Here is a 57671-nt window from a genome sequence, read left to right on the forward strand (position 1 = left end):
ACCAACCCGAATACATCATATAATTATCTGGTAATTTCATTAGTAAAGCCCTTTGCTCATCGGTAATGGGCTTTATTTTTTTAGCAGGTGTTCCGGCATATAAAAATCCACTTTCACAAAGGGTATTTTCGAGCACAACAGATCCCGCAGCAATAATACAAAACTCTTCAATTACAGCATGATCCATTACAATTGCCCCCATTCCAATAAGCACATGGTCTTTAACTACACAGCCATGCACAATGGCATTGTGTCCAACTGAAACACGATTACCAATATGAGTTGAAGCTTTAAGATACGTAGCGTGTATAATAGCTCCGTCTTGTATATTACTTTCGTTACCAATGGTGATAGCATTTACATCTCCCCTCACCACGGCATTAAACCAAATGGAACACTTATGTCCTATAACTACATCGCCAACAATAGTGGCATTAGGCGCAATAAAACAATCATCTCCAAACTTCGGGTGTACTTCTTTAACTGGTAGTATAATCGGCATATCTTTTTGTTCTAAATAATAGTATCTACCAATTCATCCGCATGGTTCGGATAGTCGGTAGTATAATGTAATCCCCTACTCTCTTTACGGGCCTTGGCCGATTTTATAACCATATAGGCCACCTGAATTACATTCCTTAACTCGCAAAGTTTAACCGAAACCTTGTTTTTTTTATAAAATTCCTCTGTTTCTTCGTACAATAAGAACAAGCGCCGCATGGCGCGGTCTAATCTAAAATCAGACCTCACGATGCCAACATAATCGCTCATAATCTTTTGCGTTTCACGAAGGTTATGAGTTACTAAAATATCCTCGTTAGATTGAGTAACACCTTGTTCATCCCATTCTGGAATGCTATCTGGGATAATATTCGTGTGAAATGCTTCAATAGCAGATATAAAAATTCGATGAGCAAATACAGTAGCTTCTAACAACGAATTTGAAGCTAATCTATTTGCACCATGCAATCCGGTTGAGGAAACCTCGCCACAAGCATATAAATTAGTAATGGATGACTTTCCATACTCATCAACCAAAATACCCCCACACATGTAGTGACAGGCAGGTGTTACGGGTATAAAATCTTTTGTCATATCGATACCTATAGACAAACATTTTGCATAGATATTTGGAAAATGGGTTAAGATATCTTCTTTCTTCCGCATAGTAATATCCAAGTATACAAAGTCGTCTCCTGATTTTTTCATCTCTGCATCTATTGCACGCGCAACAATATCTCGGGGAGCTAATGATCCCCGTTCATCATACTCATACATAAACTCTTCTCCATTTCTTCTTTTTAATAGTCCTCCAAAACCACGAACGGCCTCAGAAATTAAAAAAGAAGGGTATTCTCCTGGATGATAAAGTGCCGTTGGATGAAATTGTATAAACTCCATGTTCCTCACTTTTCCTTTTGCGCGGTACACCATTGCCATTCCATCGCCAGTGGCGATAACCGGATTGGTAGTATTCGCATAAATATGACCAGCACCGCCAGAAGCCAGCACCGTTACCCTCGCCAAAATCTTTTCCACATCGTTAAGTTCTGTATTAAAGGCATATATACCATAGCAATTCACATCTTCAGTACTCTTATCAACATGTTTTCCTAGATGATGCTGGGTAATCAGTTCTAAACAAAAGTAGTGTGTTAATATCTCTATGTTATCGTTTTGGTGGATCTGTTTTAATAAAACACTCTCTATTTCATAGCCAGTAATATCTTTATAATGGAGTACTCGGTGCTCTGAGTGTCCACCTTCTTTTGCCAAATCGAAAACCCCAGCCGTGTTCTTATCGAAATTTATTCCGTAATCGATAATCTCTTGAATACGTTGAGGCCCCTCTTTTACTACAATTTCAACAATATCTTCGTTGCATAACCCATCGCCTGCAATTAATGTATCGTGGATATGTTTTTCGAACGAATCAGATGCGTCTACTACTACAGCTACACCCCCTTGGGCATATTTCGTATTTGATTCGTCTTCATTCGATTTAGTGACAATTAAAACTTTTCCAAATTTTGCTGCTTTTAATGCAAAACTTAGTCCTGCTATTCCCGACCCTATAACTAAAAAATCTACTTGTCTCATTCTATTCTTACTTTTTCAACTGTAATGAGGAGATCATAATCGCATATTAGTTAATCATTAGCTGAATGATTACGATGTTCTCATTAAATACTACTAAATCAAAATTGTGTTAACAACACACCAATTTATGTGGAAGGAATGTATAAATTAAACCAACAACTATTTTTGAATGTTTAAAGCTAAGGTAAAAAGGGAATTCGACACAATCTTTTACATTATTTTTAAGCAACTTTGCATTGTTTATTAACTTTTAACACCATTAAAATAAATACACATTTTAGTATTGATAAGTTTTTAGTCCAAATAATATACCGTTGTAAATCAGTTCATATTTAAAATTTAAATAAAATATTTATGTTGGTAAGTATAGAATAACTCATATAATCTTATTTAAAACAATAACTTATTCACAGTACCAACACCCTAATAAACAATAAGAATCTATGTATTTAAATTAACTATTATTTATTGAAGTGTTAAAAGCGATAACTTTACACAAGTTAAAATACAAATGATGACATTAGATATCTCAGAAGAATTAAATAGAAAAGGTTTTATTGATGAAGCAATTGATCCTACTTTAGATTTATTTGCAGAAATAGAAAAATTAAAAAAGGAAAAAAATGCAATTATCCTAGCACATTATTATCAAGAACCTGATATACAAGATATTGCTGATTATATAGGAGATAGTTTAGGCTTATCACAGGAAGCCGCCAAAACAGAAGCAGACCTAATTGTTTTTGCTGGTGTACACTTTATGGCCGAAACGGCTAAAATATTATCACCAAAAAAGACCGTATTACTGCCCGATTTAAAAGCAGGTTGCTCGTTGGCCGATAGTTGTCCGCCTCACCTGTTTAAGAAATTTAAAGAAAAATATCCAGATCATTTGGTGATTACCTATGTAAATTGTACAGCTGAGTTAAAAGCATTAAGTGATATTGTATGTACATCTACCAATGCCGTTCAAATTGTAGAAAGTTTACCTAAAGACCAGAAAATAATTTTCGGTCCAGATAAAAATTTAGGGGCTTGGGTAGCAAAAAAAACAGGTAGAGATTTAGTATTGTGGAACGGAGCCTGTATGGTACACGAAATATTTTCGAGAGAAAAAATAACAAAATTAAAAGAACGACATCCTAATGCTAAATTTATTGCACATCCCGAATGTGAAGAGGCAGTGCTACAAATGGCAGATTATATTGGGAGCACAACGGGACTGCTAAAATACAGCATCAGTAATGATGCAACTGAATTTATTGTAGCTACTGAAAGTGGAATTATCCACCAAATGGAAAAAGCTAATCCACATAAAACCTTTATTCCAGCCCCACCAAATAATAATTGTGCATGTAACGATTGTCCTTACATGAAAAGAAATACCTTAGAAAAATTATACTTATGTATTAAAAATGGTTTACCAGAAGTTAATGTTCCCGCAGAGATTATTGATCAAGCACGAAAACCTATTGAGAGAATGTTAGCTATATCAGCAAATCTGGGCTTATAATTCATGCAGAGTAGACGAATATCAATTTTTCTTATCTTTTTAGCTATTTTTCTTCAGTTTTCTTGTACTTCTGTCAAGAAAATGAATTATCTGGTAACTGAAAAAAAGCATACACCTGCAGCATTAATAAAGGATGTGAACTTTACCTACATGCTGTTAACAAATGGTCACCCAGGAGTATATTGGTACATTACGAAAGAACAATTGGCATTTAAATTTGATAGTTTAAAGAAAACAATAACTACACCTTTAACGTCGAAAGAATTTTATAAAAAAATGGCTCCTTTAGTAGCAGAAGTAAGGTGTGGGCATACACGAATGATTTTAGTTACCAAAAAGCTTACTAAAAAGGAAAAGGACTCTGTTGCTAAGCTAGGTAAACCAATTAATCAGTTTGGATATAAAGTAATAAACAATAAACTATATGTTAATTTTCTTAATAGGAAAATTACTCAAGCAAAAAAGGGAGACGAAATCTTAGCTATCGATGGTATATCTTCATTGGAAATAATTAAAAATTTGGAAAAGAATTATGCTTCGGATGGTTATAATGAAACCTTTAAAACAGCCGTTTTAAATCGTGCATTTGCAAATTGGTATGCAACTATTTACGATAATAAAGACACACTAGCGTTTAAAATAAAAAATAGCAATACTATTATTAATTTAAACTTAACTACAATTAAAAAGGAAGATAAAAAAGACTCAACTAAAGTTAAAAATCCGATAAAAAAACTTAATAAAGATTCAGTATTAGCAAAAAAGAACTTAGCCAAAGAAAAACGTAAACTCAGGTATAAAGGAAATGATGAATTTAAAAAACCGATGTTAGACCTTAAATTTATGGAAAAGGATAGTAGCATTGCTTACTTAAAAGTGAAAAGCTTTTCGTTTCCGTATGCAAATTTTGATCGCTTTTTTAAAGAAAGTTTTGAAACCTTAAAAAAAGGAAATACTAAGAATTTAATACTCGATTTAAGAGACAATGGTGGTGGCTCACTAACGGCATGCAGAAATTTATTTGCGTATTTGGTTGATAAAGATTTTGTTTACCTCACACAAACAGAAGTTGATAAAAGATTTAACCCATATTTGCATACAAAGGGAATTTTAAATGCATTGAAAGTAGTACCCTTTCAGATTGCGAATACCATCCTATTAATGAAGAAAAAGGATAAATATAAATTAAATTATAAAGGGATGAAACCTCTGCATCCTAAAAATAACCACTTTGATGGAAAGCTTTATGTGCTGATAAATGGTTATAGTTTCTCCGCATCAGCACTAATTGCGTCTAATCTACAACAAATTAAAAGAGCTACATTTGTGGGGCAAGAAACAGGCGGAGGATACAATGGCTGTGTAGCAGGTAGTATTCCTATACTTAGCATGCCTAATTCTAAGTTAAAACTTAGGATGGGTTTATATCCAATAATGCCAAATGCCCACACCGAAACTGTAGGAAGAGGCATTTTTCCTGATCAAGAGATCATACCAACCATTGAAGATGTAATTTCGGGAAAAGATAGAGAGTTAGAATGGGTGATGAATAGTATTAAACTTTGACAAAGTTAAAATAGTAGTAAAATTATGTTTGAAAATAAAGAACGTACAGCAATTTCAGAATTAGGAGAGTTTGGTTTAATTAAACATTTAACTCATAACTTTAAAATACAACACGAAAGTAGTATCAAAGGAATTGGTGATGATGCGGCAGTAGTAGATTTTTCGGATAAGAAAACCCTAATTTCTACCGATTTATTGCTAGAGGGAATACATTTTGATCTAGCCTATGTGCCTTTAATGCACTTGGGGTATAAGGCTGTTCAAGTTAACTTGAGCGATATTTATGCGATGAATGGTATTGCTACTCAAATTACGGTTTCTATTGGTTTATCGAGTAAATTTCCATTAGAGGCTGTTGAGGAAATCTATAAAGGCGTAGAATTGGCTTGCAATAAATTTAACATTGATTTAATTGGTGGGGATACTTCATCAAGTAAACAGGGTTTAGTAATTAGTGTAACTAGCATAGGATATGCAGCATCTGCCGATATATGTTACCGTAATGGAGCCGAAGAAGGCGATTTATTATGTGTTTCTGGCGATTTGGGTGGGGCTTATGTTGGACTTCAGATTTTAGAAAGAGAAAAACAGATTTTCTTAGAAAATCCACAGCTACAGCCTGATTTGGAAGGTAAAGATTATATCATCGAACGCCAGTTAAAACCAGAAGGTAGAAGAGATATTGTTGATTTATTATCTCAAATGAAGATAAAACCGACTTCGATGATTGATGTTTCTGATGGATTGGCCTCAGAAATCTTACACATTTGTACTCAATCTGAAAAAGGCTGTACACTTTATGAAGAGAAGATCCCAATAGATCCAATGACTTATGAAACGGCACGTGAATTAGGGCTAGACCCAACGGTTTGTGCCTTAAATGGTGGTGAAGATTACGAATTATTGTTTACCATCAAACAAGCTGATTACGCTAAACTTAAAAATGATATTGATATTAGTATTATTGGCCATATTACCGATAAAAATTCGGGATGTAAAATGGTATCCAAATCAAATATAGTTCACGAGTTGAAAGCACAGGGATGGAATGCTTTTAAGCTTTGACAAAGTTATAACAAGGTGGAAAGAACTTTGTCAAAACTATTTATTCTTCCCCCAAAAACTTTGAATCAATCTGCTTGCTTGACTTTGTTTTTGCACCTAGTTTCTTAATTTTTTCAACCTTTCCAATTAAATTTCCACTACCATATTGCAGTTTTTTAAACGCTTCTTCGTGTGCTTTTTGTGATAAGTCTAGGTGCTTTCCAATTTTTTCCATATCCGTTAAAAAACCCACAAACTTATCGTATAAAGCACCGGCCTCTTCTGCAATTTCGTACACATTTTTATTTTGGCGGTCTACCTTCCAAATGCTGGCAATGGTGCGTAGAGTGGCTAGCAATGTAGTCGGACTAACAATCACTACCTTTCTATCCCAAGCATAATTAAACAATTCGTGATCGGCCTGAACAGTAACGCTAAAAGAAGATTCGATCGGCATAAAAAGTAAGACAAAGTCGGGCGAGTTAATTTGATATAAATTTTGATAGTTTTTGCCCGCTAATCCATCTATATGTGATTTAACCGAAAGTAAATGTCGCTTAAGTAAACCAACTTTCTCTTCTTCACTGTCGGTATTCATCAGTTGTTCATAGGCCACTAAGCTAATTTTAGCGTCTACAATCAAGTTTTTATCATCAGGCAAGTCAATCACTACATCAGGCTGTAATTTTGCACCATCGCCGCTCTTAAGGCTCGCCTGTAGGCGATACTCTCTGCCCCTAACCAAACCCGAGCTTTCTAGTACACGTTCTAAAATAACTTCGCCCCAATTTCCTTGTTTTTTGTTGTCGCCTTTTAAAGCGTTGGTTAAATTATTTGCATCTACTTGAATCTGTTTACTTTGGTCCATCAGCTGAAAAATAACACCTTTTAAGTGATTTCGTTCGGCAGCCTCATCTTTGTAAACCTTATCCACTTTTTCTTCAAAAGCTTTAATATTTACTTTAAGCGGATTTAAAATTGTTTCAAGATTATTTTGATTTTGAAGGGTAAATTTTGCCGTTTTCTCTTCAAAAATTTTATTGGCGACGAGCGAAAATTCTAAGGTAAATTTTTGTTGTAAATCCTCTAAATTTTTCTGTTGTTCGGCCAATTTATCACGATGTGAATCTAGTAAGGCTTCGGTTTGAATGAGCTTACTTCTTTCGGCCGTAAACCGCTCCCGTAAATCGCTTAACTCATCGGCAATTTTTTGTTTTTCTTCTTTTAGATAGGTAATGGTTTCGTCGTTTCTATAAACCGGCGGTTTGCGCAACACTAAAATAAAAAGCACCACTAAGATAATGAGCAATAAAACAACAGCAGCAATTTCCATAGTTTCAATTTTTAACAAAATAACAAATTATTAGCGAAGAAGGGTTGGCGAACCTGCTTTTTAATATATTTACCCCATGAATAACCTGTTAATTCTTATCCAGTGCCAAGATCGAGTGGGTTTAGTTACTCATATTACAAGGGTTTTAGCTCAACACCAACTCAATATTATCGCAATGCGAGAATTTGTAGACGAAAGCGAAAATAAATTTTTTACTCGAATAGCCTGTAGCGGTATTATCGAAGATGAAGCAAATTTAAAGCAAGAGTTATTAAACGTGTTACCCATAAACGCAAAAGCGATGGTGGTTACCAAAACAGAAAAAAACATTGCTATTTTAGTAACTAAAGAATTTCATTGCCTAGCCGACCTTTTAATAAGAGATCATTTTAAAACATTGGGGGCTAAGGTAAAATGCGTAATTGGCAATCACCCCACACTAAAAGAATTTGCTGAAAAATTAAACGTACCCTTTTTTTATGTGGCACATGAAGATAAAACGAAATCTGATTTTGAGCAAGAAATAAGAAAAGTGTTAAGCGCGTATCAGTTAGATTATATTGTGTTGGCAAAATTTATGAGAATACTTTCTCCCTCATTTATTGATCAATACCCAAATAAAATTATCAATATTCATCATTCTTTTTTGCCCGCATTTATTGGAGCTAGACCGTATAAGCAGGCATTTGATCGGGGTGTTAAGATTATCGGCGCTACTGCCCACTTTGTAACCAACAATTTAGATGAGGGTCCGATTATCAGTCAAAAAACGGTACACGTAAACCATACCTTTAATGCTAAAAAGATGGCTATAGCTGGACGTGAAATAGAAAAAGCAGTTTTAAGTAAAGCCTTAGCGCAAGTATTGGAAGATCGCGTTTTTGTAAGTGGAAACAAAACGATAGTATTTGAATAAGGTCATACTTATCAGATGAGGGATTTAATTACCAATTCCCCTACCTCTTGCCCGGTATGGCTTCCAATGGCAATTCCCATTCCATTGCACCGCACCGCACAAAAAACATTAGGCCTAACCTCTTCCACAATCGGATGAAGCGCATCCCCAAATGCCATTATTCCACTCCATTTGTGATCGATTTCGAAAGGAGTATTTGGTAAAATGGTTTCGTTAAGCAAATTTAATAAAGCGAGCTGTACTTTTTCTGTTTCTCCAAATTCGGTCGTTTCTTCTGCTTTAAAATCTAAGTTTCGCCCACCCCCCAATAGCACCCGGTTTTCTACATTTCTAAAATAATAATAGCCTTTATCATAATGAAAAGTGCCTTTTAATTTTAAATTAACGATAGGCTTTGTAATGAGCACCTGGCCTCTTCCGGGCACAACATTATAGGTAGGCAACAATTCATTAATAAAAGCATTCGTAGTTAGCACCACTTTTTTGCAGGAAAAATTACCTTTTTCGGTTTCCAGCACCATTTCATTTGCATTTTCGTTAATTTTTTTAACCTCGCAGTTGTTTAAAATTGTAACACCCAAGGCGCTAGCTTTGGCCAGCAACACTTTTATCATGAGCCCAGGGTCTATTTGTGCTTCTAGTTTGTTTTTCAAAAGCAGCGAAATACCCTTAAAACCAAATTGCTCGATTTGAGGATTAACAATACTGTACACCTCTTTTTCGTTTACCACATCTTCAATTAATGCATTAAAATGGCTTAATTTTAATACACATTCTTGTGATAAACGATCTTCTGTAGGCTTAAATAATTCGTATCCACCATAATTCTCATAGCAAATAGCGCTATCTCCCAATAGCTTTCTGAGCTTTAGCAGGCCCTTCCAACGCTTCGATATTAATTGGTGTAACCCATCAGTTCCGCATATTTTCTCTTGTTCAATGAGTTCAGAAACACTCCCAAAACAGGCAAAACCTGCATTTTTTGTGCTCGCACCTGAAGGCAAAAACCCTCTTTCTAACACTAAAACATTAGTTTTAGGCATAGCAAGTTTTATGGTAAGCGCAGTATTTAAACCAACAATACCACTACCAACGATGATTACGTCTGCCGAATAAAAGTTTTGTTTTTCCCAATAAGATAAATAATCAGCCATTTTTAAAAGTAATGTAAATTTTTTATAGCAATTAAATATGGGAACACTTTTTGATTTAAAGAAACAAAACATCTACACAATGGAAACGTATTTAATTTTAATCATACCTGTACTGCTGCTTAGCATGTATGTACAATGGCGATTTAGAAGTAAGTTTTCTAAATACGCCGAAATGCAGCTCAACTCTGGGATGTCTGGGAAAGAAGTGGCGGAGAAAATGCTTAATGATTATGGCATTTACGACGTAAAGATTATGAGTACCGAAGGACAATTGTCAGATCATTATAATCCATCAGATCGCACCGTTAATCTAAGTACAGACGTATATTATGGAAGAAGTGTGGCTGCTGCTGCAGTTGCTGCTCACGAATGTGGTCATGCCGTACAGCACGCAAAGGCTTATCATTGGTTGCAATTTAGGTCAACGATGGTGCCTGTAGTAAGCATCTCATCTAATTTATTACAGTGGGTGTTAATCATAGGTGTACTTTTAATCGGCTTTACTGGCAACCCTATTGTATTAGCGATAGGTGTTATGGGCCTCGCTTTGGTTACCGTATTTAGCATCATTACCCTTCCGGTAGAGTTTGATGCTAGCCGACGTGCTTTATTGTGGTTGAGAAATAATCAAACGGTAATGCATACGACCGAAGAAAACGCCCAAGCAAAAGATGCCCTTTGGTGGGCGGCCATGACGTATGTAATCGCTGCACTAGGTGCGTTAGCCAATTTAATTTATTATGCCTCCATGTTGTTCGGAAGAAGCAGGGATTAGGTTATTGAAGATGTCTTCTTATTTTTTCCTTAAGTGAAAAATACCCCCCAAAATTGAGATTGGTGCAAAAAGAAAGATGGCCAAGAGGACCAACCCGCTTAAAATTGAAAATACAATGCCACATAAAGCAGTAAAATATTGAAGGCCTAAGGTTGCAGGTGCGTTATGTCTTGATCTTGACCAAGAGAAAAATTTAGTTTAACCGATAAGGAACAATTAACTCAAACTCCGGAATATCGACATTAAACAACATTTCGTCGTTTAAACGAAGCATTTCGTAGTGCCCTTTCATGCTCCCAATTTCAGTTTTTAGGTTACATCCAGAAACGTATTGGTACGTTTCGCCAGGTTCTATAATGGGCTGTACACCAACAACACCTTCTCCTTCAACCTCACGTTGTGTACCATTCGAATCGAAAATTAACCATTTACGACGCATTAAACGAATCGAGAAATCAGACATATTCTGGATTACAATTCGGTAAGCAAACATAAAATGCTCATTAGCCGAATTCGAGTACTCATTTTGATAAATGGTATCGACCGAAATTTTTACACCTTGGGTAATAGCAGTAACCATTGTTTAAATTTAAGAATTGCTTATTCAATAATCAAGCCATTTCAGAAAAAGGCATTACATGTTCGTATTTAACTGCCACTTCGTCTAATAATTCATGAATGGTTTCGATATTTTCTTCTTTTACCAATAACATCCTGTAGGGCTTAAAATCGGGTAAACCTTTAAAATAATTAGCATAATGCCTACGCATTTCGAAAACACCTACTTTTGGCCCTTTCCATTCTATCGATTTATCGAGATGTGTTCTACATGCCGTAATTCTTTCTTCGAGCGTTGGTCCCGCCATTAATTCTCCTGTTTCAAAAAAATGCTTCACTTCTCTAAAGATCCAAGGGTAACCAATTGCAGCGCGACCAATCATAATTCCGTCTACTTCATATTCCATCCGCCATGCGGCTGCTTTTTGTGGACTATCGACATCACCGTTACCGAAAATCGGAATTTTTACACGTGGATTCCGCTTTATCTCTCTAATTAAGGTCCAATCGGCTTCGCCTTTATATAGTTGGGCGCGTGTTCTACCATGGATGGTTAAAGCCTGAATACCGATATCCTGTAAGCGCTCGGCAACTTCTTCAACATTTTTGGTGTTATCGTCCCAGCCTAATCGGGTTTTAACCGTTACGGGTAAGTGCGTAGCTTTAACAACAGCCTCGGTCATCTTTACCATTTTATTAATATCCTGAAGCAAACTGGCCCCTGCACCTCTGCAGGCTACGTTTTTAACCGGACAGCCGTAATTAATATCCATTAAATCAGGACCGGCTAGCGTAGCAATTTCAGTTGCCTCCCGCATGCTTTCGATATCACTTCCAAAAATTTGGATGCCTATCGGTCGCTCGTACTCAAAAATATCTAGTTTTTTTCTACTTTTTGCCGCATCGCGTATTAATCCTTCAGAAGAAATAAACTCAGTGTACATTAAATCGGCCCCACCTTGTTTGCACACATAACGAAAAGGAGGATCACTTACATCTTCCATCGGTGCCAGCAACAAAGGGAATGCTCCCAAATCTATATTTCCTATCTTTACAGACATTTTTCTATATTCAACCCAAAATTAAAGCTACAAAGGTACACAATTTACAAATAATGCAGTCTACACAAACACGAAAGCAAGAAAACGGTCCGTATGTGCAGTTATTATTACTTGGCGCTTTTGCCATAGGAGGCTTATTGGTGGCCATGCTTATTGGCTTTGGTGTGGCGTTTGTTTTTTATGGACCCGTTCTTATAAAGGATACATCATGGTTAAGTGGGAACAACCCACAATTTGTTGGAGCGTTAAAAATTTTGTTAACTGCACAGCAAATCGGACTTTTTTTAATTCCAGCATTACTTTTAGGGATAACCGAAGGTAAAAAACCGCAAAATTTTTATGGTTTAAAAAAACCAAGCCTGAATATTTTATTCATTGTATTTTTAATTATGGCCTGTTCTACTCCTTTAATGGGGTGGATAAACGATACCAATCAGAAAATGGTGCTGCCAGAATTCTTAAAAGGCGTAGAAGAATGGATGCGTAGAATGGAAGATGAGGGAGCAAAAACTACAGCTACGTTGTTAAAAATGAAGTCGATCGGCGATTTTCTTACCACCCTTATTATTGTTGCTATTGTTCCCGCCATTTGTGAAGAATTTTTATTTAGAGGGGCGCTACAACGTACTTTTTTACGTTGGATAAAAAACCCTCATGTAGCGATTTGGATTTCTGCAATCATTTTTAGCACCATACATTTCCAATTTTATGGATTTTTTCCTAGGCTATTTTTAGGCGCCGCCTTTGGCTATATCTATTTCTGGACGGGAAGTCTTTGGTATACTATTTTTGCCCATTTCTTAAACAATGGCTTTGCGGTTACTATTTCTTGGTACTTTCAGCAAAAACACACCCCCCTAAAAGGTGACGAAGAAATCCCTGTGCAATGGTATGGCTATATAATTAGTGCCATATTAACGCTAGCTTTGTTTAAATTATTAAAAGACAAAACAACGAAGCAAGTATACTAAAAAGATATGCAATACATCTTCCATCTTCCATTTTCCACTTTCCGACAGCTATGAAGACCAGAGCCATAACCGCTTTCTTTTTTACCATTGTTATGTTGGGCTCCATTTTTTTAGGAGGCTATACCTTTACCGTATTTTACCTGATATTAAGCATCGTTGCACTTTTGGAGTTTTATAAATTAGTGAAGATGGGAGGGATAAGGCCCCATAGAAATATTGGCGTATTGGTTGCGGTAGTGTTATTTATCATTACTGCCGCCTATCATTTTTTACAGTTTGAAACCAAGTATCTTTTGGTTGTTGTACCGCTTATTTTTTCAGTTTTTATTAGCGAGTTGTATAAAAAGAGCAAAATACCTTTTGCCAACATTTCGTACACTTTTGTAGGTTTTATTTATGTAACGATCCCTTTCTGCTTTTTTTATTCCTTAGGCTTTTTAGCCGATGTATTAACGTACGACTATCACTTACCTCTGGCTTTTTTGTTGATGCTTTGGGCTAATGATACCGGAGCGTATTTATTTGGTGTTAAATTTGGCAAACGTCGCTTATTTGAGCGCCATTCTCCAAAAAAATCGTGGGAAGGCTTTTTTGGCGGTATTTTTACCAGTCTTATCGTTGCATGTATTATGGCAAAGCTTTTTCCAGAAATGAATTTAACAACTTGGGCAGGAATGGCGATTCTTATTTCTTGCTTCGGAACCCTTGGCGACTTAGTAGAGTCGATGTTAAAAAGAAGTCTTGATGCAAAAGATTCGGGGAGTTTTTTACCCGGACATGGCGGGTTTTTAGACCGTTTTGATGGGTTATTGATTGCCGCACCAGTGGTGTATGCCTATTTGTACTTGATATTACATTAAGCGAGTAGTTCGTTATCGCGAGGTGCGAAGCAATCTACTCCAAGTCAAACTTTTTCCTAAACCCAGGCAACGTTTCTTCATCAATCTGCATTATAGAGGTAAAAGTAAGTTTGAAGAAAGTAATTTTTACCCTACTAGCCCTAACTCTAATTTATCAAACAGGTTTTGCAGTCGATTTTTATAAGGGAACTTACCAGCAGGCCCTAGCTAAAGGAAAGGCAGAGAATAAGCTTCTTTTTTTATATTTTACGGCAAAGTGGTGTGGTCCCTGTAACTATATGCAACGCTATATCTTTCCCGATACAACGGTATCCACATATATTAAACAAAACTACATTGCATTAAAGTTAGATATTGATTCCGAAGAGGGGAAGCTAGTGTATTACAAATCGCATCAACCGAAAGGCCCAACAGGTGTTCCTGCATTCATCATTATGAACAGTAAGGAGGAGATCTTAAAAAAAGATGTTGGAGGGATGAAGATTGCGCAACTACAACAATTTTTAGTTAAAGATGAGGCACAAATGATAAGTTATAAGGCATTGGCAGATAGCATAGCAACGCTCCAGATCAAGGCCGACATTAAAAAGCCGACAGTAATTAGCGGCCTTTTCTTCAATGCTCGAGCAAGTAATTGGAAACCTGGGTTAAAAATTGGCGCTAACCTTTTGAGTTTAACAAATAGAAGCCAAGGCATGGGATACGAGATTGGATTATTTTTCGACCGTAGTTTCAGACTCACGCCTGGAGAAAAAAAAAGCTTTTGGCAGTATACTAGATATCATTTTCAACCGGGAATAAGCTTTAGTTCGCAAGGCGGAAAAATGGGCTTTCAATTTGTAAACTTAGAATTGTTAAATGGATATCAAATAAAGAAACTAAAGGGATTGGAGCTAACCATAAGCCCCTACGCGGCATTATGTTTAGGAGCGGATTTCGAAACCAATTTTAATCAATTCGATTATGGATTAAAAACTGGAATAGGTAAACAATACGGAACACTTCAGGCTAATTTAGGCTATCATTTCGGATTAAGCAATATTAGTACCTTGGTAAGATCAAGTTTATATAATCGAGGGTTATATTTTTCCGTTGGAATGACGATAGGCAAATAGATGCAAATAGTGTTAACAGAGATTTTAGAAGAATGTAAAAAAGGCAATAATAAGGCTCAAAGAAGTTTGTTCGATCTTTATTATACTACCATGCTCAATGTTTGTATCCGTTATGTTAAAGCGCAAACGGAGGCCGAAGATCTATTGTCTCAAGGTTTTACTAAAGTTTTTAAAAACATGGGCTCTTTTCATTATGAACACGAGCCTGGTTTTCGGGGCTGGATAAAAAAGATAATGGTAAACGAATGCCTCATGTTTTTACGTAAAAAAAACAATTTTTATTTGGTTCCTTTAACCGAAGCGGATGAATTAACGGTCGAAGATGTTCAACTCGAACATATTGACGCGCACTACATCTATCAATGTATTGCCGAACTTCCAGTTGGCTACCGAACGGTTTTAAATCTGTATATAATTGAAGGCTATAGCCATGCAGAAATTGGGGTGTTGTTGAATATTAAAGAAGCGACCTCAAGATCACAGTTAAACAAGGCGAAAGAAGCCTTAAAACACAAATTATTGCCTTATAAATCTGTTTATCATGGAAAAAAATAGTTTCGAAGATCAGTTACGAAATAAAATTTTGGAGGCCGAATTAACGAAAAATCAAATTTCGAATCAGGAAAAGGTATGGAATGCGGTTCAGAAAAAACAACCACCAATGCGCAAACTATATTACGTAGCTGCCGCAATTTTGGTTATTATCGGGATGGTGGGTGCGCTTTATTTTAAACATGATGAAGCGATCGTGGCGGTGAAGAAAACAAAAACTGAAAGGCCAGGAGTGGTCTCTTTGCAAAAGCCGCCAGTGGCAGAATTGGCAAAAGTAAAGCTACCCGCTACGCCAATTAAACCAGTAGAAATCGAAAAGACTATTTTAAATAAGCCAGAAAAAAGGATAGCCCCCATGTATAATACCAAAGTCCTGAAAGAAGATACCTTATCAACGGTTTTGCCATCGGCACCAGAAGTAGTGATGGCAGTAACGAAAGAGCTTAATAAAGAAATTAAAGTTATCTCAATAGCAACGGCAGCTATTGTACCCGAATTTACCGTTCAATTTAAACGCGGTAAACCTTTTGATGCGGAAGAAATACAAACCATAGAGGCAATTTCGAGATTAAAAAGGTTTAAATTATCAAAAGACACATCCGTTTTGGCCAATACGAATGAAAAACAAAAAGGCTTTTTCAAAATCAAATTTTAAAGAGATATGAAGGTTATAAAACTCCTATTCGTTTTGATATTTATGATACTAAATTGTACCATTGCTCAAACAAGCAATCCAGATACCCTGGTTATTAACACAAAGAATGGAAAAATCATTTTAATTGGCGATTCGCTTCAAAAGTTCAGCACATTTAATTCGAATGAGGTTATTAATAAGGCCCTTTTTAAAGTTAAGGACTCCCTAACTTTAGAACAAAAAAAAATAGCATACAAAAGGCATCGCGACAGTTTGTACACACAGCATAAAATTAGCAAATTTCCATTTCGGCTATTACCTGTTGTTGGCATAGGTGTAGTTCGGGATAAGGTAAGTCCCTTTTTAGGATTATCCCTCGATTTTGCTCCTCAAAGGCAAGATTTTTATTTTAAAGGAGGGGGAATGTATACGTATATCAATGTGGCTGCGGTTCCTTATTTTACATTTGAGAAGGATAACCTTAATAGATACCACACGTTTCATAATGTTTTTTTAGAAGGGAGTTTGGGAAACAGGATAAATAATGTAAAAGATTATGGAAAAGTAAGTGAATTTTCGGCTGGAGTAGGATATTTGGTTCGAAAAAGCGGACCTTATTTTGAGCAAAATATGTTTAAGATCTTTGTAACCGTAGGGATAAAAAATTCATTTATTAGGGTTAAACCTGAAGTGCTTATTTCGGATAATTTTAGAACGGTTTTCCCGGGAATGGGAATTAAGATATTTTAGCGATTTCTAATAAGCCATCATGTAACAAAATTACAACAGCAGCGGATTAAACGGGGCAGTAATTTATATTTGGGTAATTAACTAAACTAACTCCCATGGCAAAATTTTACCCTCGTGCCTTATGGTTTGTTGCAATGCTCTTTTGCGTTCATACTGCCATAGCACAAAGCATCCCTACGCCCAAAGAACACTTTGGCTTTACCATCGGCGACGATTATCAGCTCGCAAACTACACCCAAACCGAAGCCTATTTTAAAAAACTGGCCGAAACCTCAAAACGCGTAAAATTGGTTGATATTGGTAAAACCGAAGAGGGTAGATCCCAATACATGATGATCATCACCTCGCCAGAGAACCAAAAAAATCTTCAAAAATATAAAGAAATTTCACAGAAATTAGGCCGCGCAGAAGGTTTAACCCCTGAGCAAGCTAAAGCATTGGCTGCCGAAGGGAAAGCAGTAGTGTGGATTGATGGGGGACTGCATGCTAATGAAGTAGTGGGTGCGCATCAACTCATTCAAATGGCCTATAACCTTTCTAGCCGTACAGATGCCGAAACCACTAAGATATTAGATAAGGTAATTATTCTGATGACCCACGCCAATCCCGACGGACAAGAGCTCGTTAGCAATTGGTACATGAGAGAAAAAGACCCTAAAAAAAGAACGATAAACGGCTTGCCTCGTTTGTACGAAAAATATGCGGGGCACGATAACAACCGAGATTTCTTTATGCTTAACCTTAAAGAAACCCAAAACATGGGACGACAGTTGTTTGTTGAGTGGATCCCACAAATTATGTATAATCACCATCAAGCTGGTCCAGCCGGAACCGTTGTAGCTGGCCCTCCTTATCGCGATCCGTATAATTACGTTTTCGATCCAATTATTTTAACTAGTATCGATGCCGTTGGCGCAGCCATGCATAATCGGATGAATGTAGAGTCGAAGCCAGGTTATACCCAGCGTGGTGGCTCCGTATTTTCTACCTGGTATAATGGGGGATTAAGAACAACAACCTATTTTCATAATATGATCGGCTTGCTTACTGAGATTGTTGGAAGCCCAACACCTTCAGAGATCCCATTGGTACCCTCTCGCTTATTGCCAAATGGCGATTCGCCAAACCCAATTTTGCCTCAGAAATGGTATTTTAAGAATGCAATTGATTATTCCGTTTCGTTAAACTACGCCGTATTAAACTATGCGCAGCGTTATAGCGATGAATTATTGTATAACATTTATCAAATGGGCAAAAACTCTATCGATAAAGGAAATAAAGATACGTGGCAATTTTCGCCTAAGCGAATCGATGCGATAAACGAAGCTTACCAGAAAGATAGGCCCACAACCACATCCAACGGGCCAGGCACAGGTTTTATAGGCGGAGGAAGAGGCGGCATGCCTACAAAATACCTCGATACCGTGATGAAAGCCCCTAAAAATCGTGATGCAAGAGCGTATATTCTTTCGGCCAATCAGCCCGATTTTACTACGGCCATTCGCTTTTTAAACGCTTTAATTAGAACAGGTGTAGTGGTACATAAAGCAACTGCAGCATTTACTGTTGCAGGTAAAAATTACCCCGCTGGAAGTTATGTGGTTAAAACCGATCAAGCTTTCCGACCTCACGTACTCGATATGTTCGAACCACAAGATCACCCGAATGATTTTAAATATGAAGGTGGGCCTCCAATAGCACCTTACGATGCTGCAGGTTGGACATTGGCCTATTTAATGAATGTTAAATTCGACCGGGTGCTCGATAAATTTGATGGTCCTTTCGAAAAACTGCCACATGGAGAGCTGTTGCAAGTAACGCCAAAAGCGCTGCCTGCAGGAAGTGGCTATGTGCTAAGTGCTGCCGCAAATGAGAGTTTTTTAGCAGTAAACGAATTGTTGAAAAATGGTGCCGAAGTGTATCGAAACCCAAGCGATGGATCATTCTATGTTCCTGCATCAACGAAAGCAAAAGCGATTTTAAATAAAGCTGAACATGGTTTCGGAATGCGCATAACAGCAGGAGCGAAGCCCACAAAAGCGGTTAAAATTGCACCATCTCGTATCGCTCTTTGGGATACCTACGGCGGTTCGATGGATTCGGGGTGGATTCGTTTTATCATGGAACAGTACCATTTTGATGCAACAGTAATTTACGCTCCAGATATTGATGCCGGTAAACTAAAAGAAAAATATGATGTCATCATTTTTGTTGACGGATCTATTCCGGCATATAGCGCAAGCGCTGGAGCAGGAGGGAGAGGGGGCTTTGGAGGCCCATCGGCAGAATCTAATATCCCGGAAGAGTATAAAGCACGAGTAGGTAGAATGAGCCAAGATAAATCAATCCCCCAACTGAAAGCATTTTTAGAAGAAGGAGGCGAAATCGTAGCCATTGGCTCAGCAACTAATATTGCCGCACATTTAAATTTGCCTGTTCGCAATGCCATGGTAGAGATGGTAGATGGAGTTGAGAAAAGATTGCCGGCGATAAAATATTATGTTCCTGGAAGTGTTTTAAGCGTGGCGGTGGATAAATCGTTATCGGCTAACTGGGGTTTGGATTCGGTAACGGATGTGTATTTTGATAACAGTCCAGTTTTTAAACTAAATCCTAATGCAGTGTCTACTGGACAAATTAAGCCTTTGGCATGGTTTGCGAATGCAACGCCCTTGCGGAGCGGTTGGGCATGGGGACAAAGCTATTTACAAGATGGCATAGCGGCTTTTGAAGCGAGTTATGGAAAAGGCAAAGTTTTTGCCTTCGGCCCAGAGATTACCTTCCGAGCGCAAACCCATGGCACCTTTAAATGGATGTTTAATCAGTTGTATAAATAAAACGATGCGTCAAAAGGCGATAAGCCATGGGTTAATTTAACTCGTGGCTTATTTTATACGTTTAATTTACCATTCCGAAACTTTACTAAACTACCTTTGTTTTATGAAGATAGAAATCTGGTCGGATGTGATGTGTCCGTTTTGCTATATCGGCAAACGCCATTTAGAAAAAGCGATAGAAACTGTTCCACATCGTGAGGAAATCGAAATCGAATGGAAAAGCTACCAACTTAATCCCGAATATCAAAACACCACAAACGAAAGCTTATACGCTTATTTAGCACGCGCAAAAGGGATGACGATTGAGCAAGCTAAACAGCTAACAGGAAATGTAGTCGAAATGGCGAGTAAGGCAGGTCTTGAGCTCGATTTTGAAAATAGTGTGCCCGCAAACTCTTTCGATGCACATCGCCTTCTTCATTTCGCAAAAGCTAAAGGATTGCAAACCGAGGCTGAAGAAGCCCTGTTTCACGCGCACTTTATAGAGGGAAGGGACATTGCAAATAAAGAAACCTTATCTGCCATTGGCCATAGCCTAGGTCTTGTAAAAACAGAAATTGATAGGGTATTAGCGGCAGATGATTTTGCCGAAGCAGTGCAATACGACGGCTACGAAGCTAAGCAAATTGGTATTAGAGGCGTTCCTTATTTCGTTTTCGATAGAAAGTATGCTTTATCAGGGGCACAGCCCATCGAAACCTTTAAAGCAGCAATTATACAGAGTTTTACGGAGTGGAAAGAGGCACGGGCTTAATTAATGACGGGTTATTTCTTTAGTGGTTGTAACAAATACTCCAGCCCATTAAGCTTAATCTCGTACATTGTAGCCAATAAAGTGCCCAATTTCCCGGGCGGAAAACCTTGCGACTGAAACCAAACTAAGTACGATTCGGGAAGCGAAGAAATTACCCAACCCTTGTACTTGCCGAATGGCATTTTCATCTTAACGAGTTCGAGGAGAAGGGTTGGGTCCATCATTAGATCAACTCTAACATTTCTATCGCTTCATCAACATTGTTAATGTTATCAAAAGCAATGCGTAAGCTATCTTTTATTTCTTTCAAGTTACATAATCGCGGATGTTGCTGCGCGAATGCCAAGATACGATTAAACACCTCAGAATCGAAGAACCGCGATTGTTTATCGCTAATAAAATATCCTCGCATTATATTTTTCTTAAAGCTTAGCTTTTCGAACCCTAAGCGCTTACCTACCCATTGTAAGCGTAATACTTTAAGCATTGCTTTAACAGGTTGCGGAACGGGCCCGAAGCGATCCCTAAGTTCTTGTTCAAATGCCACTAGCTGCTCATCGGTTTCTAGCTTCGAAAGCTCGGTATACAGGTTATAACGTTCTGTAATACTGGTCACATAATCATCAGGGATGTGTAGCTCTAAATCGGTATCCACTTGAGTAAAATTAATAAAAGGCCGCTGAACCTCATCTTTAAATAGATCCTTAAACTCTGCGTCTTTTAATTCTTGTATGGCCTCGTCTAAAATCTTATTGTACATCTCGAAGCCAATTTCTGCAATAAAACCACTTTGCTCGCCACCTAACAAATTCCCGCTTCCCCTGATGTCTAAATCGCGCATAGCGATGTTAAAACCACTTCCCAGATCAGAGAATTCTTCGATTGCACTTAATCTTTTGCGGGCTTCGTTGGTAAGGGTAGATAACGGCAAGCTTAACAGATAGCAGAAGGCTTTTTTATTCGAGCGACCAACACGACCGCGCATTTGGTGCAAATCGCTCAGCCCAAACATGTGCGCGTGGTTAATGATAATGGTATTGGCGTTTGGAATATCTAATCCAGCCTCGATAATTGTTGTGGCCACCAGCACATCTTTTTCTCCATTGATAAAATCGAGCATCACATCTTCGAGCTGATCGCCGTCTAATTGGCCATGGGCGATACCGATTCTTGCTTTTGGAACCAAACTTTGTATTAATCCGCCAAGTTGTTTCAAATCATTTACACGGTTGTGGATAAAAAAAACCTGTCCACCCCGATCCAATTCGAATTGCACCGCTTCTTGAATTAATTTATCATTAAAAACGTGCAATTCTGTATTTACAGCCTGTCTGTTGGGTGGTGGGGTACTCATGATCGACAAATCTCTTGCGCCCATTAACGAAAAGTGTAACGTTCTTGGAATAGGTGTAGCAGTTAATGTTAAGGTGTCTACATTTACCCGTAAAGCACGTAATTTCTCTTTTGCCGCAACCCCAAACTTCTGCTCTTCATCGATAATCATGATCCCAAGATCTTTAAATTTCACATCTTTACTTAGCAAACGATGCGTTCCAATTACAATATCGACCTTTCCTTGCGCCACTTTTTCGAGCGTTTCTTTTATTTGTTTACTGCTTTTAAAGCGATTAATATAATCTACTGTACAGGGAAACTCTTTTAAGCGAGAAGAAAAAGTTTTGAAGTGCTGTAAAGCCAAAATGGTGGTTGGCACCAATACCGCAGCCTGTTTTCCGTTCGCTACCGCTTTAAAAGCTGCGCGAATAGCAATTTCAGTTTTGCCAAAGCCTACATCACCACAAACCAAACGATCCATCGGATGGGGGGCTTCCATGTCCTTTTTTACATCGGCAGTTGCCTTAACTTGGTCGGGCGTATCTTCGTAAATGAAAGAAGCCTCAAGTTCGGTTTCTAAATAACCATCTGGACTAAAAGCCGTTCCAACTTGTGCTTTTCTCATCGCATATAGCTTTATGAGGTCTCGGGCAATGTCTTTAACTTTTTTTTTTGTGGTCTTCTTCAGCTTGTCCCAAGCCTCAGTGCCTAGTTTATTCATTTTAGGCTGTGTGCCATCTTTGCCACTAAACTTGGCGATGCGATTTAGCGAATTAATGTTAACATATAGTAAATCGTTATCGGCATACACCAAGCGAATCATTTCTTGTGTTTTGCCATTAACTTCTACTTTCTCTAAACCAGCATATTTTCCAATACCATGATCAATATGCGTTACAAAATCGCCAGGCTTTAATTCTCTTAGGTCTTTTAAGGTGATGGCTTGACTACGCTGGTAGCCTTTTTTAAGCTGGTACTTATAAAAACGATCGAAAATCTGATGATCGGTATAAAAAGCTACTTTTTGTGTGGGATCTAAAAAGCCTTCTCTAAGCGGAACATTTACCGGAGTAAACTTGGCCGTTTTATCGATATCGTCTAAAATAGCATATAAGCGCTCGGTTTGCTTAGTCGAGTTGGTGAAGATAAAGTTATGAACGCCCTGACTTTCGTTCTCCTTCAAGTTTTTAATCAACAGATCGAAATCTTTATTGAAAGAGGGTTGAGGCTTGGTCTCAAAATTAAAAACGGAAGAAGTTTGATAAAAAAACTGCTTTCCGAATTCGACCAAAGTAAAATCCTGGAATAAATCGCCCAACATTTTCTCGTCGGTAAACGAAAATTTAGGATCAAGCCAGTTTGGATTTTGCTGTTTATCAGCTACACCTAAGGCTTTCCAAAGCTCAACCGCTTTTTTGTACCCACTTTTAACAATATCTAAGGTGAACTCAACATCTTTAAACCAAAGCTGGGTGTCTTTTTCAATATAATCTAATAAACTGATGTTGTTCTCAGTTAAAAACTTAGCTTGAACATTGGGCACGATCGTTAAGCTCTTCACTTCATCGACAGATAGCTGGCTTTCGATTTCGAAAGTTCGAATGGTTTCTACCGTATCCCCAAAAAATTCAATTCGATAAGGGAGTTCGTGAGAGAATGAAAAAATATCTACAATCCCGCCACGAATAGAAAATTGCCCCGGTTCGTATACAAAATCTGCTCGTTCAAAATCGTAATCGAATAAGAATTCGTTAATAAAATCGATGCCCAAGTTAACGCCAACACTAATTTCGAGCGTGTTCTTTTCTAAGACCGATCGGTCTATCACTTTTTCCGCTAATGCTTCGGGATATGTAACTACAATCTTTCCGTATTCTGAGCGATGGTTGAGCTCATTTAATACTTCTGCCCTTGCCAGAACATTTGCCGTATCAATTTGCGTAAATTCGAATGCTTTGCGAAATGAGGACGGAAAAAGGAGTACCTCTTTATCTAAAATGCCCTCTAAATCGGATAAGAAATAGGCGGCTTCCTCTCTGTTAGGTAGGATAAAGAGTTGGGGTTGATGAAGCAAAAAATAGCTTGCAGTGGCGATTACAGCATCGGCAGCACCCACCAATCCCCTTAGTTGAATTTTATTTCCTTTATCTTGGTTAAGCGCTTGTGCGAAACCAACAACCCGCTCATCAGTTTTGTATCTACTAATTAGATCCCGAATATTCACTATACAAAGATAAACCTTACACACCAATTCTTCTAGGAATACAGGCATTTTGTCGGATTTTTTTTACCTTTCGTCGAAATTGCCGGTTTTTCAGTAACAAAGGGATTGACCTAGCTTCTAATTAGTATATAAACAAGAAACAATGAACATTAAACGCTTCCCTTTAGAATTGGTTTTCTGGATTTTAGCTTTGGTGTTATTGGCAACTGCCGATCCTCATGCACACCATTTTAGTCTTTGCCCATTGGCAAATTTGGGGGTAGATTGGTGCCCAGGATGTGGTTTAGGAAGGTCGATAAGCGCTTTTTTCCAAGGCCAAGTAAGCGAAAGTTTAAACTTTCATTGGTTTGGCATACCAGCATTGTTGGTTATCGTTTATAGAGTAGTAACGCTAACTACATTAACAATAAAAAGATATAAAGAATTTAATTTAAACTATAAGGAGGATTAATCATGTTCGACTCGCAATTCATGGCATTACCGGGGATAACCCCAACAGAATACTCGTATTTACAAACCGCAACCAATGGTTTAAACGAGCAACAATTACGCACTTTTCTGATGATTTATTCAGGAAAACGCAAAAACCCAAGCGATATGCTGATTTTTTGTATCATCGGCTTGTTTCTGGTTCCGGGCCTTCAACGTTTCATTATTGGCCAAATAGGCATGGGTATTTTGTATTTATTTACTGTGGGCTTGTGTTTTATCGGGTCGATTGTAGATATCGTAAATCATAAAGAATTGGCATTTGAGCATAATCAACGCATGGTTTTCGAAAGCTTGCAAATGGTAAGAATGGGTAATTTTATTTAAATTAACAAGACGAGGATAAAGGAGCAAGGATTAAAGACTAGGCGCAAATTTAGACTGCCAAATCTTTGATCCTTGCTCTTTGTTCTTTTAGCTCGACAGAATTTGTTATTTTTATACGATGAAGCTATCAGAGATTACCAATTATTTAGAAAGCATCGCCCCGCTTAATTATCAAGAAGATTACGATAATTCGGGATTAATAGTTGGCAATGCAAACGATGAGATTACGGCAGCTTTAGTAGCCTTAGATTGTACAGAACAAGTTATAGACGAAGCAATCGCTCATCACTGTAATTTAATTATCACCCATCACCCCATCGTATTTAAAGGATTAAAAAAGTTTAATGGCAAAACCTACGTAGAGCGCGTGGTGCTCAAGGCCATTAAAAACAACATTGCTCTATACGCTATCCATACTAACTTAGATCATGTACATACAGGGGTAAGCGGCGAAATTTGTAAGCGATTGGGTATTATAAATGGTAAAATACTTGCACCTAAAGGCGGCTTATTAAGAAAACTGGTTACCTATTGTCCGACCGCATCGGCGGATGAAGTGAAGAACGCATTATTTGCCGCTGGGGCTGGCAGTATTGGCAATTACAGTGAATGCAGCTTTGGAAATGAAGGGATTGGCACATTTAAAGGAAACCAAGAAAGTAACCCCTTTGTTGGCGAGAAAGGGCTAAGGCATCATGAAACTGAACAGCGCATAGAGGTGGTTTTTAAGGTGCAAAATGAGCGTAAAATTATACTCGAACTGCTAGAAAAGCATCCTTATGAAGAGGTTGCTTACGATATTTATCCTATTTCGAATACTTTGGCTACCGTTGGCGCCGGTATGGTGGGCTGGTTGTGCGAAGAAATGGACGCGAGAGCATTTTTAAGCCATGTTAAAGAAAAAATGAACACTAAAGTTATTCGCCACACTTCACTACTTTCTAAGAAAATAAAGAAAGTTGCGGTTTGCGGTGGCTCTGGAAGCTTTTTACTTAAAGACGCAATTGCCGCAGGAGCGGATGCGTTTATTACGTCCGACTTTAAATATCACGAATTTTTTGATGCAGAAGATAAATTGATAATTTGCGACATTGGCCATTACGAAAGCGAACAATTTACTTCTAATTTGTTGATAGATAATATTCAAGAAAAATTTCGTAACTTTGCAATCCGTTTAACGGAGCATAATACAAACCCCATAAATTATTTCATTTAATGGAACAAACAGTAGAGCAAAAGCTAAAAGCTTTATACGAATTACAGAACCTACACACTAAAATTGATAAAATCCGCCAGATTCGTGGCGAATTGCCAATGGAAGTAGCTGATTTAGAAGACGAGGTTGCTGGATTAGAAACACGCATACAAAAAATCAAAGCTGAATTAGACGATACAGAAGATGCTATTGTAAATCGTAAAAACATGATTAAGGACGCACAAAACTTAATTAAAAAATACGATACACAACTGAAAGATGTAAAAAACAATCGCGAGTACGATGCCTTAACTAAAGAGGTAGAAATTCAAAATCTTGAAATTCAGGTTTGCGAGAAAAAAATTAAAGAGCACGGTTTCGAAATAGCTTCGAAAACTGAAATTTACGAACAGGCTTTAGCTAATATCGAAGCGCGTAAAGGCGATTTAGAACTTAAAAAAAGTGAATTGGAAACCATCACTGCAGAAACAGAAAAAGAAGAGCAAGGGCTATTGAAAAAAGCAGATAAAGCAGAAACTCAAATTGAGGAGCGTTTATTAACCGCTTACCACAGATTGCGTACCAACGCTGTTAATGGTTTAGCTGTAGTAACGATTGATAGAGATTCGTGTTCAGGATGTTTTAACCAAATTCCACCTCAACGCCAATTAGATATTCGCCAGCGTAAAAAGGTTATTGTTTGCGAGCATTGCGGCCGTATCTTAGTTGATGAGGCCTTAACACAAGAATTAGCAGAAGCTTAAGTTTTTGTTCGAATAAGATTAGAAAACCCTCGGCATTACGGCGAGGGTTTTTATGTTTAACGCTTATTGGTTAATTTCCTCTATTTTGGCGATGAGGTCGCCCTGTAGCTTGTCGCTGTATCCGCTAAAAGAAGCCGCCACTTTACCCTTTTTATCGATGATGTAAAAGGTTGGGATACTACTTACATTATATTTTTCTTCCAGTTTCTTTGGGTCTACGTAAATTGGATAATTTACATGATGTTGTTTTACAAACTTTAAAATGGCCTCTTTTTTTTCCCAAGAGTTTATACTGATCACCTCAACATTCGTATTTGCATATTTTTGATGTAGGGTGTTCATGGTTGGTACGGCAAGAATACATGCCACGCACGAAGTCGAAGTAAAATCGATTAACACAACTTTACCCTTTAGTTCTTTGCTTGATAGGGGTTTGCCGGAGGTGTTAACGAGCGACCATTCTGGGGCATCGGTTCCATTTGCTAATAGTGGCCTTTCGACTTCGTTTTTTTCGGGATTATAATCTGCAGGGATTTTAAATTGACTTAAATCCAAGAAGTTATTATCATTAATCTTATAGTTAGAAAAGGTTTGCTCTTGCCTATAGGTAATCATGCCCTCTACTTCATAACCTCCTTTACTTAATTTGCCGCACATACTTTTTTTTGTGCGTATGGGTAAGAAATTGGCTTTATTAAGGTAAATGTCGTAAATGGTATATTGATGCTCATTCCTAATTACAGTGTCATGGGCTATAATTTTGATATGATGGCAAGGAATTTTATTAATCAGCGTATCTGTTAAAGTTTTTATCTTGTTTGGAGCATTTGCATTAAACTCTTGCATAAGTTTAAGCCATCCAAACGTAGATTCGCGTTCGTGCAAAGAAAGGTTGGCGGAGTTGTCAATACGGTACGTTTTCTCCTTCGAATTTAGTCGCAACAGAGAAGAGCCATTAAACAGTACTTTCTTTTCGGTGGTAGTAAACTCAAATAGTGCTACATTCTCATTCTCAATAAGCCGTTTGCTTAGCTGCACATAAAAAATCTCTTGGCTTAAGTCTTCGGAGAAAAAATCTTTTGTTACCCTATTCTCGGCATAGCTTAAGTTTTTTATCGCACTAAGTTGCTGAACAGCTTTTTCTAAAACCGGAGATTGTGCTTTTATATTTTGTATAAATAGCGCAAATAAAATAAAGACTAAAGCTAGATTGCGTTTCATTACAGTAATGATACGCCAGAAAAACGGAATTCAAAGAGATTTAACAAAATTTAACTATAAGAACAATTCAGTATTATTTTACCCTTTTTCATCGACATTTTTCGGTACATTTCTTAATTTAACAGGCTTTTTGTGATTCTTTTTCATTTTTAGGTTTAACATTTCTACCAACACCGAAAAGGCCATCGCAAAATAAACATAACCCTTTGGAATATGCTGGTCTAAGCCTTCAGCAAGCAAAGAAACGCCAATTAACAATAAAAAGGACAGGGCCAGCATTTTAACCGTAGGATGGTTATTTACAAAATCGCTAATCGCTCCAGCCGAAATCATCATCACAATAACAGCAATTATTACAGCGGCAATCATAATTTCGATGTGCTCGGCCATCCCCACCGCGGTAATTACCGAATCCAAAGAAAACACGAGGTCGAGGACTAATATCTGTACAATTGTTCCTGCAAACGAATTAGCCTTCATATTGCTTTCCGATTGCTCATCGCCCTCTAATTTATTGTGGATTTCGTGCGTGCTTTTATAAATCAAAAATAGGCCTCCAATCAATAGAATTAAATCCCGACCTGAAATGGCTAATTTCTCTAGCCATTCTTGGTTGGTTATCCCAATCCAGTTGCCCATGTTAAATAAGGGAGAAGTGAGTCCCATTACCCAGCTTAGCGACAATAAAAGCAATACTCGTGTAATCATCGCCAAGGCCAAGCCTAGCTGACGTGCTTTTTTTTGCTGCGATTGAGGGAGCTTGCCTGATAATATCGAAATAAAAACGATGTTATCTATCCCTAATACGATTTCTAATATAGTTAAAGTTAATAGAGAGATCCAGGCTTCTGGGGTTGATAAAAAATCCATAGTTACGAAAATATATTGCGAATATAAAAAGAAAAGCCAAACACTTTGACAAACTTATAAAGTTTGTCAAAGTGTTTGGCTCGCGTTTATTTATGGGATTGTTTACTTAAAAATCACATGGGTATATTCAGATCTAACACTAACACTTTGTCCGCTATTATTATCGCCTTTGCCAATATCGCCCGTATAATTTCTCTTTGAAGAGTAACGATCTTCATCGCCGGTGGTTTGTCGCCTTACGTTTGCATTGGTTCCGTATTTAAATGAGCCATAGTTCGTAGCTACATTAAGCACCGCTTTAAATGCTGGATCAAACCCTAAGGAAACCGTGCTATAATCGGCCGTTACCGCAAAGCTCGAGTTAATATTATCTGCGCTCAATTTTGCATATTCAAGATTTACGATGGCTTTTCCTTTCACGCTTCCCAATTTAATGTTGGTATATTCTGCGTTAATGCTTAAGGTTCCTGCCGAACCAATGGTGGTTCCACTGCCATATTCGTGGCTAATCTTTGCTTGGTTAACACTTTTAATGTTCGCTTTTCCATATTCAACACGAATTACATTAGTGCTGCTTTTCAACTCGCCCGTGGTTAATGTGCCATACTCAACGGCTAATGTAGTTGGTCCGCTATAATCGCCAATTAGCAGATCTCCGTATTCTTGCGAAGCTTTTAAAACGTTTGCAGACGGCATATAAACCGTCATAAATACTTTTACTTCTCTTTTCTTACTGCCGCTAGTCCAATTGTTTTTTAGGTCGATGTCGGTCATAAAAGAAATTACATCCCCCGTCTTGTTTGTGCTTATCGATGTAAGATCCAGCAATTTTTGAGCCTCAGAATCGGTATTTGCATAGGCCTTAATTTCAGCATCCACCTTAATTTCATTTTTATCCCATGTTTTAATATTTAGTGCGCCATACTCATTTGATAAATTTATTTTATCGTTTTTATCGACGGCAAATGATTTGGTAAAAAGTTTAATTTTTTGCGGCGCTTGGTCTTGAAGGTTAGTAGACTGCTTTGTGTCTAAAACTACATTTACCAAAGGTGCTACCACTACAGTGGTGCTTACATCTGATGTAATCTTATTCTCTACGCTTACTATGGGTTGGGGGTTTGCGATTGATTGTTTTGCATTAACTTGTATGGCAAGCAGCAACAGGCTTGAAATACGTAAGAGGGTTAAAGTCATATGGTGTTCTCCTTTTTATATTGATTAACTTGATTGATTATCGATAATTGTTGACTAAGAATGTCTGCTTGAATGGCTAGATTTTTTATCATTTCGCTTACCACGGCATCTGGATCTGGGCTGGTTTGTAACTCTTTTTTAAGATCTTGATAATTTTCATCCAATTTTTTTAAATCGCCTACAAACTTTTTAAATAAATCTGGATTTTCTTTTGAGTAAAGCGCCAAACTATCTCTTTTCTCTTCAATTAAGCCGGCAAAATGAACCTCTTTTTTGCCATAGTCTGCACTTATATCCGCCACTTCAATTTCACTGTGCATTTTAGTGTAGGTATTATAAACGCCTATACTCATCACCAACAAAGCAGCAACACTAAGCCAACGATAGAATTTAATCGCTTTTTTTTTATTTTTCTTGTCGAGTTCTGCCTCTATTCGGCTCCATAGCTTATCTGATGGTCCTTTTGCCTCAAATGCTTTTTTGTTTTCTTTTATAAACCCCTCTAATTTGTTGTTCATCTTGCTACTCCGTTCATTTCTAATAAACTACTCAACTTTTTCTTTGCCCGCATATATTGCGAACGTGATGTGTTTTCTGTTATTTTTAATATATGCGCTATTTCTTCGTGATCGTATCCTTCAAATAAATAAAGAGTTAACACTAATCGGTATCCATCTGGCAGCTGGTTCATCGCTGCTTTTATCATCTCTATTTTTAATTGTACTTCGTCTTCACCGGCCGCAGACTCATCGTCGATCACATCTATACCCTCGATAGGTACAAGCTCAGCTTTACGCCTTCTCAAGTAATTAATAGACCGATTAATTACAATCTGTTTTAACCACAATCCAAAGGTTGTTTCCTGTCTAAAATCTGCAATGCGACTAAAGGCATCCAGAAATGCTTCCTGCAGAACATCTTCGGCTTCAGCTTCGTCGTTTACTATTCGAAGCGCCACATTGTACATAGCATTAGCATACAATTTGTAAATTTCAAATTGAGCATTGCGACTTCCATTTTGGCAATCGTTTACAAGAGCTACATGTTTATCTATATATGCTGTTTCCAAATGCTAAAGCGTTCTGATTAAAAGACAACGTAAATTTTAAAACGTTGCATCAAGGTAGAAATTTTTTTCTGTGTTAGACTTATGAGGCTTTAAGCCTTCGTAAGTCTAAAAAAATTCGGTATTTTTGCGGCTCAAAATTTGATTAAAAATGTTAAGAACAACAACTTGCGGCGCGTTAACGTTGCAAAACTTAGGCGAAAATGTAACACTATGCGGTTGGATGCAGAATTCAAGAGATTTAGGCGGGATGACTTTTATCGACATCCGAGATCGTTACGGCATCACCCAATTGGTTTTTAACATGAATGATAATGCCGATTTATGTGCGGGCGCACGTAGCTTAGGTCGCGAATTCGTAATTAAAGTAAGTGGAACCGTTGTAGAACGTTCTAATAAAAATATGGAAATCCCAACCGGGGAAGTCGAAATTAAAGTAAGTGCCTTAGAAATACTAAACGCAGCAAAATTACCACCCTTTTTAATCGAAGATAAAACCGATGGAGGCGATGATCTACGTATGAAATATCGTTATTTAGACCTTCGTCGCAACCCAATCAGAAACAACATGATTTTACGCCACAGAATGGCGCAATCTGTTCGTAGATATTTGGATGCATTAGACTTTATCGAGGTAGAAACACCTGTTCTAATTAAATCTACGCCCGAAGGCGCAAGAGATTTTGTGGTGCCTAGCCGAATGAACGGAGGAGAATTTTATGCCTTGCCGCAATCGCCACAAACCTTTAAACAATTGTTAATGGTTTCGGGGTTTGATCGTTATTTTCAGATTGTAAAATGTTTTAGAGATGAAGATTTACGTGCCGATAGACAACCCGAGTTTACGCAGATCGATTGCGAAATGTCGTTTATTGAACAGGAAGATATATTAAATACATTCGAAGGCCTAATTCGTACCTTATTTAAAGAGGTACGTAATTACGATTTGCCAGAAGTGCCACGTATGCAATATGCAGACGCAATGCGCTTGTACGGCTCAGATAAGCCAGATACACGCTTCGATATGCAGTTTGTAGACTTAACAGCTATCGTAAAGGGAAAGGGCTTCCCCGTGTTTGATAATGCAGAATTGGTGATTGCCATTAATGCCAAAGGCTGTGCACATTATACACGGAAACAAGTAGATGAGTTAACCGATTTCGTTAAGCGCCCTCAAATTGGAGCTACTGGTTTAATATACCTTCGTCATAGCGAAGATGGAACGTTAAAGTCGTCTGTAGATAAATTTTATAACGAAGAAGAGCTCGCAAAATGGTCGGCCGCACTTCATACCCAGCCAGGCGATTTAGTTTTAGTGATGGCGGGAAGCACTGATAAAGTGCGCAAACAATTAAGCGAACTGCGCTTAGAAATGGGCAGTCGTTTGGGCTTACGTGATAAGGACAAATTCTCGGCACTTTGGGTGCTTGATTTTCCTTTATTGGAGTGGGATGAAGAAACTGAACGCTACCACGCTATGCATCACCCTTTTACATCGCCTAAGCCAGAAGATATTAAGCTATTAGATACCGACCCTAAAAATGTTCGTGCCAATGCTTACGATATGGTGGTAAATGGAACCGAAATTGGAGGGGGGTCTATCCGTATTCACGATAGGACATTGCAGGCACTAATGTTTAAACATTTAGGCTTTAGCAACGAGGAAGCACAGAAACAATTCGGCTTTTTAATGGATGCGTTCGAGTTTGGCGCACCTCCACATGGTGGCATCGCCTTTGGCTTTGATAGGCTTTGCTCTATTTTTGCAGGTTTAGATAGTATTCGCGATGTAATTGCCTTCCCTAAAAACAATTCAGGCAGAGACGTAATGATTGATAGTCCGAGTACAATAGACGAGAAGCAATTAAAAGAATTAAAGATAAAAACGGATCTATAAGATAAGTTTTTAACCACATAGGTACATAGAACACATAGTTTTTAATTATTTTCGCTATGTGTCTAGGTACAATTAAATAATCTAGTTCACCAAGAACAACGCATTCGTGAACATCTGTTTCCCGTTTTCCCAAAATGAGCGGAATAATACATCGGTGCCTAAATAGATAATCGTTCCTCTGCCCGATTGCTGAACACCAAAAAGCAAGCCTACAGCTAATTTCTTTTTCACCTTTTCGCCTGCAATGCCGGCCATGTAACTGTTATCCTTTAATGTGCCTATATTCCATCCCTTCTCTAAAGGCTCATAGATTTTCTCGTCCGTTTTTAACGTATAATAGTACTTGCCAAGGCCTAAGGCTAGGGGGTGACTTTGGTCTAAATTAACTTTATAAATCGCTCCCGGAATAGAATTCTCTAAATCATCTTTATCTTTCTCAGCATATCTACGTTGATTGATCTCCTTCTCTTCTTTTTTCGGATATTCTTTCTTTTTGATGTCAAAAGGCTTTTTACCAATTACTGAATTAATGGCATCTTCTATTAGCAATAGCTTACCACCGGCATTAATCCAGCTATTTAATTGATCGCCTATTTTATCGCTATACGACCCGTCTGGTAAAATTAGCGTATTAATTTTATTAATATCGAGATTAGTAAGGCTCTGGGTGCTGATCATCGTAATAGGATAATTTAGTTCTTGCTCAAAAAAGTGCCAAACCTCTCCCACGCCCTGTGAGGAAACTTCTTGCCCGGTAACCACGGCAATTTTTGGCGCGGTTAGAAGCCTGTAAACAGAAGAGCCAAAATCTTTCCCCTTCTCTACGTAACCGCTGCTTATCGGATAAAAAGTGGTGTTATGGTTCCTCGCTACATCAGCCAATAGGGTTAACAAATCTTTATTTATTTTTTCATTTTCGCTTCTGTAAATTAGCAAAGAACCCGATTTATAAGCCTTACCACCGATAGTGAAGTCTTCTTCAGCCAAACGTACTTTTACTTTTCTTTTTTGCAGGGCAACCAAGGTTTGCGCATCAGCAACGGCATTCCACGGTATTACCCATGCATAGGGTTTGTTAATAACGGGCATTACTTCTTTTTTTTCTTCAATAAAATTAAAGTTTCCTGTTATCGCTTCTTTAACCCCATAAGCATTTAATCCATATGCATAAGGTAGGGCCCAAGCGGTAATGTCGTAAGTGTTCGAATCGGTAACAAACGTTTGTGGTTCGAAGAGCACATTCGCCATAACAGAATGGGGTTGTTGCAGGTTTACAATTAAATCATTTCGTTCAACTTTAAATGACTCAACTTTTTGTGTTTCGTAATTATAACCATTTACAGTTTTATCGCCGCCAAAAGCAATGCTAATCTGGTTTCTTTTTAACAGATCGGCCATTTTACGTAAGCGCTCAATATTTTGCGCTTTAACGATATAGGTTTTATAATTGCCGGGAGGATTAATTGCACTCTGATCGAAATACTTTTTAAACTCGCTCAACAATTTATCTGAATGTGTAGCAACCGTTTCTATGGTGGCCATCGAGGTCGTAAAGTGATGGTCTATCCGGTCTTTTAAGGTTAAAGTATCGCCATCAGTCGTTGTAATGGCTAAACCAGCTCTAATTCCCCCTTGTTCGTAAGTCATGCCAATTGCGCCATTGTACAAAGGATAGGTATCGCCATACGAAGGATATAATAAATCGAACCGCTCCTTGGTAAAATATTGCCAGCCATTTATGTCGAAGTACCTTGCATTGTTTTTGCCAACGGTTATTTGGAACTCTCGCTGCCATGGAGTAATGTCTTGATGAACAGGTTCTGCTGCGGGCGCAAAATAATAGGGTTCATTGTAACTTTGCTCATGAAAATCTACATGTACTTGCGGTAGCCAATGATGATAAGCTACCAAGCGTTGTTGCGTTTCTACCTGTGTTTGCCAAGCCCAATCTCTATTTAAATCGAAGTAATAATGATTTGGTCTTCCGCCTGGCCAAGGCTCACTATGTTCTCTAGCCAAAGGGTCTGGATTTGGCACTTTGTCGCTTACCATATTAAAGTAGCTTACATAGCGCTCTCTACCATCGGGATTTAAACACGGGTCGATAATTACTATTGTATTTTTTAGCCATTGCTTGGTTTGCTCGTCTTTTGCTTCTGCTAAGGTATACAAAACGCGCATTGAGGTTTCGGTTGAGTTAGCTTCGTTACCATGAACATTATAGCTCAGCCATAAAATAGCAGGCTGTTTTGGCACTCTAACTACATTTTTATCGCCACTTGCCAAACTTAGGTTATTGACTCTGATCTGCTCTAAACGGCTCATGTTCGATTCATCAGAAACAACGGCAAGCAATAGCTCGCGGCCTTCGTAGGTTTTTCCATAGACCTGAAGTCGGATATTTTTTGTTGTAGCAGCAACTTTTTTAAAATAATCCACTACTTTTTGATGTGGCGTAAAACGACTACCTAAAGGATATCCCAAAAATTCGTCGGGAGAGGGCGTTTGTGCGTTTGCGACAATTGTAAGAAAGAGTAATGCAGAAAGCGAGATTAATTTTTTCATAAACGATATGTGTATGCTTTAACAAAGTGCTTTGCACCGTACTATTACTTTGTCAAAGCTTTAATAATCCTATTATTTATCAATAATACTAAAAAGAATAGTTGAATTTATCTTTGCATTTGTAATTTTACGATGAATATTTACCCCGAGCATAAAAATGGCAAGCATAGAGTCGCTTTATCAGCATTACTTAAAACATCCGGTAGTTTGTACCGATACCAGAACGATTGTAGCAGATTGTTTGTTTTTTGCTTTAAAGGGTGAAAATTTTGATGCGAATACATTTGCGGAGAACGCTTTAGCGCAAGGCGCAGCTTTTGCAATTGTGGATAACCCAAAATTTGCTGTCAATGAAAAGTGCATATTGGTTTTGGATGTATTAACTACACTTCAAGATTTAGCAAAGCATCACCGCAGGCAATTTGCTATTCCAGTAATCGGCTTAACGGGCAGCAATGGGAAAACGACCACAAAAGAACTGATTAAAGCGGTATTATCCGAAAAGTATAAAACTTTTGCTACGAAAGGGAACTTAAATAATCATATTGGTGTACCCTTGTCTATTTTATCGCTACCGCTTGATGTAGAAATTGCCGTAATAGAAATGGGGGCGAATCATCAGAAAGAAATCGAAATGCTCTGCGAAATCGCACAGCCCACCCATGGTTTAATTACCAACGTGGGGATGGCGCACTTAGACGGTTTTGGTGGTTTTGAAGGCGTAAAGAAGGGGAAGGCAGAATTGTACGCCTATCTAAAAAGCACAAAGGGCTATGCTTTTGTGTATCGTAATAATCCTTATTTGATTGAAATGATTGCCGCGGCTAATTTGAACAAAATTGTTTTTTATGGTACAGATAAAGACAATGCGATTAGTGGCGAATTGATGAATACCGACCCTTTAATTTCCTTAAAATGGTTTAAAGGAATAGCTGCATTTAATGTTCGGGTTAATTTAACTGGAACCTATAATTTTGAAAATATATTAGCAGCAATTTGCATTGCCGATTTCTTTAATGTTGCTCCTGATGCAATTAATAAAGGCTTGGCCAATTATTTCCCAGTAAATAATCGATCGCAGCTTACCAAAACAGAGCGGAATACCATCATTTGCGACTTTTATAATGCCAACCCAAGCAGTATGAGTGCCGCCCTAACGAATTTACAAGCATTATCAGGAGATCATAAAACCGTTATTATTGGGGATATGTTTGAGTTGGGAACAGAAGCGGCAAGTCAGCATCAACAGATTGTAGAGCAGGCGAATAAATTGAATTTTGAAGAATTGATTTTTATTGGTGAAAATTTCTCTGCATTTAGTGGCCAATTTGGTGGAAAGTTCTTTAAAAGCCGCAAGGAAGCAAGTGATTTTTTGAGTGAAAATTTGATAAAGAACAGTTTAGTGCTACTAAAGGGAAGTAGGGGGATGGCTTTAGAGCAATTGCTGCCCTTGCTTTAATCTTTACGGATACTTTCTACTGTAATACCCACATCGCTAATTCCAACCAGTGGATTATCGCGCATATTTTGTTCGACCTCGATTTCATACTTGCCTGCTTTCGGGAAGCGGAATTTTTTAAGCAAGGGAAAGGTATTGCTGTACAAATTTCCAGAGCCTTTGCCTATCCATTGTCCAGTTGCTTTAGCAAGTTGAAACTGATACCTTCCATCTTTTAAAAAACGTTGCTCACTTTTAAGGCGCATAATTACGTAGATATTCGAATAGCGGTAATCGGAAGTATTTCTAATTTTAAAGGAAACGTCGTAGGTTAGCGCTGGGTCTTGAATGTCTACCGTTGCTTTTATGCTTTTCGCATACGTCCAGCCATTTTCCGGAATAGCCAGATTTACATCTGCTAAATTGGTGTTTGTGCAGCTATTGAACAGCAAAATGAAGAACACATATAAAATCGCTCTATTCGTTTGAAGGTTTATTGGGTGTTCCATCAGTTGGTCTGTTTTTATTTCGGTTCTTATTGCGATTCCTATTATTTCTATTTCCAGGTTTTGGTACGCCTGTTGCAGTTGGATTAGCGCCCCCTGTTACTGGTTTTTGAGGCTGGGCTGGTCTAGCTTGTTGTGCGGTCTTAGCCACTGCGTTTGGATCTCTTGGCTTTTGTTGATGAGTTTTGGGTGCATTTTGTCTAGCCTGAGGGTTGTTATTGCTCTGTGGGCGATTAGGATTGCGATCGTTTCGATTATTTTTATTGCGGTTGTTTTTATTTCTCGATCGTTCGTCTAAACGTGTTAAGCTATCTTGGCCAACCACATTTTCATAATCATGAACTTTTTCGACAATTGTTGTATTTTTTAGTTCAACAGCCTCGTCTTTTAAGTTTGAGGGTTTTTCGCCCCTTTTATTCATTGCCATGATTTCTTTTACACGGTCTACTTTTAAAGGAATCCAGTCTTCTTGGTTAGCATAGCTAAACCACATTAGTTTTTTGAAAATATCAGTCTTTTGGTGACGAGCAATACCAACTTCAGTTTGCAATGCATCGATGCGATCTGGAATATCTTTTAACGCATCTAAATACGTGTCGAGCTCATAATTTAAACAGCACTTTAACTTCCCGCACTGGCCAGCAAGCTTTAAGGTATTTAAAGATAGATTTTGATAACGAGCCGCGGCTGTAGAAACTGTTTTAAAGTTAGTTAGCCATGTAGAACAGCAGAGTTCTCGGCCGCACGAACCAATTCCGCCTAATCTACCTGCTTCTTGGCGCATTCCGATCTGGCGCATCTCGATTCGAATCCGAAACGTTTCGGCCATTTTTTTAATCAGTTCCCTAAAATCTACGCGTCCTTCGGCGGTATAAAAAAAGGTTGCTTTTGTTTTATCTCCTTGATAATCTACATCACTAATTTTCATGGATAAGCGCAGGTCTAAGGCTAGTGTTCGCGCTTTATGCATGGTTTCCCATTCCATATCTTTCGCCAATTTCCATTTTTCTACATCAGCCTCTGAAGCTTTTCTATAAATTTTACGGGTTACTTGGTCTAATGGCGTTTTGCGACGTTTCATTTGCATTCTAACCAACTCTCCAGTTAAAGACACATGCCCGATATCGTAACCGCCAGTTGGCCCTTCTACGGCAACTAATTCGCCAATTTCGAGGTAAATATTATCGTTGTTTAAAAAAAATTCTTTTCTTGCCCCTTTAAATTTTACTTCAACTACTTGAAAAGGAACGTAATTTGAAGGCATATCTAAGTTCGAAAGCCAATCATGAACCTCCATCTTTTGGCATCCGCCGGTAAGGCAAGACCCATTACTTTTACATCCAGAAGGGGCGCAGCCGCCACCAGTAGAACAACTTCCACATCCCATATTAACCGTATATATATTGAGTCCCTTTCGGGAGCGATTTAAACTTTATTATTTTAACTAATTGTAAAGATACATCTAAAAACAGAATTTTTGGATTCGCATTCCGTTCGATGTGGTAATGTGCCTTTTCGAGTTCTATAATTAAGGCCTCAACCATTGCTAAATTTAACACATTAGTTGATAATTTAATGGCGACCTCTAAAATTTGGGGAGGCAATTTAACCAATTCATCGCCACCACTTAGCAGTAAGCTACATTCTCTAAGGAAATTAATGCCGTATTTTAAAAAATTTTTTTGGTTTTCCCGTCCCCAGCTGGCGGCAGTTTCGGTAAAAGAAATCATCGCCGGAACCTTATTTCCAAAGCCCATCCTTAGCCATTCGGCAAAATAGCTGGCATTATTATTAGGCGTGTTGGTTAATACTAATTTTGCGTCGATTAAATTACCATCAGACAAAAAACTATATTCTTCAGCCTGATGCTGCATTAATTGGGCATGGTTTAATAAGTACTGTTCGATTTCTGTATCGTTTAGTTTAGGAATCTTAATAAGCTGGGTTCTCGATAAAATAGTGGATAGGATCTGTTCTTGATTTTGAGCAACCAAAATAAAAAGCGTATTTGCGGGCGGTTCTTCGATAATTTTTAACAGCGCATTTCCCTCCTTATCTAAAAACTCAGGAAGCCACATGATTAATACTTTTGTGTCGGCTTCAAAAGCTTTATAGCTTAATTTTTTGATAATATCGTGACATTCTGCGATGTTAATATTGGCCTGTTTATTCTCGGCGTTAAGCTTTGAACGCCAGATATCCAAATTAAAATAAGGATCGTCGAGCAGCATATTTCGCCATTCTTCTAACACATCAACCGCAATTTTTACATCCTTTGAAGCAAAAAAAGGATAAGAAAAATGAAGGTCGGGATGAATATATTTTTCATATTTACGACAAGAGGAGCAAACGCCGCAACTATCCAATTCGCTTTTATCTTGGCAATTAATGTATTGTGCGTAAGCGATAGCCAAAGGTAAAGCACCACTTCCTTCGCTCGATAAAAATAGTTGTGCATGGCTAACACGATTCTCCTTTACGGTTTGAATAAGGTGAGTTTTTATGTATTCTTGACCAATTATCTCTTTAAACTGCATTGGTGCAAAATAAGAAATAGATTTGAGATATGAGTATGGTGTATTGAGACAATATGCCTAGTCTCGCAGCGGACAAACAGATCAACCTCGTACAATTTGAATCCAATCTCAGTACCAATACTCACACCTCGATACTCCTGCTACACTGTAAAAATTTAATTGATATATCAACAACTTAAATTGCATTTATCTACTTTTAACCATGGAGAAATTAAACGACACCTTTTTATACACTATAGACAAGTGTTTTAGAAGTTATCATCAATTCGCACAAAAGAATGTACGAAAGGCGGGATACACGATCACGATAGACCAGTGGTTAATCTTAAAAAACGTAGCCGAAAATCCAAATATTTCTCAAAAAGACATTAGTGAGATTGTTTTTAAAGATAATGCATCAATTACACGGATTATTCAATTGTTGGTTAATGCAGGTTATCTTACACGAGAGAATCATCCTGAAGATAGAAGAAGATCAATCTTAACCTTAACTAAAAGAGGAGAAAGAATAACTGCGGACGTGGAGAAAATCGCCATTCAAAATCGTGCTTCTGCGTTGCAAGATGTAGATCAAAAGCTCATGGCTGAGATGAAACAACTTTTACAAAAAATCATCAATAACTGTACTGTTTTTTTGCTGATCATAATGCTTTTCGGCGCTAAAGGCCTAAGTGCGCAAATCACAAAACCCGACACTACAGCAAAAAAACTGAAAGAAGTAAGCATCACCGGCAAAAAACAACTCGTAGAGCGTAAACAAGGCAAAACCATCATTAATGTAGATGCGGCTGTAACAAATACTGGGACAACTGTCCTCGAAGTTTTAGAGAAGTCGCCCGGTGTTATGGTCGATAAAAATGGCAGCATAAGCTTACAAGGTAAATCTAGCGTTTTGGTGATGATAGACGATAAGCCAACCTATTTATCGGGTACCGAGCTGAGCAACTTATTGGGCAGCATGAGCTCCACACAGGTTAACCAAATTGAACTAATAACTAGCCCTTCTGCAAAATACGACGCCAACGGAAATGCCGGAATCATCAATATTAAAACCAAGAAAAACAAGCAGGAAGGCTTTAATGGCACCCTTACTACAACATTAGGTCATGGCAAATACTTTAAAAACAACAACTCCTTAATGTTAAACTATAGGCAAGGAAAAATAAATACCTTTGCGAACTACAGCGTTAATTATAATAAAGGCTTTACCAATATTTATGCCTATAGAAGGTATTTTAATGCCCTTGGAGCCGTAGCTTCGGCTTTAGATCAGCAAAGTGATTTAGGGAGTAAAAGCACGAACAATTTGCTCCGCACAGGTCTCGATTTTTATGCGACCCCTACACTTACACTTGGCCTAACGTTAACAGGAACCCTTGTTTCGCGCATGGGTGCAGGAAATGCCTTGGCCAAATGGCTTAATCAACAAAGTAATTTGGATTCTGCCATTACCACAACCAGCGATACAGATTTTGACTTAAAAAATGGGTCGATCAATGTTTATGGCCGACAAAACATCAACAAAAAACAAGATATAGGTTTTGATATTGACTATTTGAAATATGGAATTTCAAATGATCAGAACTTTCAAAACAGTAGATCGGATGCAAATAGCTATATTCAAGGTTCACGCGGTGATATTCCATCGAAACTCAGCATATTTTCAGCAAAAGCCGATTACATTTTGCAAATAGGCAGAAATGCAAAGTTCGAAGCAGGGGCAAAGTCGTCTTCAATCCGTACGGATAACACGGCCAATTATCAGCGTTTTAATGGTGCTGAATGGACAGCCGACCTCAAAAAGAGCAACCATTTTTTATATCAAGAAAATATTAACTCTGTATATAGCAGTTTCGAACATAAAATTAAACGATTAAGTTATCAAGTAGGCTTACGTTACGAGTATACAAATTATACTGGTAATCAGTTAGGAAATGCAGTTCAACCAGGCACTGAATTCTCAAAAAAATATCAGAATTTGTTCCCTTCAGGTTACCTAACTTATGAGGCCGATTCTTCGAATTCTTTTTCATTTACTGCAGGACGTAGAATTGATCGTCCGGCCTATCAAAAATTAAATCCCTTTGTTTTTATCATTAACAAATACACCTATCAGCGTGGGAACCCATTTTTTTTACCGCAACATACTTGGAATTTCGAATTAAGCCATTCCTTTAAACAGGTGTTAACGACCGCTGTTGCGTATAGCGGCATTAAAAATTACTTCTCGCAACTTTTTATATCTGAAGGAAATGATATTCTTGTGTACACCGAGGGGAATGTTGGGCAAATGCATAATTTAGGAGTATATGTTACGGTACAAACTTCTCCATTTAAATGGTGGTCGCTTACAGCGCAAAGCAATTTTAACTATAAAAAATTGAGCGGATATCAAAACGTAGATTATAAATCTTCGGTTAGGCAACTGCATACCACCATGAATAATCAATTTAGGATTAGCCCGACCTTAAATGCCGAAATTTCTGGGTTTTATACCACACAAGCACGAAATGATTTGCAAGAATTGCTATCCCCAACAGGGCAGGTTTCTGCGGGGATGGTAAAAACCATTTTGAAAGGAAAAGGAAGTTTAAGGTTAACAGCTAGAGATATTTTCTATACTCAGGCTATGGAAGGGAATACAGATTTCCCTGGAGCACAAGAATATTTCATTTTATGGCGAGATACCCAGGTGGTTAACATTGGCTTTAATTATCGATTTGGTAAACCGTTAAAAGCAGCAAAACGTTCGTTGGGTGGTGCTGCTGATGAAATCGGAAGGGCAGGCACATAAGTTTTAGTTTACTATTGTCATGGATTAATTTAACCTACGGCTTTTTTGTTAAGTAAAATTAAGGCTCGAGTAAGTATTTTTTCAGATATTTAGGGGATAAAGAAAAAGGCTATGCTAAAATTCAAATTCACTTTTGCACTTTTTGTAATCAGTATTACTTCTTTCGCAGAGGTTGCGCGTTTAACCGTCAACCTTCGCAATACGGAAGTTACCAGTCTAAATTTTATCCAACCAAAAAAATATCTGTCGCGAAATTTCTTTAAAGACGGCTTCCTTCCTATTCAACTTGATGAAAAAAAATCAGCTGTTAAGCTATTTGATTTAAAGGAGCCACAGTTCTTTGCCATCTCGTGTTACGATTCGAATACAAAGAAAACCTTAAATTATAACTTATATATTTCTCCAGGAGATAACTTGATACTAAATGCCGATTTCAGTAAAAGCGATTTTGGCATTACTGTAACGGGTAAAGGAGCTAATAATAATCAACCCTCCTTAAAACTCGAAAAGAGTAGCGAAATCACAAAATTGTATGGAGATACGTTGCCAACTCGAATAGAATATGAAATAAAACGGTACCAGCCGATAAATAGAGCCAATTTTGAAGCGTATAAAAAACAATATCTCCCAAGTGAAAATTTAATAAGAGCATGGGAATTAAAACTAAAATATGATGCAATAAATACCTTTTATTCCTTTAAAGAAAACAATAAATTTGGCATTCAATTAGCCTACAATCGAAATATTAAAGCCTGGGAAAAGGCACAAGACAGTTTATTTACTTTATCAGATCTAAATAATGATGAGGCGATTAATATTGGTGAATATTTATCTTTCATAAGCACTTTTCTGCTCCGCAAAAAGGAAGCGCTTTGGAAAGAAAGCTCACAAAACCCAGAAAAATTTTACGCTGAATGGTATAAAGGTGGTATAGAAGGTGCTAAAAGCCAATTTTTAGAAGATAATACAAACGATTTAAAGGAGAAGATAATTATTAAGTATTTTACTGGAAAGACCGCTGAATACTTATATGTTGTTCTATTAGAAAATGCAATCCAGGAATCCTTGTTAGGCAACCTTATTCCAATTTTTGAACGATTTAAGATAAAATATCCCAAAAATGAATATATCCCTTTACTCCAGTCCTACATAGATCCGATCGTTAAAAGAAAAGCGTTAAAAGTTAATGAGAAAATGATTTTCGCAAAAGATGATGGGCTTAATATAAATACTTTTGAGGAAGTTCTAGCGCTAACTAAGGGAAAAACTGTTTTACTAGATATGTGGGGAACCTGGTGTGGCCCATGTCGAGAAGAAATAGAAACCAATGGAAAGGCAATTAAGGATTATTTTAAAGCCAAAGGATTAGATTATGTTTATGTAGCCAATTATGATCTGCAAAATGCGAAAAAATGGAAGGAATTAATTCCATATTTTAATCTTGAAGGATTGCATATTTTAGCAAACGATAAACTTACTAAGGATATTATGACGAAAATTAAAGGTTCGGGCTACCCAACCTATCTCATCATAAAAAAAGATGGTTCCTTCGAACTATCTAAGGCTGGGTATCCTATGGAGCGGGATCTTTTATTTAAGCAAATAGATGAAGCGCTTAGCTTAAAATCAGATAAATAATATGGCTCGCATTCTCGCCTTCGATTATGGCACAAAGCGCATCGGCATTGCCGTTACAGATCCCTTACAAATTATTGCTACGGGCTTAGACACCATTCATCCAAAAGATATAATCGAGTATATAAAAAAATACATGTTAACCGAGCAGGTTGAGACCTTTGTAATAGGAGAGCCTAAGCAGATGGATGGAACACCATCAGAATCTGCACAGCATGTGAAAGGCTTTTCTACACTATTGAAAAAAGCATTTCCCACTATACCCCAACATTGGGTTGATGAGCGGTTTACCTCGAAATTAGCACAACAAACCATTATGCAAAGCGGATTAAAGAAGAGCGACCGTAGGCATAAAGAAAGAGTTGACACTATTGCCGCAACGATTATTTTGCAGTATTTTATGGAAGGAAACCGATTATGATTAGTGAAGAACTACAAAAGCTACTTTTAACTTATTGCGAGCCTGAAGACGACCTACTTCAACATATAGATAGAGAAACGCAGTTAAAAGTGTTATTGCCACGCATGTTAAGTGGCCATTACCAAGGCAGGGTATTGAGTATGTTAAGCAAAATGATTAGTCCGAAAAGAATTCTAGAAATAGGAACCTTTACCGGCTATGCTACCTTGTGCCTTGCAGAAGGTTTATCCGATGACGGCATTATTTACACGCTCGACATAAATGAAGAATTGGAAGACCGAGTAAGGAATAATTTCGCAAAATCTCCGTTAAATAGTAAAATTAACTACCTATTAGGCGATGCGCAGCACAGTCTAAAGGCATTAAGCGGTGAAACTTTCGATCTTGTGTTTATTGATGCCGATAAAAAAAATAACGGAACCTATTACGATTTGGTTTTTGAACAAGTACGGGCTGGTGGACTAATCATCGTTGATAATGTATTGTGGAGCGGGAAGATTTTAAATCAAGCGCAAGACAAAGACACCAAAAGCATTGGTAGTTTTAATGATAAAGTCGTCGCCGATAAACGAGTAGAAAAATTAATTTTACCTGTGAGAGATGGGTTGTTTGTGATACGAAAAAAATGAAAGTGAAACTCCTTCTTTTTTTATTGACGCTAAGCATTTTTACGGCAAGTGCTCAAGATACAAAGGAATATATCTTAGCAAATGCTTACCATGCGCAATATTTGATGCAAAAGTATGGTTTACCAGCTAGTATTATTTTAGGCGTTGCAATTCATGAATCGGCCGCCGGAAAAAGTAAGATTGCTAGGTATTTAAATAATCATTTTGGTGTAAAAGGCCCAAATAGCAGTTCAGAAATTAGGTCTTCTTATCGCGATTATCCATCTATCGATTCCTCCTACAACCATTTTGTGTCTTTTTTACTCAGTAGAAAATATTTTAATATACTTTTCGAAAAATATGATCCCTACGATTATAAAAATTGGGCCTACGGCATTCAACGAGGGGGCTATGCAAGTAGTAAGACCTGGGCTAATCAAGTGGTTGCCATCATCAAAAAATATGAGCTTTTTCAATACGATAATAGACCGGATGATTATTCAGAGGTAGATACGGCTCCAATACTTTCAAGGAAGATAGCGTCTACCAGTGTGAAAAAGGGCAAAATATACACGGTAAAATCTGGTGATAATCTAAGCAGTATTGCAAAAAAAATGCATACCTCGGTACCGGCTTTAATGCAGAAGAACGGATTAAAATCATCGGCTTTAAAACCGGGGCAGAAAATTAAATTCTAATGAAGAAACCCATTCTACTTTTAGTTGCAACAGCACTTACGTTGGCTAGCTGTAAATCGCGACAATACAGTCGTAACAACAAACAAATCGAGAAAGAGGCGATTAAACAAACGCCCAATTTTACCACTTACACAACAATAGCCTACATCGAGCAATTTAAAGAGGTGGCCATCGAAGAAATGAATACGTATGGTATCCCCGCTAGCATTACATTAGCGCAGGGTATCTTAGAATCGAGCAGTGGAAATAGTTCTTTAGCAAAATATGCAAATAACCACTTTGGAATTAAGTGCACGAGCGATTGGAAGGGCAAAGCGTACTATAGAGACGATGATCAAAATAACGACTGTTTTAGGGTGTACAAAGATGCCAAAGAATCATTCAAGGATCATTCTACTTTTTTAAAGCGGAAGCGCTATAGCTTTTTATTCGAGCTCGACAAAAATGATTATAAAAATTGGGCGTTAGGCCTAAAAACAGCAGGCTATGCTACCAATCCGAAATATCCAGAGTTGTTAATTAATTTGATTGAAAAGTATAGCCTCAACCAATACGATCAGTCTGAAACAGAGCGGGAAAAGATTAATCGCGAAGACCGGGTATTTACTGAAATAAATGCGAATATTCCCTTAGAGAATAAAAAATTTACTCCAGTTGCGGTAGCTCCAAAAGACCCACCCCAAGGGGCTGAAGTGGTGAAAGAAAATTATTATACCGTTAAACAAGGCGATACGCTATTTAAGATTGCCCAATTATATAAACTAACGGTCGACGAATTAAAGGCCTTAAATAGATTGACAGACAACACCATTAAAATCGGACAAAAACTATTGATAGTTAAATAATGTTAAGGTTAACATGAACTATTTACTTATATTGTAGTTTTGTTGCTCATGAGATTATTTGCCCTTTTCTTACTTGTTTTTATTAACAGCCATCTTTTTGCACAAAGTGTTACTGTTCAGGGCTTCGTTATTGATAAAGAAAGCAAAGCGAGATTGGCGAAGGTATATATTTACAATTCGGCTAATGATGAAGGGATTTACAATAATTTAAAAGGAGAGTTTACAACAAAGGCTAAAGCAGGTGATACCATTTTTGCGGCCTTACAGGGTTATGCAATGGATACGGTAGTTTACAAGGGAAATGGAGCAATTGTTCTTAAATTAAAATCCCTTTCTATAAAGTTAAATCAAGTAGAAATTTACGGAAAGCCAATTTCACCGCAAGAACAGCACCTTTTAACCTTAAGAGAATACAAATATGCTATTGATAGAGGCAGCAGTAAAGATTTGCTAAATCTGGGGCTGGGTGGTGTTGGTTTGGGAATAGATGCGATCTACAATTTGTTAAGTAGGCAGGGTAAAAATGCACGGCACTTACAAGTTATTATAGAAAAGGATTACCGCGAAGCCATTATCGATTATCGTTATCGGCCCGAATATGTAAGAGCCATATTAGACAATCCAACTTTTGATATACAGGATTTTATGCTGCAATATCGACCAACCTACCAATTCGTGCTTACAGCAACGGATTATGCCTTTGTGCAGTTTGTTAAGAACAGCTACAATTCGTATAAACGTAATCCTGCCCTATTTAGACTACCAAAACTTCCGATGATAACACCTGCTCAACCGTTGGGGCAGTAGGGCTTTAATTTTCCTAAATAATTAACTATTAACCTTAAATTATATTTTTTTGTTTTTCTTTGCATTAATGAAGCGTTTATCTTTAACCTTATTCCTTCTATTTGCCATTTCATTTCATCTTTTGGCGCAAGAAATCGATACCATTCCATTTTCTACAAAAGATTTGGATATAAAATTGAAACGAAGTCCGCTACCATCAAGAGTGGGAAACATTTCTTTTAAACCAATGAGCCTTAATCCAATTACGGTAAACGCTAAAGTAAATTATTGGAAAACGAAGACCTCGGTAGGTATTAATGTTAACCAAGCTGCTTTTAGCGACAACTGGAAAGGTGGTGGAGTAAATTCATTTGCGTTAGGAGGCTTAATTAATTATAAGGCAGAATACAGCAAAGAAAGTTATAGTTATGTGAGTGAGGTAATTTTGCAGTATGGTAAAATAAAAAATAAAAGTCAACTGCAAAAAAAAACCACCGACCGTATTTATTGGGATAACAAAGCTGCGGTTCAACTCTCTAAAAACTGGTACTTCTTTGGTTCATTAAATTTTGAGTCGCAGTTTGATCGAGGATTTGCTTATAGTAAAGATTCCAAGGGCAATGAAATCGAAAAGCTGTTGTCGAAGTTTATGTCTCCTGGCTATCTCACTGAATCTATAGGTTTTGAATACAAGCCTAACAAGTTTTTCTCTACCCGAATAGGTACGGGTACAGCACGTCAGACATTTGTATTAGATACCGCATTGTATCGAACCAACCCAAATAATTTCGGGGTAGTAAAAGGCAAAAATTTTAGAAACGAACTCGCTTTCCAAATTGTAACAGCCTATGAAAAAGAAATATTCAAGAATATAACCTTAAAAACAAGGTACAATATGTTTATTCCCTACGATAATTTTGGGCATATCGACCATCGTTTTGATATCAATATGACTGCCAAAATTAATCGCTTTATGAATGTATCGGTAACTGGCGTTGGATTATACGACCGTGATACGGATAGTAAAATACAAGGAAGTCAGACCCTTGCATTGGGGTTAACTTTTATTTTTCCAAGATAGTTTTTTCGCTAATAGCTAAAGGCCAATAGTCTATAGTTTAGCTTCATAGCAAATAGGATGCATGTAGGCGATTAATCTACTTACCTCTTTATAAGATTGAGATAATCAATATAATAAAGCACTTTAATCGACAAGCTATTGTTCTGAGGCTCTGATAACACATAGTCGATATTCCTACCATAACGTTTAGTATAAAAATTTTCGTTCGTTTCGGCAGCATTTTTATAGGTGATGCTTAATTCACTACCGGGCGAAAATTGCCATCTATACATTAGATCGATATTGAATACATTATAATTTCTGTCAACGTTTTGAAGAGCCGCACCCACATATGGGTCTAATCGACCAGCGGAATTTAAGAGGTAAAAATCTTTATTTCTTCTGTCAGACCAATAGTGCCTAACGCCAAGCTGAAAGCCCATTTTATTGCTAAAGCTATATTTAGCATCCATGGTATTTTCTACGGTGTTTCTATCATAGCGCGAAAAAACTGCTTGTGTGCCATTCTTTGCCACCCAGTTTACAAAATTATAGCTAGGCTGATAATTTAAGTCCAGGCCGAATGCCAATTTATCATTCACTCTTAAATTTTGATAGAAATAGTAATTATAGCTTACGCCATTCATTAAATCTAGCCTTTGTATAACAATATTTCCACCATAATTATAAGGTTTTGCTCTATTTCCATTCAAATATATACCCACTCGATAACTTGCTGGGGCTTTGTATACCTGACCATTTCTTGATTCATAAAAATCGTTCGACTCAGGGAGAACATTTGCATTTAGCTCTGTAGACCAAAAATTTTTGTATTGAATGTAAAGCCCTGGGAAAAAACCTAAACTCTGGTAGTCGCCTGGCCTGTAACGTCTCGAATATTCTATTTCCGTCCACGCTTGGATTTGATTGTACCATTTACCGGGCTTATACTGATTATAAGCAAAATTAACCGATTGATCAAAGAAGTTATTGTTGGTGTAAAAACCCATATCGGATGGGTCGAAATGTGAATCAGAAAACTCCTGCTCATAATTGAACGTAAAAGAACCACTTTTTTTACCGATTCCAAATTCGTAGCTATATCCGCTTCGATTTTCTTTAACCGGATTATCCGTTACATAGCTCATTTTTCCCGCCCCACTAATAAAGTACTTATTACTCTTATTACTGATGTTAAAAAGCGCCGCACTTACGTTGGCATCGTAGGCCTTCCCTTGCCTTAATACATTGGTGTTGATTACACTTATCGAGCTATTGTTCTTTAAAGATTGATCGAGTACAAAAATATTATAATTGGTTAGGGGCTGACTTTCCACATTTCTTCTATTGCCTGATGGGTCTTCGACTTCAGTGAACATTGTATTCGTGACAGCATTAAACAATCCTACGCCTAATCCTTTTGCGGTGCGTCCTGAAACTTTTGTGGCATTTAAGATCTTTCCCTCTTGCGGGTTTTTAATGATTTTATCAGTGCTTTTAACCCCGCTATAATCGAAATAAGAAGGAATAGACCCAATCCTTTTTGAGTAAAATAAATCTCCTTTGTTAAAGAGCTCCGTCCCTTCGGTAAAAAACTGTCGGTTTTCGTTAAATTTCACCTCAAATGGTGTTAAATTTAAGACCCTATAATCACTTTGCACCTGACCAAAATCGGGAATTAATGTCATATCGAGCGTAAAACTCTGATTTATGCCATACTTTACATCCATACCTCCATTAATAGAAGCTTGTGTGTTTTTCACCCCTGGTGTGTGATAAGGATAGTTGCTAATTAACGTAGAAACATACGGAGAAAACGATAGGCGTAAAGGTGCTTTAATGTTCTTCAGGCCCTCTAATATTCCACTTTGATTCACAAAACCATCTACTTTCGGATCTATATTGTTCCAAAAAGTTTGGCGGTTTTTACCCGTTCGCTTTCGGGTTACGTTCATGCCCCAATTCTGAATGTCTTTGCTCGAAAAACGCAAGGCCGAATAGGGTATTTTCATTTCAGCCGTCCATCCCTTATCGTCGAGCTTTACGCTACTTTCCCAAACCGCATTCCAATTTGCGTCTTCATCACCTATGAGTGAATATTTGGCATCGAACTGAACCCCTGCTGCAGTTACGAAAAAGCCGTATCCATTTACGCCATCTAAAAAGGTGTCGAATACTACTCCAACAAAATCGGCATTTCCAATTTCGTCTCTCGACACCAATTCGTGTACTACACTATCGGGATTGTCGTACATTCTTGCCGAAATATAAATGGCATAATCGTCGTACAGCATTTTAATTTCGGTACGCCCATCTTTGGGCTCTAACCTGCCAGGAACTGGCCTTAACTCAATAAAATCGCTAGCGATAGCAGCATTGGCCCATACAGCATCGTCTAAATTACCATCAATTTTGGGGCTTATTGTTGTGCGCGATGCGGTTAATTTCTTTTTGGGAGTTGGGTTTTGTGCTACACTAATCGTAACACTGATCGCTAAAATTAGGCTAGTTAGGGAAAATTTCATTCAGGTTTGTTTGTCTTCATAAGACAACGGCAATAGGCAGAATGTTGCACGAGAGTAAAAATATTTTTTAATCGATTAACTAATGCACATCTGCAATCAAGCTATTGGCTATTGACTATTCACTAAAATTAATACCTTTGCACTTTAACAAGTAGACGAATATGTTTGAGAATTTACAGGACAAGCTAGATAGAGCATTTAAAGTTTTAAAAGGACAAGGGAGTATAACTGAGATTAACGTGGCCGAAACCATGAAGGAAATCAGGAAAGCGCTTTTAGATGCCGACGTAAATTATAAAACGGCTAAAAGCTTTACCGATGAGGTAAAAGAGAAAGCTTTGGGGCTAAATGTACTTACCACTGTTTCTCCGGGTCAGTTGTTAACCAAGGTGATGAACGATGAGCTTACGGCTTTAATGGGTGGTGAGGTTACCGAACTTGATTTAAAAAACAATCCAACTATTATATTAATCGCCGGTTTAAATGGAGCAGGTAAAACCACATTTACTGGTAAATTAGCCCTTCACCTGAAAAGCAAAGGCAAAAAGCCATTAATGGTTGCTGGTGACGTCTATCGCCCTGCCGCAGTAGATCAATTGCAGATTTTGGGGGAACAGATTGGGGTTCCAGTATATGCAAATACTGCTTCGAAGGATCCAATTGCAATTGCTTTAGAAGGGATTGCCGAAGGTAAAAAGAACAACAATAATGTAATTATTATAGATACCGCAGGCCGCTTATCGATAGACGAGAGCTTGATGAATGAAATTTCGGAGGTTAAGGCGCAAACCAAACCACACGAAATTTTATTCGTTGTGGACGCCATGACGGGTCAAGATGCTGTAAATACCGCAAAGGTGTTCAATGATAGATTGGACTTTACTGGCGTGGTGTTAACCAAATTAGATGGGGATACCCGTGGTGGTGCAGCATTATCGATTAAGTCTGTTGTAAACAAGCCGATAAAGTTTATTGGTACAGGCGAGAAAATGGAAGCGCTTGATGTGTTCTATCCAGATCGGATGGCTTCTCGTATTTTGGGCATGGGCGATGTGGTTTCCTTAGTAGAAAGGGCCCAACAACAGTTTGACGAGAAGGAAGCGGCCGAATTGCAAAAGAAAATCCGTAAAAATAAGTTCGACTTTAACGATTTCTACAACCAGATTCAGCAAATTAAGAAGATGGGTAACATGAAAGATTTGGTAGGCATGATCCCCGGTGTAGGAAAAATGATGAAAAATGTGGATATCCAAGACGATGCGTTTAAAAATGTAGAAGCGATTATTCAATCGATGACACCTTTCGAGAAAGAAAACCCAGATAGCATACAGCAAAGTAGACGTTTACGTATTGCAAAAGGCTCGGGCAACAAGGTTGAAGAAGTAACCAAGTTAATTAAGCAGTTCGAAGATATGCGTAAAGTGATGAAGCAATTTTCTAATCCAGCTGCTGCGGCTAAAATGATGAAGAATATGCCGAAAATGCCACATGGGCGATAGGCAAGGCGGGTAGCGATTATTATTTAATGATCATAAAACCTTTTATATCTTTTTCAATTCCGTTTAGCCACACGGCTTTTATGATAGGTGTGGATTGACGTCCATAGGTGAATATCGCTTTAATCGTGTCTGTTTTTGTACTGCCAAACTTTCGCCTCAATATACCGCCCGCTAAATTCAAACACAGTTCTTCAACTAACAGAATCGGCAAAGAAAAATATACACCAAAAAGCAAACCTTTACTCATCGAATTAAACAAATTTCTTGCTGATTTGAATTTGAAAAAATCCTGCTTTAACCTGCTAAAAATCCATTTTGCTTTGCCTACATTTAGGCATTATGCTTGTAAAAACCTATGGAAGTGCCGTTTATGGGGTTAAAGCGCTAAGCATTACCATAGAGGTAAATATTAGCCGCGGGACCAAATATTTTATGGTGGGCTTGCCCGATAATGCCGTAAAAGAAAGTATGTTTAGAGTAGCGAGTGCCATTAATGCTTCGGGTTATCGCATGCCCCGCCAGCGCATATTGGTTAACCTCGCACCGGCGGATATTAAGAAGGAGGGTTCGGCCTACGACCTTCCGATTGCCATGGGCATATTGGCTGCTTCTGGCCAAATAGACCCCATAGAACTAGAGCACTATTTAATTATGGGCGAGCTCTCGTTAAATGGCGCCCTACAACGGATACGCGGCGCCCTACCCATCTCCATACAGGCTCGAAATGCGAAGTTCAAAGGATTTATTTTACCAAAAGCGAACGAAAAAGAAGCAGGAGTTGTAAACGATTTAGCGGTGTATGGAATGGAAACCCTTTTAGAGGTGATAAACTTTTTTAAGAACGAAAAAAAGCCATCCCCGGTCGAAGTAGACACATTAGCACAATTTGCTCAACGAATGGATAACGGCGAATTCGATTTTGCAGATGTAAAGGGTCAAGAAGACATTAAAAGGGCGCTCGAAATTGCAGCAGCTGGAGGCCATAATGTAATTTTAATTGGTCCGCCAGGTGCCGGCAAAACCATGCTTGCCAAGCGATTGCCAACCGTATTGCCTCCTTTAAATTTGCAGGAAGCGTTAGAAACGACTAAAATCTACTCTGTAATGGGTAAACTTTCTTCTTCAGAAGCGCTAATCACCGAAAGGCCATTTCGCTCGCCCCACCACACCATTTCTAACATTGCATTAATAGGTGGAGGCTCGCATCCACAACCGGGAGAAATTTCATTGGCGCACAATGGTGTGCTATTTTTAGATGAGCTTCCCGAATTTAAGCGGAGCGCTTTGGAGGTAATGAGACAGCCTTTAGAAGAAAGGAAAGTAACCATTTCGAGAGCAAAATTTTCTATTGAGTATGATTGTAGTATCATTCTGGTCGCTGCTTGTAATCCATGTAACTGTGGCCATTTCAACGATAGAAATACGCCGTGTTCGTGCCCACCGGGGGCGGTTAAGAAATACTTAAGCAAGATTTCTGGCCCCTTATTAGATCGTATCGATCTTCACATAGAAGTAACCCCGGTAAATTTTAATGCACTTTCCTCATCCCACGAAGCAGAAAAAAGCGCTGAGATAAGAAAAAGAGTAATAAGCGCACGTTCATGGCAAGAAAAGCGATTTAAAGGGAGTGAACACATACATTTTAACGCACAAATGAGTCCAAATATGACCAAGAAAATTTGTGAAATTGACGAAACAAGCCAAGCATTAATCAAGCAGGCTATGGAAAGGCTTGGCTTATCGGCTAGAGCATACGATAGAATCTTAAAAGTAGCACGTACCATAGCCGATTTGGCCGAAAGCGCCAACATTGAACCTGAGCATTTGGCCGAAGCCATACACTATAGGAGCTTAGATCGAGAAAGTTGGGGAGGATAAATCGATTATTTCATCATCGCATGCTGAACGTACTCGCTCCAGATTACCACTTTTCCGTCTTTTATTTTTAGATCGTTAAAGTAGTTAACGCTATCCTTTTTTCCATTGTTGTCTTCCCAATATTGTTTATACCATAAACTCACCCATTGCTTAGATTTATCGGCATTGGTAACCGATTCAGCATCGTCCATTTTAATGATGATGCTTTTGTATTTATCCATTTCTTCTTGGGCACTTTTAAGGAAATCTGCTTTTAAACCTTTAAACTCATAACCATCCACAACAAGATTGATGCTATCGCCAATAAATGCCTTTAATGCAGCTGTATCTCTATTTTCGAAAGCTTTTATCGCATTCATTGCGACCAGCATATTCTTAGAATCAGGGTTCATTTCCCATTTTTCAGCATCTTTAATCGTGTAAGGATAAATGGTGCTGTCTGATGTTACCGTCGTAGTTGCAGTTTCCTTATTTTGGCAAGCTGTAAGTAGCGAAGCGCCTAAAAACAGTAAGAATAATTGTTTCATGTTGTTGATTTTAAGGTTAATAGTAATTAAATATACTAAGTTTAAGGAAAATAACGTAATTGAATACTAATGTAGATTGTAGCGTTTTTGGCTCAGCTATCGTATACATCTACAGCCGCTAATTACTTTATTTTGGCGTTGCCTTTAAAAACCTTAATTTAGCTTTATCAATTGAAACATATGAAATCAGCCATTAAAATATTCGCTCTTTTTGCCATCATTCTTATAAGTTCGTGCAAAAAGGATTTTAAGGATAGACAAGATAAAACGGTTTTACTAACTAAACCAACAGGATGGGTAACCGTAAAAATCGAACAAAGGGCTGAAAATGGAACTTGGAACGATATTACAAGCGACCTCAATGCGTTCGCTGTAGATAATCTATTAATTTTTGATCCTTATTATGTTTGGGCAATAAATGAAGGGCCAATTAAGTTCCCGGGCAATCCTCAAATTGTCGCTTCTGGATCATGGCGTTTTACCGATGATGCCACAAAAATACAATTTGTAGGAGGTAATCTTGCTGAAATTACGGAGTTAACAGAAACCTCGCTACAATACATCGTTACAGCGAATGGAGCAACCAACCGCTTTACTTATAAGCATCCTTAGTGAGTTTATTTTTGTTTAGCTAGAAATTTAACGATAACGCGACCAATAGAATCCACTTCCTCATTTGCTTCGATAATTGGAAGATCCGTTTTGTAATCTATTCTTAGCCATTTTGAGTTTTTATGCTGCATTACTTGAATGTATTCTATACCATCTTTAAAAACAGTATATACCCCATCTTCTTCAGGAATTATTTCATAAATACTGCTATTGCCTTTAAAGAAAAAAGATTCTTCTTCCATTTTACGAATCTATCTCTTCTTCATCATCCAATTCTGGCTCTTCTTTATAATTTTCGATCAGTTGGCCCAATTGATTAACCTCTTCATCAGGTTCAAATTGAGGTAGCCCGGTTTCCTTATCAAATTTTATCCATTGAGAAGCCGCATCTTTCTGTATTTGTAGATATTCTTTGCCATCTTTGAAGACAACATAGGTGTCATTCCCTTCAGGAAATATGGCGTAATTTAAAGTGCCGATTTCTATATCAAACGGTTGTTGCATTTTTTGCTAATGGCTAATGGTCTCAAAGTAAACAGAGCCTAAAGATAGCAAATGAAAATAGGATTGATAAAATTATTGAATACCTAAATTCTCTTAATCCAAAACAATGCACTAATCCCTCTGCATTTTTAAAGCCTGGATAAAAGCGATGAACTTAGGGTTTGCATAATTTGCTGCCCCCGTCTCATTATAAGAAATTCTTCCCTTTTTGTCGAATACAATTGTGGTGGGTAACGATCCTTTAAAGATTTGAGCAGGTAGCTTGCTGGCAACAGCATAAACGGGCATCTTATACTTTTTTCTATCCATGTAGGCCTGAGCCTTTTTAAAATCACCGTCGGCATCGACGAGTAAAAATACAACGTCCTGATCGCTTCCAAACTGCTCATGCAATTTATTAACTGAGGGCATTTCGGCTAGACAGGGTGGGCACCAGGTTGCCCAAAAATTTAAGAATATTATTTTCCCATCGAGATCGCCTAAACTGATTATGTTATTTTTGACATCTTTAAACTTAATGGCGGATAAATCGGAGTTGGGAGTGATTTTTTGGTGATCTACCGAAGGTTTAAACAGGCCTATTTCCATCAAACCTTGCATTACCAATGCTTTAGCAGAGGGAACAAGAAGGATAGTCAAAAACAAAGCTATAAATAAGGCGTTTACAATGTTCTTCCTCGTGATCATCTTTTTAAGTAGCATATCTTTTGGTTTAGAAACCAACTTTTAATCTCACACCGGTACCAACTAATCGCAAATTGTCTTGTGTAACGCCCTTAATCGGTAATTTTACAAAAGGCTCAATAGCGAGTGCATGGTTTTTATATACTTTTTTCGTGTAGCCAAACGAAAGATTATAGAAGCCAATGTAATTTAAATCTTCGATTGCTGCGCCAGAGGCAAGCTCTGTAGTACGTTGGTTTACAAGGTAAGAATTTGCAAATTGCCCTTTGGCCTCATTATCAATACTGCTTGACGCTCCATTCGCTCCAGTTCCTCCGCTAGAACCAGCCGCATTTTTAACCACAACAGTTTCCACAAATGTATTTCTTCTGCTTTGATTTAGTACCGCAAAGCCTGATATGCCCAAATTGGCGTACATATTTTTATTAATATGGTATTTAAGTTCTAATGGAATATCCAAGCCTGTAACCT

Annotated in this window: 54 protein-coding genes (2 of these 54 cut by a window edge); 30 read left to right on the top strand and 24 right to left on the bottom strand. The window is 37.8% G+C overall.

What is annotated here, in order from left to right; genetic code table 11:
• A protein-coding gene (locus tag WG904_RS05580; protein WP_339578307.1) for a gamma carbonic anhydrase family protein crosses the window boundary here: on the bottom strand, positions 1-502 show its 5' portion. Its footprint begins 11 nt before the window's first position; only the first 502 of its 513 coding nucleotides appear in the window; its start codon is at positions 500-502; the stop codon falls past the left edge of the window.
• Between the two features lie 11 nt (positions 503-513).
• Entirely contained in the window at positions 514-2100 is a 1587-nt protein-coding gene (gene nadB, locus WG904_RS05585; RefSeq protein ID WP_339578308.1) for an L-aspartate oxidase, read from the bottom strand.
• Between the two features lie 514 nt (positions 2101-2614).
• On the opposite strand from nadB, the gene nadA reads away from it, so the two are divergent.
• The 3 genes from nadA (at position 2615) to thiL (ending at position 6244) form a co-directional block, all read left to right on the top strand.
• Positions 2615-3613 carry a quinolinate synthase NadA gene (gene nadA / locus WG904_RS05590; RefSeq protein ID WP_339578613.1) on the top strand — a complete coding sequence of 333 codons (999 nt, stop codon included), beginning with the start codon at positions 2615-2617 and terminating at the stop codon, positions 3611-3613.
• A gap of 81 nt (positions 3614-3694) precedes the next feature.
• Positions 3695-5179: a S41 family peptidase gene (locus WG904_RS05595; RefSeq protein ID WP_339578309.1), complete on the top strand. Its 1485-nt coding sequence runs from the start codon at positions 3695-3697 to the stop codon at positions 5177-5179.
• 24 nt (positions 5180-5203) lie between these two features.
• The gene (thiL, locus tag WG904_RS05600) at positions 5204-6244 is read left to right on the top strand and encodes a thiamine-phosphate kinase (protein ID WP_339578310.1); all 1041 of its coding nucleotides are present in this window, start codon (positions 5204-5206) and stop codon (positions 6242-6244) included.
• A gap of 40 nt (positions 6245-6284) precedes the next feature.
• Here thiL and WG904_RS05605 read toward each other — a convergent pair whose 3' ends face one another.
• On the bottom strand, positions 6285-7556 hold the full coding sequence (locus tag WG904_RS05605; protein WP_339578311.1) for a DNA recombination protein RmuC: 1272 nt from the start codon (positions 7554-7556) through the stop codon (positions 6285-6287).
• A gap of 76 nt (positions 7557-7632) precedes the next feature.
• On the opposite strand from WG904_RS05605, the gene purU reads away from it, so the two are divergent.
• Complete coding sequence (purU, locus tag WG904_RS05610; RefSeq protein WP_339578312.1) at positions 7633-8472, top strand: formyltetrahydrofolate deformylase; 840 nt, start codon at positions 7633-7635, stop codon at positions 8470-8472.
• A gap of 11 nt (positions 8473-8483) precedes the next feature.
• Here purU and WG904_RS05615 read toward each other — a convergent pair whose 3' ends face one another.
• Entirely contained in the window at positions 8484-9626 is a 1143-nt protein-coding gene (locus tag WG904_RS05615) for an NAD(P)/FAD-dependent oxidoreductase (protein WP_339578313.1), read from the bottom strand.
• A gap of 79 nt (positions 9627-9705) precedes the next feature.
• Here WG904_RS05615 and WG904_RS05620 point away from each other — a divergent pair, with 79 nt between their 5' ends.
• Positions 9706-10401 (top strand): zinc metallopeptidase, encoded by a 696-nt coding sequence (locus WG904_RS05620; protein WP_339578314.1) that lies wholly within the window; start codon positions 9706-9708, stop codon positions 10399-10401.
• Between the two features lie 193 nt (positions 10402-10594).
• Here WG904_RS05620 and apaG read toward each other — a convergent pair whose 3' ends face one another.
• Entirely contained in the window at positions 10595-10981 is a 387-nt protein-coding gene (gene apaG, locus WG904_RS05625) for a Co2+/Mg2+ efflux protein ApaG (RefSeq protein ID WP_339578315.1), read from the bottom strand.
• Positions 10982-11012: 31 nt separating this feature from the next.
• Complete coding sequence (dusB, locus tag WG904_RS05630; protein ID WP_339578316.1) at positions 11013-12020, bottom strand: tRNA dihydrouridine synthase DusB; 1008 nt, start codon at positions 12018-12020, stop codon at positions 11013-11015.
• A 53-nt stretch (positions 12021-12073) separates the two neighbouring features.
• On the opposite strand from dusB, the gene WG904_RS05635 reads away from it, so the two are divergent.
• The 8 genes from WG904_RS05635 to WG904_RS05670 all read left to right on the top strand — a co-directional run bounded on the left by WG904_RS05635 (position 12074) and on the right by WG904_RS05670 (position 20493).
• Positions 12074-12991: a CPBP family glutamic-type intramembrane protease gene (locus WG904_RS05635; protein WP_339578317.1), complete on the top strand. Its 918-nt coding sequence runs from the start codon at positions 12074-12076 to the stop codon at positions 12989-12991.
• Positions 12992-13041: 50 nt separating this feature from the next.
• On the top strand, positions 13042-13851 hold the full coding sequence (locus tag WG904_RS05640) for a phosphatidate cytidylyltransferase (RefSeq protein WP_339578318.1): 810 nt from the start codon (positions 13042-13044) through the stop codon (positions 13849-13851).
• Between the two features lie 110 nt (positions 13852-13961).
• Complete coding sequence (locus WG904_RS05645) at positions 13962-14966, top strand: thioredoxin family protein (protein ID WP_339578319.1); 1005 nt, start codon at positions 13962-13964, stop codon at positions 14964-14966.
• Positions 14967-15521, top strand: coding sequence for an RNA polymerase sigma factor (locus tag WG904_RS05650; RefSeq protein WP_339578320.1), 555 nt, complete (start codon positions 14967-14969; stop codon positions 15519-15521). It abuts the gene before it with no gap.
• The gene (locus tag WG904_RS05655; protein ID WP_339578321.1) at positions 15508-16173 is read left to right on the top strand and encodes a hypothetical protein; all 666 of its coding nucleotides are present in this window, start codon (positions 15508-15510) and stop codon (positions 16171-16173) included. Before WG904_RS05650 ends, WG904_RS05655 begins: the two co-directional genes overlap by 14 nt.
• Before the next feature lie 42 nt (positions 16174-16215).
• The gene (locus WG904_RS05660) at positions 16216-16902 is read left to right on the top strand and encodes a hypothetical protein (protein WP_339578322.1); all 687 of its coding nucleotides are present in this window, start codon (positions 16216-16218) and stop codon (positions 16900-16902) included.
• A gap of 95 nt (positions 16903-16997) precedes the next feature.
• Positions 16998-19739, top strand: a complete 2742-nt coding sequence (locus WG904_RS05665) for a M14 family metallopeptidase (RefSeq protein ID WP_339578323.1) — start codon at positions 16998-17000, stop codon at positions 19737-19739.
• A 103-nt stretch (positions 19740-19842) separates the two neighbouring features.
• Positions 19843-20493, top strand: a complete 651-nt coding sequence (locus WG904_RS05670; RefSeq protein WP_339578324.1) for a DsbA family oxidoreductase — start codon at positions 19843-19845, stop codon at positions 20491-20493.
• An 11-nt stretch (positions 20494-20504) separates the two neighbouring features.
• Here WG904_RS05670 and WG904_RS05675 read toward each other — a convergent pair whose 3' ends face one another.
• Positions 20505-20717, bottom strand: a complete 213-nt coding sequence (locus WG904_RS05675) for a DUF3820 family protein (RefSeq protein ID WP_431844414.1) — start codon at positions 20715-20717, stop codon at positions 20505-20507.
• Positions 20717-24052: a transcription-repair coupling factor gene (gene mfd, locus WG904_RS05680; protein WP_339578615.1), complete on the bottom strand. Its 3336-nt coding sequence runs from the start codon at positions 24050-24052 to the stop codon at positions 20717-20719. Before mfd ends, WG904_RS05675 begins: the two co-directional genes overlap by 1 nt.
• Before the next feature lie 142 nt (positions 24053-24194).
• Here mfd and WG904_RS05685 point away from each other — a divergent pair, with 142 nt between their 5' ends.
• The 4 genes from WG904_RS05685 to WG904_RS05700 all read left to right on the top strand — a co-directional run bounded on the left by WG904_RS05685 (position 24195) and on the right by WG904_RS05700 (position 26827).
• The gene (locus tag WG904_RS05685; protein ID WP_339578325.1) at positions 24195-24503 is read left to right on the top strand and encodes a DUF2752 domain-containing protein; all 309 of its coding nucleotides are present in this window, start codon (positions 24195-24197) and stop codon (positions 24501-24503) included.
• Positions 24504-24505: 2 nt separating this feature from the next.
• Complete coding sequence (locus tag WG904_RS05690) at positions 24506-24868, top strand: TM2 domain-containing protein (RefSeq protein WP_339578326.1); 363 nt, start codon at positions 24506-24508, stop codon at positions 24866-24868.
• A gap of 118 nt (positions 24869-24986) precedes the next feature.
• A complete protein-coding gene (locus WG904_RS05695) occupies positions 24987-26084 on the top strand; it encodes a Nif3-like dinuclear metal center hexameric protein (protein ID WP_339578327.1) in 1098 nt (365 codons plus the stop codon).
• Complete coding sequence (locus WG904_RS05700) at positions 26084-26827, top strand: zinc ribbon domain-containing protein (protein WP_339578328.1); 744 nt, start codon at positions 26084-26086, stop codon at positions 26825-26827. Before WG904_RS05695 ends, WG904_RS05700 begins: the two co-directional genes overlap by 1 nt.
• Positions 26828-26890: 63 nt before the next feature.
• Here the strand turns inward: WG904_RS05700 and WG904_RS05705 are convergent, their stop codons facing one another.
• The 5 genes from WG904_RS05705 to WG904_RS05725 form a co-directional block, all read right to left on the bottom strand.
• On the bottom strand, positions 26891-28048 hold the full coding sequence (locus WG904_RS05705) for a TlpA family protein disulfide reductase (RefSeq protein ID WP_339578329.1): 1158 nt from the start codon (positions 28046-28048) through the stop codon (positions 26891-26893).
• A gap of 78 nt (positions 28049-28126) precedes the next feature.
• Positions 28127-28918 (bottom strand): TerC family protein, encoded by a 792-nt coding sequence (locus WG904_RS05710; protein ID WP_339578330.1) that lies wholly within the window; start codon positions 28916-28918, stop codon positions 28127-28129.
• Positions 28919-29020: 102 nt separating this feature from the next.
• The gene (locus WG904_RS05715; RefSeq protein ID WP_339578331.1) at positions 29021-30115 is read right to left on the bottom strand and encodes a hypothetical protein; all 1095 of its coding nucleotides are present in this window, start codon (positions 30113-30115) and stop codon (positions 29021-29023) included.
• A complete protein-coding gene (locus tag WG904_RS05720; RefSeq protein WP_339578332.1) occupies positions 30112-30633 on the bottom strand; it encodes a hypothetical protein in 522 nt (173 codons plus the stop codon). The genes WG904_RS05715 and WG904_RS05720 overlap by 4 nt, the downstream gene beginning before the upstream one ends.
• Positions 30630-31184 (bottom strand): RNA polymerase sigma factor, encoded by a 555-nt coding sequence (locus WG904_RS05725; RefSeq protein WP_339578333.1) that lies wholly within the window; start codon positions 31182-31184, stop codon positions 30630-30632. Before WG904_RS05725 ends, WG904_RS05720 begins: the two co-directional genes overlap by 4 nt.
• A 148-nt stretch (positions 31185-31332) precedes the next feature.
• On the opposite strand from WG904_RS05725, the gene aspS reads away from it, so the two are divergent.
• The gene (aspS, locus tag WG904_RS05730) at positions 31333-33078 is read left to right on the top strand and encodes an aspartate--tRNA ligase (protein ID WP_339578334.1); all 1746 of its coding nucleotides are present in this window, start codon (positions 31333-31335) and stop codon (positions 33076-33078) included.
• Positions 33079-33159: 81 nt separating this feature from the next.
• Here aspS and WG904_RS05735 read toward each other — a convergent pair whose 3' ends face one another.
• Positions 33160-35643 (bottom strand): M14 family metallopeptidase, encoded by a 2484-nt coding sequence (locus WG904_RS05735; RefSeq protein ID WP_339578335.1) that lies wholly within the window; start codon positions 35641-35643, stop codon positions 33160-33162.
• A gap of 157 nt (positions 35644-35800) precedes the next feature.
• On the opposite strand from WG904_RS05735, the gene WG904_RS05740 reads away from it, so the two are divergent.
• On the top strand, positions 35801-37102 hold the full coding sequence (locus tag WG904_RS05740; RefSeq protein ID WP_339578336.1) for a UDP-N-acetylmuramoyl-tripeptide--D-alanyl-D-alanine ligase: 1302 nt from the start codon (positions 35801-35803) through the stop codon (positions 37100-37102).
• Here WG904_RS05740 and WG904_RS05745 read toward each other — a convergent pair.
• Genes WG904_RS05745 through WG904_RS05755 form a run of 3 tightly spaced genes read right to left on the bottom strand, consistent with a single transcriptional unit; the run spans position 37099 to position 40124 of the window.
• Positions 37099-37590: a gliding motility lipoprotein GldH gene (locus WG904_RS05745; protein ID WP_339578337.1), complete on the bottom strand. Its 492-nt coding sequence runs from the start codon at positions 37588-37590 to the stop codon at positions 37099-37101. The genes WG904_RS05740 and WG904_RS05745 overlap by 4 nt on opposite strands.
• Positions 37559-38974, bottom strand: coding sequence for a PSP1 domain-containing protein (locus tag WG904_RS05750; protein WP_339578338.1), 1416 nt, complete (start codon positions 38972-38974; stop codon positions 37559-37561). The genes WG904_RS05745 and WG904_RS05750 overlap by 32 nt, the downstream gene beginning before the upstream one ends.
• A gap of 1 nt (position 38975) precedes the next feature.
• Complete coding sequence (locus WG904_RS05755; RefSeq protein WP_339578339.1) at positions 38976-40124, bottom strand: DNA polymerase III subunit; 1149 nt, start codon at positions 40122-40124, stop codon at positions 38976-38978.
• A 202-nt stretch (positions 40125-40326) separates the two neighbouring features.
• On the opposite strand from WG904_RS05755, the gene WG904_RS05760 reads away from it, so the two are divergent.
• The 8 genes from WG904_RS05760 (at position 40327) to WG904_RS05795 (ending at position 48992) form a co-directional block, all read left to right on the top strand.
• Positions 40327-42918: an outer membrane beta-barrel protein gene (locus tag WG904_RS05760; RefSeq protein ID WP_339578340.1), complete on the top strand. Its 2592-nt coding sequence runs from the start codon at positions 40327-40329 to the stop codon at positions 42916-42918.
• Positions 42919-43029: 111 nt separating this feature from the next.
• On the top strand, positions 43030-44556 hold the full coding sequence (locus WG904_RS05765) for a TlpA family protein disulfide reductase (RefSeq protein WP_339578341.1): 1527 nt from the start codon (positions 43030-43032) through the stop codon (positions 44554-44556).
• Between the two features lies 1 nt (position 44557).
• The gene (ruvX, locus tag WG904_RS05770; RefSeq protein ID WP_339578342.1) at positions 44558-44974 is read left to right on the top strand and encodes a Holliday junction resolvase RuvX; all 417 of its coding nucleotides are present in this window, start codon (positions 44558-44560) and stop codon (positions 44972-44974) included.
• Positions 44971-45603, top strand: a complete 633-nt coding sequence (locus WG904_RS05775; protein WP_339578343.1) for an O-methyltransferase — start codon at positions 44971-44973, stop codon at positions 45601-45603. Before ruvX ends, WG904_RS05775 begins: the two co-directional genes overlap by 4 nt.
• On the top strand, positions 45600-46280 hold the full coding sequence (locus WG904_RS05780; protein ID WP_339578344.1) for a glucosaminidase domain and LysM peptidoglycan-binding domain-containing protein: 681 nt from the start codon (positions 45600-45602) through the stop codon (positions 46278-46280). Before WG904_RS05775 ends, WG904_RS05780 begins: the two co-directional genes overlap by 4 nt.
• Positions 46280-47125, top strand: a complete 846-nt coding sequence (locus WG904_RS05785; protein ID WP_339578345.1) for a glucosaminidase domain-containing protein — start codon at positions 46280-46282, stop codon at positions 47123-47125. Before WG904_RS05780 ends, WG904_RS05785 begins: the two co-directional genes overlap by 1 nt.
• Before the next feature lie 48 nt (positions 47126-47173).
• Positions 47174-47932: a hypothetical protein gene (locus tag WG904_RS05790; RefSeq protein ID WP_339578346.1), complete on the top strand. Its 759-nt coding sequence runs from the start codon at positions 47174-47176 to the stop codon at positions 47930-47932.
• Between the two features lie 67 nt (positions 47933-47999).
• Positions 48000-48992 (top strand): DUF3078 domain-containing protein, encoded by a 993-nt coding sequence (locus tag WG904_RS05795; protein ID WP_339578347.1) that lies wholly within the window; start codon positions 48000-48002, stop codon positions 48990-48992.
• An 80-nt stretch (positions 48993-49072) separates the two neighbouring features.
• Here WG904_RS05795 and WG904_RS05800 read toward each other — a convergent pair whose 3' ends face one another.
• A complete protein-coding gene (locus WG904_RS05800) occupies positions 49073-51496 on the bottom strand; it encodes a DUF5916 domain-containing protein (RefSeq protein ID WP_339578348.1) in 2424 nt (807 codons plus the stop codon).
• 161 nt (positions 51497-51657) lie between these two features.
• Here WG904_RS05800 and ffh point away from each other — a divergent pair, with 161 nt between their 5' ends.
• Positions 51658-52995, top strand: a complete 1338-nt coding sequence (gene ffh, locus WG904_RS05805; RefSeq protein ID WP_339578349.1) for a signal recognition particle protein — start codon at positions 51658-51660, stop codon at positions 52993-52995.
• A gap of 19 nt (positions 52996-53014) precedes the next feature.
• Here ffh and WG904_RS05810 read toward each other — a convergent pair whose 3' ends face one another.
• Positions 53015-53242, bottom strand: coding sequence for a hypothetical protein (locus WG904_RS05810; RefSeq protein ID WP_339578350.1), 228 nt, complete (start codon positions 53240-53242; stop codon positions 53015-53017).
• A gap of 92 nt (positions 53243-53334) precedes the next feature.
• Between WG904_RS05810 and WG904_RS05815 the strand changes: the two genes are divergently transcribed.
• Positions 53335-54873 (top strand): YifB family Mg chelatase-like AAA ATPase, encoded by a 1539-nt coding sequence (locus tag WG904_RS05815; RefSeq protein ID WP_339578351.1) that lies wholly within the window; start codon positions 53335-53337, stop codon positions 54871-54873.
• Positions 54874-54878: 5 nt separating this feature from the next.
• Here the strand turns inward: WG904_RS05815 and WG904_RS05820 are convergent, their stop codons facing one another.
• The gene (locus tag WG904_RS05820; protein ID WP_339578352.1) at positions 54879-55400 is read right to left on the bottom strand and encodes a putative periplasmic lipoprotein; all 522 of its coding nucleotides are present in this window, start codon (positions 55398-55400) and stop codon (positions 54879-54881) included.
• A 180-nt stretch (positions 55401-55580) separates the two neighbouring features.
• Here WG904_RS05820 and WG904_RS05825 point away from each other — a divergent pair, with 180 nt between their 5' ends.
• Positions 55581-56012: a hypothetical protein gene (locus WG904_RS05825; RefSeq protein ID WP_339578353.1), complete on the top strand. Its 432-nt coding sequence runs from the start codon at positions 55581-55583 to the stop codon at positions 56010-56012.
• A gap of 5 nt (positions 56013-56017) precedes the next feature.
• Here the strand turns inward: WG904_RS05825 and WG904_RS05830 are convergent, their stop codons facing one another.
• The 4 genes from WG904_RS05830 to WG904_RS05845 all read right to left on the bottom strand — a co-directional run.
• Positions 56018-56254, bottom strand: a complete 237-nt coding sequence (locus WG904_RS05830; RefSeq protein WP_339578354.1) for a hypothetical protein — start codon at positions 56252-56254, stop codon at positions 56018-56020.
• 1 nt (position 56255) lies between these two features.
• Positions 56256-56516: a hypothetical protein gene (locus tag WG904_RS05835; protein ID WP_339578355.1), complete on the bottom strand. Its 261-nt coding sequence runs from the start codon at positions 56514-56516 to the stop codon at positions 56256-56258.
• A 111-nt stretch (positions 56517-56627) separates the two neighbouring features.
• Positions 56628-57218 (bottom strand): TlpA family protein disulfide reductase, encoded by a 591-nt coding sequence (locus WG904_RS05840; protein ID WP_339578356.1) that lies wholly within the window; start codon positions 57216-57218, stop codon positions 56628-56630.
• A 10-nt stretch (positions 57219-57228) separates the two neighbouring features.
• Positions 57229-57671, bottom strand: the final stretch of a protein-coding gene (locus WG904_RS05845; protein ID WP_339578357.1) for a porin family protein. Its footprint extends 814 nt past the window's final position; 443 of the gene's 1257 nt are visible here — the last part of the coding sequence; its start codon lies off the right edge, out of view; the stop codon is at positions 57229-57231.

It is taken from the genome of Pedobacter anseongensis, assembly GCF_037482965.1.
In the GTDB taxonomy this organism is placed as follows: Bacteria; Bacteroidota; Bacteroidia; order Sphingobacteriales; family Sphingobacteriaceae; genus Pedobacter; species Pedobacter anseongensis.

What these genes read in the sequence shown, in the direction of transcription:
- WG904_RS05665 (WP_339578323.1), top strand. Translation starts at nt 16,998, where the DNA reads ATGGCAAAATTTTACCCTCGTGCCTTATGGTTTGTTGCAATGCTCTTT.
- WG904_RS05825 (WP_339578353.1), top strand. Translation starts at nt 55,581, where the DNA reads ATGAAATCAGCCATTAAAATATTCGCTCTTTTTGCCATCATTCTTATA.
- dusB (WP_339578316.1), bottom strand. Translation starts at nt 12,020, where the DNA reads ATGTCTGTAAAGATAGGAAATATAGATTTGGGAGCATTCCCTTTGTTG.
- WG904_RS05595 (WP_339578309.1), top strand. Translation starts at nt 3,695, where the DNA reads ATGAATTATCTGGTAACTGAAAAAAAGCATACACCTGCAGCATTAATA.
- WG904_RS05820 (WP_339578352.1), bottom strand. Translation starts at nt 55,400, where the DNA reads ATGAAACAATTATTCTTACTGTTTTTAGGCGCTTCGCTACTTACAGCT.
- WG904_RS05830 (WP_339578354.1), bottom strand. Translation starts at nt 56,254, where the DNA reads ATGGAAGAAGAATCTTTTTTCTTTAAAGGCAATAGCAGTATTTATGAA.
- WG904_RS05695 (WP_339578327.1), top strand. Translation starts at nt 24,987, where the DNA reads ATGAAGCTATCAGAGATTACCAATTATTTAGAAAGCATCGCCCCGCTT.
- WG904_RS05780 (WP_339578344.1), top strand. Translation starts at nt 45,600, where the DNA reads ATGAAAGTGAAACTCCTTCTTTTTTTATTGACGCTAAGCATTTTTACG.
- aspS (WP_339578334.1), top strand. Translation starts at nt 31,333, where the DNA reads ATGTTAAGAACAACAACTTGCGGCGCGTTAACGTTGCAAAACTTAGGC.
- WG904_RS05605 (WP_339578311.1), bottom strand. Translation starts at nt 7,556, where the DNA reads ATGGAAATTGCTGCTGTTGTTTTATTGCTCATTATCTTAGTGGTGCTT.
- WG904_RS05835 (WP_339578355.1), bottom strand. Translation starts at nt 56,516, where the DNA reads ATGCAACAACCGTTTGATATAGAAATCGGCACTTTAAATTACGCCATA.
- WG904_RS05635 (WP_339578317.1), top strand. Translation starts at nt 12,074, where the DNA reads ATGCAGTCTACACAAACACGAAAGCAAGAAAACGGTCCGTATGTGCAG.
- WG904_RS05660 (WP_339578322.1), top strand. Translation starts at nt 16,216, where the DNA reads ATGATACTAAATTGTACCATTGCTCAAACAAGCAATCCAGATACCCTG.
- WG904_RS05750 (WP_339578338.1), bottom strand. Translation starts at nt 38,974, where the DNA reads ATGGGATGTGGAAGTTGTTCTACTGGTGGCGGCTGCGCCCCTTCTGGA.
- apaG (WP_339578315.1), bottom strand. Translation starts at nt 10,981, where the DNA reads ATGGTTACTGCTATTACCCAAGGTGTAAAAATTTCGGTCGATACCATT.
- WG904_RS05760 (WP_339578340.1), top strand. Translation starts at nt 40,327, where the DNA reads ATGGAGAAATTAAACGACACCTTTTTATACACTATAGACAAGTGTTTT.
- WG904_RS05790 (WP_339578346.1), top strand. Translation starts at nt 47,174, where the DNA reads ATGAGATTATTTGCCCTTTTCTTACTTGTTTTTATTAACAGCCATCTT.
- WG904_RS05710 (WP_339578330.1), bottom strand. Translation starts at nt 28,918, where the DNA reads ATGGATTTTTTATCAACCCCAGAAGCCTGGATCTCTCTATTAACTTTA.
- WG904_RS05765 (WP_339578341.1), top strand. Translation starts at nt 43,030, where the DNA reads ATGCTAAAATTCAAATTCACTTTTGCACTTTTTGTAATCAGTATTACT.
- WG904_RS05615 (WP_339578313.1), bottom strand. Translation starts at nt 9,626, where the DNA reads ATGGCTGATTATTTATCTTATTGGGAAAAACAAAACTTTTATTCGGCA.
- nadB (WP_339578308.1), bottom strand. Translation starts at nt 2,100, where the DNA reads ATGAGACAAGTAGATTTTTTAGTTATAGGGTCGGGAATAGCAGGACTA.
- WG904_RS05685 (WP_339578325.1), top strand. Translation starts at nt 24,195, where the DNA reads ATGAACATTAAACGCTTCCCTTTAGAATTGGTTTTCTGGATTTTAGCT.
- thiL (WP_339578310.1), top strand. Translation starts at nt 5,204, where the DNA reads ATGTTTGAAAATAAAGAACGTACAGCAATTTCAGAATTAGGAGAGTTT.
- WG904_RS05620 (WP_339578314.1), top strand. Translation starts at nt 9,706, where the DNA reads ATGGAAACGTATTTAATTTTAATCATACCTGTACTGCTGCTTAGCATG.
- WG904_RS05655 (WP_339578321.1), top strand. Translation starts at nt 15,508, where the DNA reads ATGGAAAAAAATAGTTTCGAAGATCAGTTACGAAATAAAATTTTGGAG.
- ruvX (WP_339578342.1), top strand. Translation starts at nt 44,558, where the DNA reads ATGGCTCGCATTCTCGCCTTCGATTATGGCACAAAGCGCATCGGCATT.
- nadA (WP_339578613.1), top strand. Translation starts at nt 2,615, where the DNA reads ATGACATTAGATATCTCAGAAGAATTAAATAGAAAAGGTTTTATTGAT.
- WG904_RS05840 (WP_339578356.1), bottom strand. Translation starts at nt 57,218, where the DNA reads ATGCTACTTAAAAAGATGATCACGAGGAAGAACATTGTAAACGCCTTA.
- WG904_RS05735 (WP_339578335.1), bottom strand. Translation starts at nt 35,643, where the DNA reads ATGAAAAAATTAATCTCGCTTTCTGCATTACTCTTTCTTACAATTGTC.
- WG904_RS05715 (WP_339578331.1), bottom strand. Translation starts at nt 30,115, where the DNA reads ATGACTTTAACCCTCTTACGTATTTCAAGCCTGTTGCTGCTTGCCATA.
- WG904_RS05745 (WP_339578337.1), bottom strand. Translation starts at nt 37,590, where the DNA reads ATGGAACACCCAATAAACCTTCAAACGAATAGAGCGATTTTATATGTG.
- WG904_RS05675 (WP_431844414.1), bottom strand. Translation starts at nt 20,717, where the DNA reads ATGATGGACCCAACCCTTCTCCTCGAACTCGTTAAGATGAAAATGCCA.
- ffh (WP_339578349.1), top strand. Translation starts at nt 51,658, where the DNA reads ATGTTTGAGAATTTACAGGACAAGCTAGATAGAGCATTTAAAGTTTTA.
- WG904_RS05640 (WP_339578318.1), top strand. Translation starts at nt 13,042, where the DNA reads ATGAAGACCAGAGCCATAACCGCTTTCTTTTTTACCATTGTTATGTTG.
- WG904_RS05785 (WP_339578345.1), top strand. Translation starts at nt 46,280, where the DNA reads ATGAAGAAACCCATTCTACTTTTAGTTGCAACAGCACTTACGTTGGCT.
- WG904_RS05705 (WP_339578329.1), bottom strand. Translation starts at nt 28,048, where the DNA reads ATGAAACGCAATCTAGCTTTAGTCTTTATTTTATTTGCGCTATTTATA.
- WG904_RS05775 (WP_339578343.1), top strand. Translation starts at nt 44,971, where the DNA reads ATGATTAGTGAAGAACTACAAAAGCTACTTTTAACTTATTGCGAGCCT.
- WG904_RS05800 (WP_339578348.1), bottom strand. Translation starts at nt 51,496, where the DNA reads ATGAAATTTTCCCTAACTAGCCTAATTTTAGCGATCAGTGTTACGATT.
- WG904_RS05650 (WP_339578320.1), top strand. Translation starts at nt 14,967, where the DNA reads ATGCAAATAGTGTTAACAGAGATTTTAGAAGAATGTAAAAAAGGCAAT.
- purU (WP_339578312.1), top strand. Translation starts at nt 7,633, where the DNA reads ATGAATAACCTGTTAATTCTTATCCAGTGCCAAGATCGAGTGGGTTTA.
- WG904_RS05815 (WP_339578351.1), top strand. Translation starts at nt 53,335, where the DNA reads ATGCTTGTAAAAACCTATGGAAGTGCCGTTTATGGGGTTAAAGCGCTA.
- WG904_RS05755 (WP_339578339.1), bottom strand. Translation starts at nt 40,124, where the DNA reads ATGCAGTTTAAAGAGATAATTGGTCAAGAATACATAAAAACTCACCTT.
- WG904_RS05700 (WP_339578328.1), top strand. Translation starts at nt 26,084, where the DNA reads ATGGAACAAACAGTAGAGCAAAAGCTAAAAGCTTTATACGAATTACAG.
- WG904_RS05720 (WP_339578332.1), bottom strand. Translation starts at nt 30,633, where the DNA reads ATGAACAACAAATTAGAGGGGTTTATAAAAGAAAACAAAAAAGCATTT.
- WG904_RS05740 (WP_339578336.1), top strand. Translation starts at nt 35,801, where the DNA reads ATGGCAAGCATAGAGTCGCTTTATCAGCATTACTTAAAACATCCGGTA.
- WG904_RS05795 (WP_339578347.1), top strand. Translation starts at nt 48,000, where the DNA reads ATGAAGCGTTTATCTTTAACCTTATTCCTTCTATTTGCCATTTCATTT.
- WG904_RS05690 (WP_339578326.1), top strand. Translation starts at nt 24,506, where the DNA reads ATGTTCGACTCGCAATTCATGGCATTACCGGGGATAACCCCAACAGAA.
- WG904_RS05810 (WP_339578350.1), bottom strand. Translation starts at nt 53,242, where the DNA reads ATGAGTAAAGGTTTGCTTTTTGGTGTATATTTTTCTTTGCCGATTCTG.
- WG904_RS05670 (WP_339578324.1), top strand. Translation starts at nt 19,843, where the DNA reads ATGAAGATAGAAATCTGGTCGGATGTGATGTGTCCGTTTTGCTATATC.